This window comes from Paraburkholderia sp. PREW-6R (assembly GCF_039621805.1).
In the GTDB taxonomy this organism is placed as follows: Bacteria; Pseudomonadota; Gammaproteobacteria; order Burkholderiales; family Burkholderiaceae; genus Paraburkholderia.
In genome coordinates, this window is sequence record NZ_CP155074.1 from 861,102 (window position 1) to 918,405 (window position 57,304).

The window sequence follows — 57,304 nt, forward strand, 5'->3', positions numbered from 1 at the left end:
CGCGGCGAGCATGGGCGCGAGCGCGTGACCGATGGGGGTCGTCCGGGCCTGTGTGCGGTCGAGCGCGGCCGATTCGCTGCGGCCGGCGAGGGACGGCAGCGCGCAGCCGGTCAGCAGCAGCGTACACAGCAGCAGTGTCCAGAGGGTACACAAGCGGCTGCCTGACTGAGCGGCGCGGCGTGCACGAGCGGCGTGACGGGTGGCGCCATTGGCGCGACTGGCCCGACTGGCGCAACTGGCGCAACTGGCGCAACTGGCACAACTGGCACAACTGGCACAACTGGCACAACTGGCACAACTGGCGCGGGCGGCGTTATTTGAAGGGCCGGCGCCCTCGATACAATCGGCGCGAAACGCGCGTAGAGCGGGAGATGGCGGCAGTGCTTGCATCATGTCGTCGAAGTCCTGTCGTGCGCCGGCGCGGGCCTGGCTCGTGCAGCGTTGCGGGGCTACCGTAAAAGCCTCGCCATAGTGCCACGACCGGGCGCCGTCGACCTGGCAGACTGCGCGCACCATCCCGCCATGTCGCAGCCGAACGCGCGGCAAACGTCACAGGCTCCGCACCGTCGGAAGGCCGCGAGTCCGCTATCCTGGCGTCATGGTGAAGCCCGGCACCGGACGTGACAAGCGCCGCCGGACCGCTCGCTGCCCGTCAGTCTTCCAGCGGCGAGAGCGCCTCGAGCGGCATCTTTCTCTCGCCGCCAATGCTGATCGGCGGAACGAACGCGAGCAGCACGACCACGAAAATCGCGATCACAAAGATCGACACGAACGTGAGGTGCAGCGACTGGTGCAGCACCATGCGCACGGTATCGCTGTCGCCCAGGCTGCCCACCTGGTTTTGCAGCAGCGCTCGCAGTTGCTCCGACGTGACGACCGCTGCCCCCTTCGTGTGACTGAGCCCGAAGTTGAGGACCGCGCCAAATAGCGTCGCGCCGAGCGTGCTGCCGAGATTGCGCGAAAACAGGTTCGACGCCGTCGCGCTGCCGCGTTCGTCCATGCCGACGATCTCCTGGATCAGCACGAGCGCACTGACGCTTGACGTGCCCATGCCAAAGCCCATGATCAGCGACCCAAACGCGGCGACGAGCGGCGAGCCGCCCGGCGACAGGAACAGCAGCAGCACGGCGCCGAGCGGCACGAACGCGCTGCCGCCGATCAGGATGCGCCGCAGACCGATGCGGTGAAACGACTTCGCAGCGAGCGTCGCGCCGGTGGGCCAGCCGACCATCATCATGGTCAGCGCGAGACCGGCAATCACCGGCGAGCGGTGCAACACGCCCTGCACGTACATGGGCAGAAACGTGGTGGCGCCCATCAGGATCATGCCCGAGAGGAGCGTCGCGCCGTTGGACGCGGCGATCGGCCGCCGGCCCCACAGCGTGAACGAGATCATCGGCTCGGGTGCGCGGCGCTCCTGCCGCACGAACAGCAGCAGGCAGACGACGAACGCGCCGGCGGCGAGCGCCGCTTTGCCGGCTTCGTCGTCGCCGGCGTAGGTCAGGGCCATCATCAGCGCGGCGATCGTAGCCATGAACAGCGCTGCGCCGCCGAAGTCGATGGACGGCCGTGCGTGGCGCTCCGATTCGCGCAGATACGCAATGAAGCCCGCCGCCGACGCGAGGCCGATCGGCACGTTCATCCAGAAAATCCAGGCCCACGAAAGATTGTGGATGATGAAGCCGCCGACCATCGGCCCCACCACGGCGGAAATCGCCCAGACGCTCGCGAGATAGCCCTGCACCTTGCCGCGTTCGCGCGCAGGATACAGATCGGCGACGATGGTCAGCGTGACCGGCTGGATCGCGCCCGCGCCGACGCCCTGTATCAGGCGGAACGCGATCATCGCGGGCATTGACCACGCGAAGCCCGCCAGCACCGAACCGACCAGGAAGATGGCGATGCCGGCCAGCACGACCGGCTTGCGCCCGTACAGATCGGCAAGCTTGCCGAACACGACGGTCATCGCGGTCTGCGTCAGCAGGAACGACGAGAACACCCAGCTATACAGATGCAGGTCGCCGAGTTGCGCGACGATCTGCGGCATGGCAGTGGAGACGATGGTGGCTTCAATGGCGACCATCGCCATGGACGCCATCACGGCGGCGATGACGAGTGGACGCGACGTTTGCAGATTGCGGGGCATGAGGCGAGCGTTAGTATCAGAATAAGAGGCGCGTCGGACGTGTTGAAAGACGCCAGACCGTGCACGCCGGGTGGCGCGCGTCGACGAATCAGCGAGGCCGCGGGAGCGCGGCCGGTGTCGAGTATGCACCTTGCGGAGAATCCGCGCTAAGCGCGAAACAGCAGTTATAGCGAACGCGTGTGGCATGACGCTTGCGCGCGAGCAGCTTTCTTTCGACAAATGGAGGGTCATCATGAGGATCGAATTCACCGGACGCCGCGAAGTCGTGGCAGCGGCACGCGTCGCCTTCGAAGCCAATGTCGATGGGGCAGACGTCTGGTGCAGCGTGTCGCTTGACGCGCTCAACAATCATTTCGGCAATGAAGGTCCGTCCGCGCACGATCTGGTCGGCACGTTCGAGGCAAATCGTGCACAGATTGAAAACGCTACCCGCAAGGTCCTCGAAAAGAATGGCGGAAAGTCCGTCGAACTGGAAACGGGCGATTTCAACCGGAACTAACCGCTTACGCTCCCAATAAGTGAGGCAGGACCGGCGCGCCTGTTTCGGTCCGCCGGCCTCGCGACGCATGGCGCGCGCTGTGGCGGTCGTCATGCACGATAGATGATGCCCAGGTGAATCTGGCGGATGGAAATCCAGGCGGCAGCTACGGTATAGTGCCGCGAAAACTCAATCGTCGAGTCACGGGAGACTATCGTGCAAGAAATCATTGAAGGCTTTATCCGCTTCCAGCGGGAAGTTTTTCCGCAACAGATCGAATTGTTCAAGCGCCTGTCCACCGCGCAAAGCCCCAGCACGCTGTTCGTCACCTGCTCGGACAGCCGCGTGGTCCCCGAGCTGGTCACGCAGGCCGAGCCAGGCGCGCTCTTTGTGATCCGCAATGCGGGCAATATTGTGCCGTCGTATGGGCCCGAGCCCGGCGGCGTGTCCGCCACCGTCGAATATGCAGTGGCGGTGCTCGGCGTGCGCGACATCGTAATCTGCGGTCACTCGAATTGCGGCGCGATGACCGCGATCTCAACGTGCATGAATTTGGACCATCTGCCGGCGGTCGGCGGCTGGTTGCGTCACGCGGATGCCGCCAAGGCGATCAACGCGTCGCGTACCTATCACTCGGATGCCGAGCGGCTCGACGCGCTCGTCAAGGACAACGTGGTCGCGCAACTGTCGAACATCCGCACGCATCCCTCGGTTGCGGTAGGACTGGCGAACAAGACGCTGCAATTGCATGGCTGGATCTTCGATATTGAGAGCGGGGCAATGCTCGCACTGGACGGCCGCACTGGGACGTTCGTGTCGCTGCTCGACAATCCGCACGTATTCGCGGTCTGACCGGCGCGCTGGCTTGCGGGTCGCATGACCCGCCGTGCGCCGCATTCACGCCCGGCCATGCGGGAGCAGGGCGGCGGCCCGCAACTTGCTAGAGCCGACGACGTGTTTGCACCTTCTGATACAGAATGGCCCGTGCTCATATTGCAGCGCTGATGTGCTGCTGATGGCGCGCCCATGCGCCGGGCCACTTTTCCATGCATGTCTATCGTCAAGGGAACCCCATGTCCGCTGAATCCGCTCAGATCGACAGTTACCTGTTTGAACCCGTGAAGGTCGGCCCGCTGCAGTTGCCGAATCGCATCGTCATGGCGCCGCTTACGCGCAGCCGCGCGAAAGAAGCCGACGTCCCGAGCGAACTCGCGATCGAGTATTACGCGCAGCGCGCGAGCGCCGGTCTGATCATCGCTGAAGCCACGCAGATCTCGCCGCAAGGCAAGGGCTATGTATTTACGCCCGGCATTTACGACGACGCGCAGGTGCAGGCATGGAAGCGCATTACCGACGCCGTGCACGCGAAGCAAGGCCACATTTTTCTGCAACTGTGGCATGTGGGCCGCATTTCCCACCCGTCGCTGCAACCGGGCAATGCGTTGCCGGTGGCGCCGTCGGCGATCAAGCCCGAAGGCCAGGCTTACACCGACGAAGGTTTCGTTCCGCACGTGACGCCGCGCGCGCTCGAGACCTCGGAGATTCCCGGCCTCGTCGAGCAATACCGCGTCGCCGCGCAGAACGCCAGGGCAGCCGGTTTCGACGGCGTCGAGATTCACGCGGCCAACGGCTATCTGCTCGACCAGTTCCTGCGCGACAAGACCAACCGACGCACCGACCAGTACGGCGGTTCGATTGAAAATCGCGCGCGCTTGCTGCTCGAAGTCGCCGATGCGGTGACCGGCGTGTGGGGCCCCGAGCGCGTGGGCGTGCGGATTTCGCCGCTCAGCGGCTTCGGCGATATTTCCGACAGCAACCCCGAACCGCTGTTCACCTACGTGGTGAAGGAGCTGAGCGCTCGCAAACTCGTGTACTTGCACGTGATCGAGGGTGACACGGGCGGCACCCGCGACGTGCCGGGCGGCTTCGACCTGCAGGTGTTGCGCGACGCATTCGACGGTCTTTTCATGGCCAATAACGGTTACGACCTGGCGCTCGCGCAAAGCATGCTGAAAGCAAAGCGCGCGGATCTGATCGCCTTCGGCCGGCCTTTCATCTCGAACCCCGATCTGGTCGCGCGACTCAGGAGCGGTGCGAGCCTGAACGAGCCCGACCCGAAAACGATGTATGGCGGCGGCGCGGAAGGCTATATCGACTATCCGACGCTGGAGCAGGAAGCAAAAGGCTGACTGTGGATGGATCGGTTATGCCCGCGCGCTGTGGGTGCGCGCGGGTGATGCGAAAGCGTAGGGCATGGCGGAAGGTGTGCCGCCATGCGTTCTCCATATCTTCTACATCCAGCGGCAGCAGCACGCCACCGCGCAGGATCAACTGCTAAAGCAGCGAAACGCAAGGCTGATGCGCGGCCCGCAGATCCCAGCCGTTTTCGGAATGCCGTGTTCGTGCGTGAATTGCGACGCGTAGCTCATGACAAGGCAACTGCCTGCCTCGAGTTCCACATGCGCGACGCGGCCGCTCCTGGTGTCTTTGGGCCGGATCGACATGCGGCGGCTCGCGCCGAGCGAAATGACGGCAATGGGCGCGCCTCGCACCAGTTTTTCGGTTTTGTCGTGATGAAGCGCGACGCTGTCGCTGCCGTCGCGATAGAGATTCAGGCCGACGCGATTGAACGGCGCGCCGATCAGCGAGCGAACCGCCGCAAACGCCTCGCCAAGCGGCGCAGGCAGGTTTGGCGCCTCATGGGCGAACGTGGCGAGCAGGCGCGGCACCGCGACTTCGCGGTCATACATCATGCGCTGCTGGCTCAACCAGCCGACGTTGCCGAGCGCCTGCTCGAACCACCGTTGCGCGGTGGCCGCCGTGACACAGTCTGGTAGGTAGCGAATGCCGCCCTCGTGGTCATGCACGAGAGCGACGGGTTCCGGAGCGAAAAGAGTTTGTTGTGACACCATCATTCCGATGCAGGTTGAAGTCTGCCTCACCTGTCGAGCAGCGCCGACGGGTCAGCCTTCCACCATTATACTGTGTTTTTATACAGTATTTTTCGTTGCGGGACGGGGCAGTTGAAGCCGACCCAACGGTGGGACTGCACGATCCACAGCGCGCCCGGACCAGGTGGGCAGGGTTCGCCGCAACAGATGTTGTTGTCCAGCGATTTGCGAAGCTCCACAGGCACGTTCGCAAAACATTGATTCGGACATCCAACAATTATCAGATGAAACGGTCAATGTTGCCCGGCACTCAGGTCTTTTCGGACAACATGGGTGTGCGGATCGGACGAAAAGCTGTCGTTAGCCCGGAAAACGAAGAATCGATGCATCCGGCTCGCACAGACTGTCGTAGGAGATCTGATCGGCCTGCACTCGCGGTCGTCGGGTATCTTTTGACTCGCCGCGAACCCTCCTACGGATCTGAGCGGTTCGCCTGACCGCGGGAGGGCATGTCAACGCCTGGAAGGGGGACACGTCATGCATAGCGAACCCACGAAGTTGGTTTTCACCGGACTTCTCGTTGGTGCAGTTGCGGCTGCGGCAGTCGGGACCTTTGTTTCGCAGTCCGGCAGACATTGGTTGTCGACGGATGAACTCGGCTCCGCGCGCGACGATCCGGCGGCACACGAAACACGCGCCGACACGATGAGCGGAACGGTGACGCCCGCGCCGCTCGCCGCGCGCAATGACGCTGCGGGAGCAGCCGACGCGGCGGCGGTCGCGGGCGACCTGCAGGCGGCGCGCGAGAGTCTGCAACGCAACGATCTGGTTGCCGCGCAAGCGCAGTTGAATGCGGTCGAACCGGAACACGAAGACGATAGCCAGGTGCGCGCTCTGCAACGTGAGGTCGAGGCGCGCGCCAATGCCGCTGCACTGGACGGCAGCGCGCCGCCACGCAAGCCGAAGCAGGCGCGCACGCCTTCATCCACGCTGACGAAAAGCACACGTGCTCACGAGCGCCATGAGAACCGTCTGGCGTCGCAACAGCATTCAGGCCATATGGCAAGCGATGCGCAACGGCGGCACGAGAGTCAAACGGTGACCGTCGAAAACAGCACCGGCGACAGCGGTTCAATCGTTGCGCAAAAGCCAGCCGGCACGTCCAATGCGCCAACACAGAGCGTGGCGCCCGCAAGTGCGCTGCCCGCAGTTCCGGCTGCACAGGTGGCAGCTCCGGTGCCGGCGCCGCCTGTCGTGTCTCAAGCGGCACACGAAACAGTGCAACCGGCATCGCAATCCGCGTCACAACCGGCATCCCAACACGCCACTCAGCCAGCCGCTGCGCCACCGGCACTTGAGCGCGCACAGCAAGCCGCGCCGCAGACCTTGCCGACGGCGCAAGTTGCACCGCGAGCGCCGCTGACCGCGACCGCCTCGTCGACTGGCACGCAAATCAGCGCCGATTCCGGGCCGAAAACCCGCGCGCAGGTGCGCGAGGAAATCGTCCGTGCGCGCAGCGACGGCAGTCTGCCTGCCTTCGGCAACCCCGACCCCGCAGGACCGGGCGGTGCGCCGAGCATGAGCCTCGCGCCTCGTCCGTGATCTGCGCGAGGGCGTGCGTGACGTTATGCAAGCGATGCTGTGAGGTGGCGCAGCGTACCTTCGTCGGTGCGATCGAATGCGAGCGGCGTCACGGACACGCGGCCCGACGCGACCACCGCCGTTTCGCTGTCGGGATCGTTGACACGGGCGCCGCGTTGAAAGCGCAGCCAGTGGTAGGGGATGCCGCGCGGGTCGACTTCCGGCAGCACCTCGATACCTTCGATAAGGCCTACGCCTTGACGCGTCGGCGTGAGCGGGCCGGCAGCGGCGGCGTCGACATCGGGGAAATTGATGTTCAGGCAGACGGGCGCGGCATGACCGATTGCAAGCAACTGGCGGATCACGCCGGGAGCAAGCGCGCGCGCCGTGTCCCAGCGCACGTTATCGCGATCGCTGAAGGTCTGGCTCAACGCGAACGACGGCAAGCCCAGCAGCAGGCCGGTCATTGCCGCGCCGACCGTGCCGGAAAACATGGTCTCCACGCCGAGATTGCCGCCACGGTTAATGCCCGACAGAATCAGCGTAGGTGGCGTATCGCGCATCAGATGGCGCACGCCCATCACGACGCAGTCGCCAGGCGTGCCGACCACACCAAAACGCCGCTCGCCCTGGCAGCTCACGCGCAGAGGCGAGTGCAGGCTGATCGAATGCGACGTTCCGCTCTGATCGTGCTCGGGGGCGACCACCCAGACTTCGTGCGCGATGTCGGCGGCAACGGCTTCGAGCACGGCGAGACCCGGCGCGTCGATGCCGTCGTCGTTCGTCAACAGCACGCGCGGCACTTTGGATTCGTGGACAGACATCGCGGAAGGCTCCTCTTTCTTGATTGGACGGGAACGTTATTATCGCAATCTTTATCCGAACCACCGCGCCACCACCGGCATCAACACCGGCACGACAAACGCGGTGAACACCCCGTTCAGTCCCATCCCGAGCCCCGCGAACGCGCCCATTTCCTCGCTCACCTGAAAAGCGCGCGCCGTGCCGATACCATGCGAAGCAATGCCGAGCGCAAAGCCGCGCACTTCGGGTTCAGCAATGCGCAGCGTGTTGAGAATCGTGCGCGCGAACACAGCGCCGAACACGCCCGTGGAAATGACCAGCACTGCCGTCAGCGAAGGAATGCCGCCGATCTCGGACGCGACCGCCATGGCAATCGGTGTGGTCGCCGATTTGGGAGCGAGCGATGCGATGGTCTGGTGTGACGCGCCGAACAGCGCCGCAACGCCGACCGCCGACAGGATCGCCGTCAACGAACCGGCGACCAGTCCGCCGATCAGCGGGAACGCCGACCGCCGCAACTTGGGCCACTGCCGGTAAAGCGGTAAAGCGAGCGCGACCGTCGCCGGGCCGAGCAGAAAATGCACGAACTGCGCGCCTTCGAAGTAAGTTGCGTACGGTGTGCCGGTTGCTTCTAGCAGCGCAACGAGCAGCGCCACCGCGATCAGCACCGGATTGGCCAATGGATTGAAACGTGCCTTGGCATAAAGCTTCTGCGCGATCAGGTAGGCGATCAGTGTGATCGTCAGTCCCAGCAACGGGCTCGCGGCGAGATAGACCCAGATTGCACCCAGCTTTGGCATCGCGGTCATTGCGCCGCCTCGTCACGCGTTGCGCCGCGATTCTGGCGACGCAGCAGCGCTCGCGTGACGAGCGCGGCCACCGCGATCGCGAGCGTCGTGCTTACCGCAACCGACACGATCACGGCTACGGCGTCGCCGCGAATCCGGCTTGCCGACACCATGATGCCGACGCCCGCTGGTATGAACAGCAGTGAAAGATGACGCAGCAGTTCGAGCGCGGTGGGCTCGATGGCGTCGGCGGTTTGCGGACGCATCATCAGAAAACCGAACAGCAATAGCATGCCGATGACCGGGCCGGGAACGGGTAAATGGAAGAAATACGACACGCCTTCTCCCAGACATTGAAAAACAAGCAGAGCAGCAAGCGCTCCGAGCATGACGACCTCCCTCACGCGGTACGGAAAATGCGCTCATTGTGTACCATGCGGATTGCTTCGTGACCAATAGCCGGAAGACATCCCCTGGTATTACGCAGCACGCGCGCGAAGCGCACGCGATCCTTCACCCTGCGCGGAGCCCGTTGTCATGCAGATAGAACCATTCCAGATTGCCGTTCCCGACGATGCGATCGACGACCTGCGCCGCCGTCTTCGGGCTACGCGCTGGGCGCCCGTCACGCCGTCGCCGGCATGGCAACAGGGTGTCGATGCCGCGTGGCTCCGCGAACTGGCCACGTATTGGGCCGACCAGTTCGACTGGCGCGCGGCCGAGCGCAGGCTCAACGAACAACCGCAGTTCCAGGCGGACGTTGACGGCCAACGCGTGCATTTCGTGCATCGCCGCGGCGCAGGGCCCGCGCCTTATCCGCTCGTCGTCACGCACGGCTGGCCTGGCTCGTTCTTTGAATTTCATGCGCTGCTCGACCTGCTTTGCGATCCCGCGGCCACGGGCGGCGATCCGGCGGACTCGTTCGATGTGGTCGTGCCGTCGCTGCCTGGCTTTGCTTTTTCGCAGGCGCCTGCGCAACCCGGCATGTCGGCGTTTCAGGTCGCGGATCGATGGGTCTCGCTAATGCGCGGGCTCGGCTACGAGCGCTTTGGGGCACAAGGTGGCGACATCGGCGCGGGTGTTTCCGTTGCGCTTGCCGCACGGCACGCCGATACCGTCGACGGCATCCACCTGAATTTTCTGCCGGGGACGTATGAGCCGGCGATCGGCGCGGCGCAACAGCCGCTCACTGCGGAAGAAGAACACTTTCTGCGCGAGAAAGCCGGGTGGGTCGCGCTCGAAGGCGGCTACGCGCACATGCACGGCACGAAGCCGGTGACGCTGGCAGCGTCGCTAAACGACTCGCCTGTCGGTCTCGCCGCCTGGATCGCCGAGAAGTTTCGCGCGTGGAGCGATTGCGGTGGCGACGTGGAGAGCGTGTTTTCAAAAGAAGCGCTGCTTACCAACATTTCGCTTTACTGGTTCACGCAGTGCATCGGCTCGTCGATCCAGATCTATTGGGAAAATCGTCTGCAGCCCATGCGGTTCGACGGGGGCGAACGCGTGAGGACGCCCGTGGGCTTCGCGCATTTCCCGAAGGAATTGAGCCAGCCGCCGCGTAGTTGGCTCGAAAGGACTTTCAACGTCGTGCAGTGGACCGATATGCCAGCCGGCGGCCATTTCGCCGCTATGGAGAAGCCTGAGTTGCTGGCGGCGGACATCCGGCGGTTCTTCAGGCCATTACGGCAAAAGCAGGCTGACACACGTTGAGGGTGCTTCGCGCGGCCTCACTTCGGTAAGGGCTCGCGCGCGTGCTATGCGAGCGGGCAGGACCAGACGCACAGGCACGGCAGGCGCGTTATGTATGTTAGGTATCCGTGGCCGGAGCATCGTGTACGGATATGATCCATCTTTGACACCGCGTTTCCATACGATTGGCAGCGCCCGCCAGCGCAACAGCGCGGTGAGGCCCGGGCCGTTCGCATGCGACGCCAACCAGGCGGCGACGGGCCCGACAGGGCCGTCGAACAGGGCAGCGCCGCACAACAAGTTTAAACCGATGCACACAACGAAGGCTATTACGAGGCGCGTCATTTATTTCACGCGCGATCCTTCGCCCACACTGCTTGCGCAGTTTCAGGGGCGGGACTGGGACGTCGAGATATTCCGGTCCGTTCGCGAGGTGCGTCAGGCTTTACAGGACGGCTCGCTGACAGGCGGGCTGGTCGATCTGACGAGCGTGTTCGAACCGAAACAGGCGGCGGAATTCGAAGCCTGCCTGGCGATGCCGAACGTCGGCTGGGTGGCAATGGCCGCCGCCGCGCAACTCGACGACCCGACCACGCGCCGCCTCGTGCGGGACTACTGCTTCGACTACGTCACGTTGCCCGGTACCGATGCACGGATCGTCGATACAGTGGGTCACGCGAGCGGCATGATCTCGCTGGGCGAGCCGTTCTTTATCGACGCTTCCACGGCCGAAGGCGATATGATCGGCTCGTGCGAGGCGATGCACGCGCTGTTCCGGCGCATCCGCAAGGTTGCGGTGAGTGACGCGCCCGTATTCGTGTCGGGTGAATCCGGCACCGGCAAGGAGCTGACCGCGGCCGCGATCCATGCGCGCTCGCCCCGCCGCAATGCACCGTTTGTCGCGATCAATTGCGGCGCGATCCCGCCACATCTGTTGCAGTCCGAATTATTTGGGTACGAGCGCGGCGCATTTACCGGCGCGAATCAGCGCAAGGTCGGCCGCGTCGAAACCGCCAATGGCGGCACCTTGTTTCTCGACGAAATCGGCGATCTTCCGTTCGAGAGCCAGGCGAGCCTGTTGCGCTTCCTGCAGGGCAACACGATCGATCGCCTCGGCGGCACGGGCTCGATCAACGTCGACGTGCGCATCATTTCGGCAACGCACGTGAACATGGAAGCGGCGATCGAAGATGGCCGCTTCCGTGCCGACCTGTACCACCGTTTGTGCGTATTGCGCATCGACGAGCCGCCGCTTCGCGCCCGCGACAAGGACATCGAACTGCTCGCGCTCCATACGCTCGATCGCTACCGCAAAGATGCGAGCCGGCGGCTATATGGGTTCTCGCCCGACGCGATCACCGCGATGCACCGCTACGACTGGCCGGGCAATGTCCGCGAGCTGATCAACCGCGTGCGGCGCGCCATCGTCATGTCGGAGGGACGCACGATCACGGCGGACGATCTCGAACTGTCCGACTTCGTTGCCATTACCCCGGTCACGCTGGCGCAGGCGCGCGAGACGGCGGAGCGGCAGGCGATCGAACTTGCGCTGCTGCGGCACAGGGGACGTCCTGGCGATGCCGCGCGCGAGTTGAGCGTGTCGCGCGCAACGCTGTACCGGATGCTCACGGCCTACGGCATGCGCGAAGTGGACGACGGCGAAAGTCGTGACTGAAATTTTCGTCTGACGGAACAGCAGGACGCAGGGCATGCGTATCGCCATGCGCGTCCTGAAAACGATTTACCGCTCATTAATGACTCGCTTTCAATTAGCAAACTGCAATTGTTTTATCGACCCGCGATCCGCGTCGTTGCCGTTGCATTGCCTGTTCTCGCTTGCGTAACGTATTGCTGTGTTTTGGCGGAAACGCGACGCACAGACGTGAAACGATAAACCTGACTGATACGTGCGTTCCCGGTTCTTCTGGATCCATCTCCGCACATCTGAAACCCGGCTCGAGTGTGACGCCATTCAAGGTGCGAGCCGCGGCGCGACGGCTGCGCGTCTCGCGCGGGCTTCCAGCCTGTCCCGCGTTAATGCGCTGGTCGATATCGGCGATTAACGGCAGCGCTGGAAAGAGCGGACCGTCTCTCACGCATGGTGAGGAGTAACGTGAATCTTTTTCCTTGCACTCTGGTTTATGTCGATGTGGACGGGGAACCTGGACCGAACTCGACTAATCGCGACCCGTTATCGTATGTGAATCAGGCGGTCTGCCTGAATCACAGCTTGCGGCGATTGGGTGAGCCGGTATTGACGATCATCACCAATGCGCCGGCGCTCGTTTCGCAACGGCTTGAAAGCGTCCCGCCTGCAAAGCGGCCCGCCGTGATGCAACTGAATGCGACAATCGAATTGCCGAAGAACACACCGTTCTACGCCGCGCATTTCAAGCTCGATCTGATGGATCAGATCGCGAGCACGCTGCCCGCCGACGACATGATGCTGCTGCTCGACGCCGACATGGTGGCCTTGTCTCCCCTTGAATCCGAGCTGATCGAACGGTGTGCGGAAGCGGGTCTTGGCGTGTTCGACATCTCGGACCAGGTGTTTCCGGCGTACGGCAGCGCACGCGTCGTGGCCGATCTGGAGATCGTCGCCGAGCGGCGGCTGATGAATCCGCGCTGGTACGGCGGAGAGTTCATGCTCGCGACGCCAGCCGCGCTGCGCCGACTCGTGCCACGTGCGCGTGCGGCCTATGCACGCTATCTGAGCGAAAGCGGCCGGCTCGAACATCATGGCGACGAGGCATTCATTTCCGCCGCGCTCAACGCGCTGACCGACGATGGCCAGGTCGTGATCGAGGTGGGCGCATATCAGGCCGTGGGGCGTCACTGGGCGGGCAATAATTATCGCGATCTGCGCTGGTTTCGCTGCTGTTCGTTCGTGCATCTGCCCGGCAGCAAGGCGCTGCTGGAAAGAGAAGCGCGTTTCGCTGACTTCGTCCCCGACCGTTTCTGGCGACACATGCGTTCCGCGCATTTGCGCGGACGCGTGCGTCACGCGGCGAAGCGCATTGCGCGAACGCTGAGTGCGACGCGGCTTGCACTGCGATCGGCTGGCGTGCTGCGTGGAGCGAAGGGATAACCTGTCGAGGGGCACGACGGCATGACCTCATCCATCGCGCTCGTTCTGTTCGACATGGAAGGCGTTCTGTCCCACTACGACCGCGCCGCGCGCGTGAATGCGCTTGCCGCACTGACGGGACAGACGCCGGACACCGTGCGTCATGCGATCTGGGGCTCGGGACTCGAAGCGCGCGCGGACGCCGGCGAGATCAGCGACGAAGTGTACCTGCGCGAATTGGGCACGGCGCTGCGCTATCCCGTCACGGCGGACGAATGGTTGAGTGCACGCCATGCGTCGATCACACCCGATCACGACGTGCTGGCCCTCGCCAGTCACGTCGCCGAACGCTGCAGTATTGGAGTGCTAACCAATAATTGCCGTCTGCTGACGCAGAACATCGGCTTTCTCAATCCGCCCGTGGCGCTCCTTTTTGGCAAACACGTGTACGCATCCGCCGAGTTTGGTGCGGCGAAGCCTGCAAGTGAACCTTATATCGGCTGCGTGCAGCGCCTTGGTGTAGCTGCAGACCAGACACTCTTTATCGACGATACGCCGGCCAACGTGGAGGGCGCAATGCGCGCCGGGTTGCAAGGCTACCGGTTCGTCGACGTCGCCGGCCTCGCAGACGAATTCAGGCGCGTTCAACTGCTCTAGCCGCGATCGGCGCGACGTCGGCATCCAGCCCGAGGCTCGCCGGGCGAGACGGAAACACGACATGACGAATTGCCGTATCGTGCTGATTCAGCGTTTGGATTCCAAGGCGGGAACACGTGATGGCATTCTGGTCGAACGACGCACCCGCGCAAAGTGACCGGCGCGGCTTTCTGCGCACGGCGAGCCGTGCCGCCATGGCTTTACCCGTCTCGTTCGCGCTGCCGGGATGGACGGCGGCACACGCGCAAACACAGCCACTCCTGTCTTCCGGCGGCGCAACGCCTGCGCCGTCTGCCGCAACGCCGCCGGCGCAAATGGCGCGGCGTGTCATCCCCGCTACAGGCGAGCATTTGCCCGTGGTCGGTTGCGGCACATGGCGCACTTTCGACGTTGGCGACGATCCCGCCGCCCGCGCGCAACTCGCAGAGGTATTGCGGATCCTGTTCGACGCGGGCGGCTCGGTGATCGATTCGTCGCCAATGTACGGGACGTCGGAGCAGGTAGCGGGTGCGTTGCTCACGCAACTGGATGCACACCGCAAAGCATTTGTCGCCACCAAGGTGTGGACGGAAGGCGGCGAGGCGGGCGTCGCGCAGATGCGGGAATCGCTGCGCCGCTTTGAACAGCCGCGCATCGATCTGATGCAGGTTCACAATCTGCTCGACTGGCGCACGCAGCTTGCAACGCTGCGGGACTGGAAAGCACGCGGCACGATTCGCTACATCGGCGTGACGCATTACACGTCTAGCGCCTTCCCCGAAGTCGCGGCCGTGATGCGCAGCGAAAAACCCGACTTCGTACAGATCAACTACGCCGCCGACGACCGCTCGGCGCAGGAGCGCATCCTGCCCCTTGCCGCGGACCTCGGGATCGCCGTGATCGTCAATCAGCCTTTTGGCGGCGGCGGCCTGCTTGCGCGAGTGGGCAGGCAACCGCTGCCCGGGTGGGCAACGGAGATTGACTGTACGAGCTGGGCACAACTGCTTCTCAAGTTCGTCCTTGCGCAGCCCGCCGTCACCGTCGTCATTCCGGGAACCGGACGCCCGCAATACATGGCCGACAACGTTCAGGCCGGCTCCGGCCGACTGCCCGATCAGGCGATGTGCAGACAGATCGTGGCAGCGGTGAATGCATAGGGTAAGCGCCGGATACGTGACCGATGAGCCGTGTTCTGGTGGCCATGACGTGCGACCTGATTACCTGCATTCAGCCGCGAGCATGACGCGAAGGCATCGAGCGGAGACGCAAGCTGCCACGCATGGGCGGATAAGACGGCCGAGCAGGCAGATTTCTTAAGCCGAAGTGAAGAAATGCTGGAATAAAAGCGCAGGCATCGTGGTCTTGCAGATCAACCCGATCGCGAGGGCCGCTGGATTATCCGCGGCTCGGTAGGCGATTCTGGATCGTGAGGTCACCATGTCGTCACATCATTCGTTCGATCCGTCGCGTCGCGCCGCGTTGAGATGTCTTGCCTTCGGCGGCGTCGGCACCGTGTTCATGCTGGCGGGGGGTGTTCTTACGCCAGTGGATCTCGCGCTCGCAGCCGACGCGAGCGCGCCTGACCTGACCGCGGGCGTACCGCTTTTCCTGCAGATCAGCGATAGCCATATCGGCTTTAACAAGGAAGCCAATCCAGACGTTGCGGGCACGCTCAGAAAAACAATCGATTACGTCAACGCAATGCCGGTCAAACCCGCACTGACGCTGCATACCGGCGACATCACGCATCTTTCGAAGGCTTCCGAATTCGATCTCGCGGCGCAGTTACTGTCAGGCCTGAATATCACGGAACTGCACACCGTGCCGGGCGAGCACGACGTAACGGACGGCCCCGGCACCGAATACTTCAGCCGGTTCGGTAAAGCGTCGGATAATCGGGGCTACTACAGCTTCGACCATCGAGGTGTGCACTTTGTCGCGCTCGTCAACGTGATGCACTTCAAACCTAACGGTCTTGGCGGTCTCGGCGACGATCAGCTTGCGTGGCTCGCAGACGACCTGAAGGGCCGTTCGTCGAGCACCCCGGTCGTCGTATTCGCGCATATGCCGATGTGGACGATCTACGAGCCTTGGGGCTGGGGAACGGGCGACGCCGGTCAGGCCATGAGCTATCTGAAACGCTTCGGTTCAGTGACCGTGCTCAACGGTCATATCCATCAGATCGTTTCGAAAGTGGAGGGCAATATCACATTTCATACCGCGCGTTCCACCGCTTATCCGCAGCCGGCCGCTGGCAACGGCGACGGGCCCGGTCCGTTGACGGTGGCGAGCGACCAGCTTCCAGCAATGCTGGGCGTGACCAGCATCCGCATCGCGCAGCACCCGCTAAAAGCGCAACTAGTGGACGCGACGCTGGGTTGACAGCAGCGTTTTTAGTCTTAAAGGAGATTAGGTATGCAAACAGATACTATTGTTCGAACTGCCTGCTGCATGGTGCTGAGAATGGCGATCATGAGCGCCGTGTGCACGATGGTCCACGCACAAACGCCCGGCTCGGTGACGATCAGAAACTTCATGTTTTCGCCGATGGAGCTGACGATCAAGGCGGGTTCCACGGTGACATGGAAGAATCTGGACGGCGAGCCGCACACAGTGGTCAACGATGCAGGTATGTTCCGCTCGTCGGCGCTCGACCAGAACGACACGTACCAGTACACATTCGACAAGCCGGGCGTCTACCGAGTGTTCTGCGGCATCCATCCCAACATGAGGGAGACGATCACTGTGCAGTAGCGGTGAGCTGCGCACAGCGGTTGGGCAACCGGCGGCCTGTCATCTTCGCGCAAGTTCATTTCCGCCGAAAGACAGTCTAAAAACGCCAGCCGCAGTTGGTGCAATTGCAGGGGGTAGAACGTGACAAATGAACGCAGTCTGACGATCGACTGTTCGACGGGCCTGCTGGGTGCCCGTCTTTCGGGGCATGGTTGACTGGACCAACCGTGCACCGGAACGCTGCGGGGTTGCCGCGATTTACCACATAGCGCCCGGTTCGCGGTACAGTCGTTTTCCCGGCTGAAATCGTAGGATTACCTTTTGATCGACAGTCAGACCGAAGGACCTCGGAGTGAATTGCGATGTTCAACGAACCCGGCTCGTCCGACTTTGAATCGGGCAAGCGGCCAATCCGTTTTAATCAAGCTGAGCCCTCGGATGCATCAAAAAGCGGGCCATGGGATGCGCCGCTCCAGCCGGCGCGCTTCGGCCGCTTCGCGATCTGTGTAGCCGCGGCGAGCGCGCTCGCGCTCGGGGTGGTCGGAACGCTCGCGTACGGCGTCTGGTTCAACCGCGATCAGCAGTCCTATGTCGATGCAATCGCAGCCGCGAGGCAGGCGCTGCGTGCGCCGCCGTCCTCACCGCTCGAAGCGGTGCGGGCGAAGTCCGCCGCGTTGTCCTCCGGCGCAAGTTCGGCCGGGAGCGCGTCGTCGTGGTCGCCGGACGCCCGTGCGGTGAACCGACAAACCGGCGCAGGCCGCGAGCAGGGGGTCGAAGCGGATCGCCGGCGGGCGGTCTGGTCGGGCGAGGTGACCCCTGCCTCGCCAGATGCAAACGCGAGCAATCCGGCCGCCGAAGGCGCCACGACGCAAGCCGGCTCGGCTCAGAACGCACGTTCGCCGCAATCGGCGCAGTCAGCGCTTGCCGCTCGCCCGAGCCGGCGCGGCGCGTCGGCCGATTCCACGGCGCAACAGACCGCTGCCGCGCATTCCGGCAAAGAAGCCCGAAGCACTCAACAGGACCGGCGCACGGCCGCGGCTAACGCCAGACGCAAGGACACGCTTCTCGCGCGGGTGAGCCATTTTTTCCAGCGCGTCAGCTACCGGCAACATGGCGGCGCCAACCAGCAAGATCTCTACTCGCACCCGTAAGCGAATGCCCGCACGCCAGGCACGCATCACGCACGCCGCGATCATGCGCTATCGACCGGGCCCCGCGACGATTGCCGTGGCGTCGCTGCTCTGTTTGCTGATCGGCCTGCTGTACGTGGCGCTGCAGATGCGGACCGTATTTTCCGACCAGCTCAGGCAGGAATATGCGGGCCTCGTGGTCGAGTCGCTCGAACATGCGCAAAGCGCGCGCAACGAAGCCGGCGTCTGGCAGCAAGCCGGTTCGCAAAGCAGTCAGGCCACTATGAACGGCTACCGGCGCGCGCGCGCTGAACTCGCGCACCGCCTCGCGCTGTTCGCGGCGCTCGTGAACGCGAGTCCGGCGGAGCCCCGGCATGCGGCACCGTCGGTGCCGGGCCCCGATACGGATCTCGTCGACACCGACGCGCTGCTCGCTCACGAGTTTGCCTACTGGCGTGCTCAACGTGATGGCGCCAGTGCCGAAATGCACACACGCATCACACAGGCGGCGCATACGGTCATCGCGCTGGCGGCGCTGCTTTTTTGCTTGCTGCTCACCGCGCTTGGCATGTACGCGAGGCGCAACCGTCAGCTGGTGGGCCAATCGCGGGAATTTGAACACGCGGCGCTGCACGATCCGATGACCGGGCTTGCGAACCGCAGCAAGTTCTTCTCGACGCTGGAGCAGGCGGCGGCGCAGCCGCATGACGCGTTCGTGCCGCGCAGCATGGCCGTGCTGTATATCGATCTGGACGGTTTCAAGAAGGTCAACGACACGCTCGGTCACCGCGTCGGCGATGAGTTCCTGATTTCGGTGTCCCGGCGTTTTCGCGAGTCACTGCGCAAGGTAGACGTCGTGGCGCGAATCGGCGGCGACGAGTTTGTTGTGCTCATTCCCGCCTTTTCCAGCCACGCGGAACTGGAAGAGATCGCGCAACGGCTCATTGCGTGCGTCGTACGCACGGACGAGCAGATTGGCATCGGAACCGTGCGCGCGAGTATCGGCATCGCGACTTTTCCCGATGTGGTCGACGATCATCGTCGTCTCGTTGCCGCGGCCGATCACGCGATGTACGAAGTCAAGCGGGGCGGCAAGAACGGTTATGCGTTCGTCGCTGCGCAGGCGCAGCCGGCTGCATGAGAGCGGCGCGCATCAGGCGTCGTGCGTGGGCACGGTCTGCGGCTTGAGCGCAAGCGCACGACGCGTTCTCTCTTCAAGCACCCGAAGGCGGCGATCGTCCGTCATGGTTTTCCATTCGCGGATTTCGTCGCGTGTGCGCAGGCACCCGACGCAGAAACCTGTCGTGCCGTCGAGCTTGCAGATGTCGACGCAGGGCGATGGGATAGGCATGGTTCAATGAGTTGTGGTTCAGAAAGGCTAGCGATCATAGCCGATGCACGCCGGGCCGCGTCATTCGTCCTGTATAAACGCGCCGGTGCCGTGCAACGCAACGTCGTGTTTCGTGTTAAAAAACGGGAGCCCGGCGGCCGATGCGGCTGACCCTTGCCATGCACACCGGGCGCGACGAAGTCATTCCGGTCCATCTGCAGCGGGAAGGTCAATGTTCAGAGAATCGATGATGCGCGCCACGACGCGCGGGCGCCATGCAGCGTGGCTGGCCGCGGGCTTTGCAGCCATGCTCGGCGCGTGCAGCGCAACGCAGCAGCCGGTCAACGGCATCGCGGCGGGCACGCAGGCACAGGCCGCGCAAGCGCAGCCACCCGCGGCCATTGCCGCCGACGGCCCCTTGCCCGTTCCGCCGAATCTCGTCGCGCTCGCCCAACCGGCCGGGCAGAAGCGACTGATGTCGAGTGCCTACAAGCAGTCGTACTGGCCGCTGTCGCAGTATTTCGAAACCCAGCGCAATGAGGCGTACTGCTCCGTCGCCACGTCGGTCATGGTGCTCAATGCGTTGGGCATCCGCCGTCCGCCATCGAGCCTCTATCCGGACTTTCCGTTCTTTTCGCAAGCGGACTTTTTCCGCGGCATCGACGCGCAGGTCGCCAATGCGGCGCAGGTATCGAGAGAGGGAATGACGCTCGACCAGCTCGCGGCAGCACTCACCACTTTTCCCGTCGACGTGAAAAAGTACCATGCGAACGAACTGACATTGAGCCAGTTTCGCAGCCTGATCCGCGAAACGACAGCGCGTCGCGACCGCTTCGTGCTGCTCAACTTCAAGCGTGTGGAGATCGGCGAGACGGGCGGCGGTCACTGGTCGCCACTCGGCGCATACGACGCCCGAACCGACAGTGCGCTGCTGCTCGACGTAGCCCGCTACAAATATCCGGCGGTGTGGGTGCCGCTTCCGAAACTCTATGCGGGCGCGCTGTCGGTGGATAACGTCAGCAATCTGCCGCGCGGTATCGTGATCGTCGGCAAGCGGGCGGAGTGAGCGACATGCAGGCCGGCGGCGAGCCTCACTCGTCTTCGTTGCGCCATTCAGTGAGCCGCTCGCGCGCCACCAGGTCGATGAACGACGGCAGCGCGCGCATACGGCGTATGTAGCCCGAAAGGTGCGGCCAGCCCGTGGCGGGTCGCGGCATGTTGCGCGACCAGCGCATCAGCACGATGGCGAGAAAGTCCGCCGTACTGAGCGCGTTGCCGACGAGAAAACGATGTCCGCCGGCAAGCTGCGCGTCGAGGCGGTCCCAGGCGGCCTCGATGCGACGCTGTGCGAGCGCGCGAACGGCTTGCGCGTCGGCGGCCGGGGCGCCGTCTATGTCGGCATAGAACCAGTCGCGCATCGCGGGCAGCACGGTGTTGGCCAGGTAAATCATCATTTCCAGCCAGGCGGCGCGATTCGGAAAACCGGCGCCGGGTGCGAGCGCCGCCTCCGGGTGGCGCTCCGAGAGCAGCATCAGCAAAGCCGCCGTCTCGTGACGCGGCGTACCGTCCACGATCATCGTCGGCACGCGACCCGCTGGATTGAGCCGCAGATACGCGGGATCGCGCTGCGCGTCAACGTCGATATCGACGAGCTTCGCCTCGAACGGTATCGCCATTTCGATCAGCATCCAGTGCACGGCCATGCTCGCCGCGCCCGGCGAGTAGTACAGGATATAAGGCGTATAGGGCGGCGGGTCGGCGAGATTGCTTTGCGGGCGCGACGCGCGCTGCGCTCCCGCCGCGCTCGCGCGCGGCCGGCTTTTCGTACGCGGCGTGCGTTCGCGCCAGTTCATGCCCACCCCGCATTTTGCAGGACGATCCGATAGCCGTCCGGGTCTTCGAATGTTTTGCCGCGAACCTGCCAGTATGGATTGTCCGGTTCGCATTCGTTCGCGCCGAACGCCTGCAGCCGCTCGACCGCAGCGGCCCATTCATCCTGATCGGGGAGGTAGAGTACGAGCAGATGCTCGGTGGTCGGCGCGCGTCCGGCGCTCACGCCATGCTGTCGGGTGAACTCGATATGCCAGGGGGTGCCGGGGCGGCCCAGCACGACGCCGTCGAAGCCCTGGTGATCATTGAACTGGGCGAGCAATTCGAAGCCCAGCCCGGCGCGGTAGAACTCGGCGACTCGCGTCAGATTGTCGGTGGGGCGGGCTACACGAAGAACATGCGACGGCATCTGCGGCTCCACGAAATGCTCACGTGGTTGACAGCTTACCGGTTTGCGCGCGAAACCGCTCGAAGTGATCGCACTTGCGCTCCATCCACAGGTGCATCGCAGATAGTGCAAAAGTTAGCGCGAACTCAGAGTCAGCGCAACGCGACCCTCATTCACACGTCATGTTCTCGCCGGCCACGCAACGCCGCGTGACCGGTCAGCCTGTCGACTGCACCCTTCATGCAGTGAGCGCCATATCGGCCGCCGCCACACTGAACGCTTCTTCGGCGAGAACGCGACGCGAGCCGGCCGTGGAAGCACGCGCCCGCACAGGCGTCTTGCGAACAGGCGTATCGCGCAGCGCCGGGCGCGCGTCGACGAGACCGGCGTAGAGCGCCAGATAGTTCGACGTCGAGGACTCCCAGCCGAAGTCGCGGCTCATGGCATTACGTTGCAATGCGTGCCACGAGGCCGGCTGCACGAAGGAGGCCAGCGCGCGTCCGACCGCATGCACGACGTCGCCATGAGACTCGCCGTCGAACAGGAAGCCCGTGGCGACTTCCTCACCGCGCCCTTCATGCGGCGCATAGTCGACGATCGTGTCCGCCAGTCCGCCGACGCGCGACGCCACCGGAATCGTGCCGTAGCGCATTGCATAGAGCTGCGTCAGTCCGCACGGCTCGAAGCGGCTGCCATGCAGCAGGATGTCGGCGCCGGCATGCAGCATGTGCGCGCGTCGTTCGTCGTAGCCGATCTGCACGCCGACCCGGCCAGGCCATGCCGCGGCGAGATCTTCTAACGCCTGTTCGAGATGGCGCTCGCCCTGTCCGAGAATCGCAAACTGCAAACGCGGGTGCTGTTCGAGCAGCGCGGGTAGCGCCTGCACCACCACGTCGGCGAGTTTCTGCTCGGTCAAACGGCTGCCGATCGCCACCAGCGGCGCGAACGGGTCGCGCGTCAGCCCGAATGCCTGCTGCAGTTCACGCTTGCAGGCCTGCTTGCCGGCGGTGTCGTCGACGGAATAGCGGCGGGCGATCAGTATGTCTGCCGCCGGATCCCACGTTGCCGTGTCGATACCGTTGACGATGCCCGACAGCTTGGCATGCTGGGCCTGCAACACGCCTTCCATCCCATGGCCGAAATGCGGCGTCAGGATTTCGCTTGCATACCGCTGGCTGACGGTCGTCACACGATCCGAATGGACGATGCCCGCTTTCATCATGCTCAGCGAGCCATAGAATTCGATGCTGCGCTCGTCGGAGAGCGCCGGCGCCAGCAGTTCCGGCGGCACGCCGATCCAGCCGCCCATCGCGAGCGGATGATTGCCCTGAAACGCGAGGTTGTGAATCGTGAAGACGCTTTTCGCGGCAACGCCGGCGAGGCGCATATAAAGCGGCGTCAACCCTGCATGCCAATCGTGCGCGTGCACGATATCGGGGCGCTTGACGTTGCGCACGCCGCGCGCGATTCGCGTGGCGGCGGCCGAAAGCGACGCGAAGCGCGTGAGATTGTCGAGGTAATCGCGGCCCTGCGCGTCGCGATACAAGCCTTCGCGTGCGAACAGGTGATTCATCTGCAACAAGAGCACCGGCACGCCCGTGTCGGGCATGTGGCCGCGAAGCAGCTTGGCATCGCCGCCTGGCAGGCTGGTCATGCGTGCAACATACTGGACATCGACCGCGCCGGCGAGCGCTGCGGGATAAGCGGGCATCAGAATCGTTACATCGACGCCGGCATCGCGGAGCGCGGCGGCGTAGGCACTGACCATGTCGCCAAGGCCGCCGGATTTAGCGAGCGGTAAGGCTTCCGAAGCGACAAGAAGAACGTTGAGCGACAAAATGGCCCCCAAGGACGGGATTTTTGCACTTGCGCAGTGCAGTGAAATTCACTGACGCAAGCAGCAGCAAGGGGTGTGCCTAGGGATGTAAAAGAAAGTGTGCGCTGTTACACGTTTCTGCTGCGGTGCAGGAGCGTTGCATGCAGCATGCCTAAGAAATTAACAGGCACACATTTTTTCATTCATGTGTAGATTTGACGGCCAGGAGGCGGCCGTACGTGACGCGATGCAATGTAACCATGTGATTCGCGTTTTGCGTATTTTGAAGACTTCGTCGGGGTACGCTCGCTGACATGAAAAGGCCGTTGCCCGAAGGCAACGGCCCTTCATCGACTCCCACATGCGCGGAAGCCGTCACAGCGTCAGCGTCAATGAACTGCCGCGGGGGTCTTGCCCACGGCACGCGATCGCGTCATTGCGCTAACCACCACAAATACGATCACGTTCACGGCGAGCGCGACAAACCCGATGTTGATGTCTTTCAGCGTATCGGGGAGAAACGGCATCAACTGCCCGATGCTCAGGTGCATCGTGGTCGTTGCGGCGACCACTGCGACCCCTGCAAGGATCCCGCAAAACGCGCCTTGCTTCGTCGCGCGGTTATTCGGCAGCAGCGCGCAGATCACGGCCGGAAACAGTTGCGTGACGAAGCTGTAACCCATCAGCAGCAGCGCGACGATCGTCTCTCCGCCGTGCAGCGTGAACCCCACCGCGACGAGAGCGACCACCGGCACCAGAATGCGGGCGAGGCTCGTGACGGTTGCGTCCGACGCGTTGCGGCTCACCATTCCGCGATACACGTCGTTGGCGAGCAGCGTCGACGCGGACGTGAGGATCATCGAGCCGGGCACGAGCGCGGTCAGAATCCCGGCCGCGCCGATTACGCCGACAAACCATGGGTCGAACGTCTGCAGCGACAGGCGAAACAGCGACAGGTCGATGTCGCCGCCCTTCAGACCCGGCACCTTCAGCGTCGCCGCGAATCCCACGAAGAACACGAATAGCAGGATCAGCTGATAGAGCGGCAGCACGATCGCGTTGCGGCGGAAGATGCGTTCGTCCCGAGCGGTGTAGATGGAACCGAAGGTGTGCGGCCACATGAAGAAGCCTAGCGCCGTCAGCAGCACGGTGGACTGAAACCACGCAACGCTCGACCCCTTGGCCGGGAAGGTCAGGAAGCCAGGGCGTGCCGCGTCGATTGCGCGGAACATGTCGCCAAAGCCGCCGTAATAGTGCAAAGGCAGATAGATGCCGAGGAAAAGCACGATCGCCAGAATCAGCAGATCCTTGACGACCGAGTTCCATGCCGAGCCGCGCACGCCGGAGACGATCACATAGGCCGTCACCACGATTGCGCCGATCCACACCGCCGCCGTCGACGAAATCGCGCCGTACGAGGCCGTCGCCACGATGATGCCGAGGCCCTTGAGTTGCAGCACGAGGTAAGGAATCAGCGCGGCCACACCGACCAGCGCAACCAGCACGCCGAGCGCCGGGCTCTCATATTTACGTGCGAAGAAGTGCGGCTGCGACACCAGGTGATGCTGTTTCGCGTAGCGCCAGATCGGCGGCAGCATCCAGTAAGAGAGGATGTACGCGAGCGTGCCGTACGCGAGGATGTAGTAGACAGGCGCGCCCTTGCCATAGGCGAAGCCGCTGCCGCCGAGGAACGTGAAGGTCGTGTAGATCTCGCCCGCCATCAGCAGGAACACGAACGCGGTGCCGAAGCTGCGGCCGCCCACGGTCCATTGTTCCAGGCTCATGTCGTGGCCGCGCCGTGCTCGCACGCCGAGATACAGCGCAAACAGCGTGATGGCCGCAATGATGATAAGTGCGCTCATGGACGGATCTCCTCGCCGCTGGCGGCGATCTCGCGATTGGTCCCATCGAGGAGGTAAATGACCCCCATGATGATCGAGCTGAGCACCACCCACATGACGATCCAGGCCAGGACGAACGGCATGCCGAGCATCAGCGGCTCGACCCGGTTGACGAACGGAACGCCAAGCAGAATGCCGATGAACGGCAAAGCGGCGAGTACGCGAAGCAACATAGGAACAACTCCTCGAACGGTAGGTACGTTTCGTTGAAAGTGCGGCTTCGCTGGCGACTGTATGCCCGATACTTCAGTCGCGTAAAGCAGGTCAAAATTATGTAGGCTTTCTGAAAGTTGCAAATTCATCTTTCGGTTCGCGTCTGCTGCGGCGCAATGCCGGCCCTCGCGCGTGCGAGACCACCGCGGGCTACCGCGCCCCGTGGCGTGCGTCGCGCGGGGAGGCATTTTTTGGGGGCATGATTGGCGCGGCGCGATATCATCTCGCCACGCAACGCGAGCCGGCTCTGGTCATGGAGGCAGGACCGGCCCTTCACAACGGAACCTATATGGTCGAAAGTCTGATTTCGGACATTCTGTTTGGTTTTACCGGACTGATCAGTATCATCAACCCGATCGGCATTGCCTTCGTCTTCCTCGACCGCACTGCGTCGCTGACGACCGAGGAGCGCACCGCGCTTGCGCGCAAGATCGCTATCAATGTGGTGTGCGTGCTGCTAGTGGCGTTTTTCATCGGCACGCCGATCCTGCATTTCTTCGGGATTTCCATGCAGGCGCTGCGCATTGGCGGTGGCCTTGCGGTCGCCGTGGGCGGCTGGCAGATGCTCAACGCGCCGGACACCGCGCCGCCCGCCGAGCAGCCCGCGGTCAAGCGCGTAGATGCGGACAACGCAACGTCGAAAGCGTTTTTCCCGCTCACCATTCCGTTGACCACCGGCCCGGGTTCGATTGCCACCGCCATTGCGTTGACCGCGAACCGCACGCACAAGCTGTCCGCGTTCGTGCTGTCGAGCGTCGCATCGGTGGTGATTTCGCTCGCCGTGGCGGTGACGGTCTATCTGATTTATAGCCGCGCCGTAATCTTTGCACGTTATCTCGGCGTGGAGGGCACCAAGGTGGCGATGCGCGTCTCGTCCTTCCTGCTGCTGTGCATTGGCGTGCAGATCATGCTGACCGGATTCTCCGAATTCCTGATTCCGATCGCGACGATGCAGCCGGTCGCCCGCTAGGCAAAGTGCATCAGAGTTAGCGCGTGAGCAGCATCGAGCTGAGCACCGAGAACACGATGGACGGCAAGTCCGCGAGGCGGCTCACGACGACGTTGTGCGGATAGAAGTCTTCCACCGCGTCCGTCAGCACGCCAATCCCGACCAGTTCGATCCCGCGCTTGCCGATCGCCGCCACCCGCTCGCGCAAGTCGCTGCGCAGCACTTGCGGATCGCCGTCGCCGGTGGACGGATAGCCGTCGGAAAACACGATCAGAATACGCCGCGCGGCCGGATGATCGGCGAGCCGGGTGGCCGCCCATGCGAGCGCTTCTCCGTCCGGGTTTTCGTGACCGCAATCGATCGCGGCGATCCCGCTCAGGTCCGTGGCGCCGAAGCGCTTGTACACCTTCAGGTCGAGCCGCTCGACGAAGCGGTTGTAACGGCGCAAGTCGGCACCGGCCGCAAGCTGGCGTTCGTAAAGCTGCTTCATCGGCGCGGATTCGACCGAGCAGTAGCCGAGCACTTCGCAATCGAACGATAACTGCGTGAGCGTATCGCACAGCGCCGTCGCGCACAGCCGCGCAAGCTCGATCTTGCGTCCGGCCATCGACCCGCTGCGGTCGATCAGCAGCGTGACGGCCACATCACGCCCTTTGGTGGCGCGCTGCGTGCGAAACGGCGTCCGGTAGCCCGGCTGCGTGGCGAGCTTCACGAGCGCCGTGCGATCGATCTCACCGCGCTCCTGTTCACCGCGCCAGCGCGTACGCTCGTCGGCGCTCAGCGCACGTTCGAGCCTGTCCCTGAGCGGCGCGGTGTCGGCGCGCGCGGCGGCGCGCAATTCGCGCCATGCGGCGCTGTCGCCTTGACCGGTGAGGTCGGTGATTTCGTCGAACTCGGTGGCGAGCGGGATCGAGAGCATCGCGCGCGACACGTCGGCCGGCGTCGCCGCCACGCCTTCGGCGCGCGCCGAAGGCTGCTGCGCGTCGTCGGGCGATCGCCCCATGCCGACCGCGCTGTCGGACTGTGCGCCGCCGCTGCGATCGGACGGCGGCGTAGGCGCGTTCTCGTGATCGGGCAGGGCAGCGTCGTCGTTAAACGGCGCCGACGAGGCGGGCGCCGTGTCCGTATCGATATCTTCGAGCGGGTCTGCGGTGAACACCATACTGTTCGCGTCGCCCGCCGACAGCGCGCGCACGCGCGCCACCCACGCGTGCGCCGTCGCGATGCTGTGCGCGGTCGACTGGCTGGAACGCGCCTGCTGGAACAGATCATCGGACGCGCGGAGCGCGGCCAGCAGCGAGTGGCTTGCTTCGCTGCGCGTGGGCGCTTCGTCCCACAATGCGCGCTCGACCAGCCACACCAGCCGTTCGCGCCAGCGCAGCTTCGGCCAGCGCCGCGCGACGCGCTCGGCGGCATGCTCACGCAACCGGCCGATAAACCAGCGTGCGCCGGGGTATTCGTCGAGCAATTGCGCGCAGACACGCCGGTCGTCGATCACCTGGGCGATCTGCGCGGCGACGCCATCCGGCATGGCGTCGATCTGCGCCGGAGATGCGTGCTTGGCGCGCGCCACCAGCAGGTCCAGATAACCCGTCAGCACGTCGCGCCCAACACTGTCGGTCAACCCGAAATCCGGAATCACGATCCGTCCAGGCTCGACCCGCGGTCCCTCTGGGCTGAACACGACCGTGACGCCGTACTGGCCTGTCAGTACGCGCGCTACCTTGCCGAGCGTGGACTCGAACGCGAAGCCGCGAGTGTCGCGAGTGTTGCTAGTGTCGCGAGTATCGCGACCGTCGTGCACGGCGCGTGTGCGAGGTGCGCCATCTCCGTCACCTCTGGCGTGCATGCGCTGATGGGCGTTCACGGTTGCTTCACCGTCACGCGGCCGGCGCGATGTGGTGGCGAATGATCCCGCGAATCAGCGCGGCGTCCTCGGGACTGACCTTCGCGTAGATCGCCGGGCCGGCCGCCCGTTCGGGGTCGCCGGTGCGCAGCATCAGTTCGGCCCAGTCGAGCAGGCGGCGCGTCGAAAACGCGCTCGACAGGTCTTCGCGGGCGAACGCCGCGCGGCAGTCGGCGGCAATGGCGGCCAGGGTGGCGGCGAGCGCGCGCGTCATATGCGGGGCGAGCGTGCGCACCAGCACGTCGGACTCCTCGGCGGGCGTCAGGTAATCGAGCATATGGACGCGCCAGCGGTCGAGAAACGCCTCGTTCATCAGATTTGCGCCCTGATACAGATGGCGGAACTGGCTCATCGCGCCCACCGCGTTGGCGGTGGCGAACAACCGGAATGCGGGATGCGGCGCAACGATTTCATTGCCCCTTTCCTTCAACACCAGGCGGCCGTGCGGCTCCAGCACAGCGGTCAGTGCTGCGAGGATCGACGGCTCGGCGAAATCGATTTCATCGACGATCAGCCAGTGACCCTCACGCATCGCCGTGGGCAGCACACCGTCCACCCAGAGCGTCTCGCCGCCCTTGACGGTCCAGAAACCGACAAAGTCGCCCGCCGTGGTCTGTCCGTTCATATTGGCGCGCAGCACGCCGTGCAGCGAACGCGCCGCGACCTGCTCGATCAGGCTCGTCTTGCCCGCACCGGTGTGCCCGATCAGCATGACGCGGCGGTTTTCGACGATGTCCTGAACGATGTCGTCAAAACGCGCCGGAAACAGATAGGCCGGGTTGACGCGCGGCACGAGGGGATGGGCGACGCCGCGCGGCACCTGCACCGTGCCGACCTGCACGGTGCCGTTCCCGTGGTCCGCCACGAGGCCGTTCGTGCGTCTCGCGCGCGCGGCCGCACGCTGCAACTCGCTGATGAAACCGACGCGTCCGGCAGCGCGCTCGTCGCTCGCGGCTTCGCCGATATCGATTGCAAATCCTTCACGACGCCATTTTTTCAGCTTGGCACGAAGATTCTCCGCGTCCACGACGAGGTCGATATCCACCGAGCCCGCAACCTCCGGCTGATCGATACCGTGTTCGAGCCGGTAGCTCTCCGGGCGGTCGGCCACGCTGACGCGCCACCATTCGATGCCGGTTTCCGTCGTGCGCTGATAGAGGCCTAGCGGGTCGTCTTCGGTCAATTCGGGCGCATTCATAGGGGCGGCGGTGAAAGTGGGCGGCGGTGCCTGCGGCCGGTTGGCCGAGGCTCGATGACCGACTATCTTATCTCGGGCGCAATGGATCCTTCGTCAGCCGCTCGACGCCGATGCCAGTGCGCACGTGGAAGTTTTTTTCCTGGCTATTGTCGAGTGCGCCGCGAGCAAATCATTATTGCGGCAAACGGGTAGGCTATCAGCCTCGATTCACCTATAGTTCGACCGCCATTTTGTAGTTTGGCAACACGACAAGCGCACGATTTTGCCCCCAATCGCAGCACAAGAACTCACGGCAAAACAATGAGACTTTCTTCCAGACTGATCGCGGCAATGGCGCTGGCGAGTCCGCTCGCCGCATCGCTCGCTTATGGTCAAACCAGCGTCATCTTGTACGGCCGGCTCGACGCCGGCGTCGAATATCTGAATCACATCGATACCGGCGCGAACGGCAGTGCCACGCGCTGGAGCGCCGAAGGCGGCGACTGGGGCACCAGCATGCTCGGCCTTAAGGGCAACGAGGACCTCGGCGGCGGACTGAACGCCATCTTCAATCTCGAAACCGGCCTGCAAGTGATGAACGGCACCACGGGCGGCGGCCGGCTCTGGTCCCGGCGCGCGTTCGTGGGCCTGAAGAGTTCGGAGTGGGGCACGTTGCAGGCCGGCCGCAATCTGTTCATCGACAGCGACGGCGTGTGGGAATTCGACCCGTTCGTGCAGGAAGCGTTTTCGTCGGCGTCGCTCGTGCGGGGACGCAACTGGCAGCAGACCAACAATAATGTCGAATATCACAGCCCGGTGTTCTGGGGTTTCGACGTTCAGGCGCAATACGCGTTCGGCAACCAGGCCGGCGCATTCAACAGCGGTGCGACTGGCGAGTCCGGGCGTTCGGACGGCATCATGCTGACGTACCACTCGACCCTGTTCGACGTGCGCGGCATCTACGACGAACTGCGCGACAGCAATGGCCGTCTGAGCAATATCCTGCAGTCGTCGCGCGAATATTTTGTCGGCGCGAACGTGCATTTCGACGACATAAAGATCCAGGGCGCCTATACGCATTACGCAGCGCCGGATTCGCCGGTGGGCGTAGCAGACAGCGCCGATCATTACTGGCTCGGCGCGACCTACAACTTTCTGCCGCGCTGGGCGGTCACGGCCGGCGGCTACTACATCCGGGTCGGCGACGGTAACGGCGACGCGACGCATGATCCGTCCGGACATGCGGCCATGTACGTGCTCGGCACCACGTACAACCTGTCGAAGCGAACCTTCCTGTACGGCACGGTGGGCTATGTGCGCAACAGCAGCAATGCGAACTTCTCGCTCGAAGCAACGCCGCGCGACACCACGCCGAACACGAGCCCGCTCGTCGGCGAATCGCAGACGGGCGCCTATGTCGGCATGCTGCATCAGTTCTGAAGCGGGCGTCGCATCGCATCTGGCGAGCCGCTAAGAGCGGAGCCGCTTAGAGCAGCGCCGCAAAAGGCCGAGCCGCGAAAGGCAGCGCCGCAAAAGGCCGAGCCACCAAAGGCCGAGCCACGAAGGGTCAACCCGCAAAGGCCCAACAACACAATGCGCCGGTGTCGTGACCACCGGCGCATTTTTTTCCAGGCTCGACCGCAGCGCGTCAGGCTGCTTTCGCGGTTCCGTCCGACTTACGCAGTCGGACGGGAATCGCCTTAGACGCCGGGACCAGGCTCGATTTTGCGTGATGCGAAAGCGGAATCAGCCGGTTGCACTCCGGGTAGTAACCCATGATGCAGCCCGCTGGAATGTCGAACGGATGCACGTGCATGCCATCCACTTCGCGCGTGACGCCGTCGGTGGAAACGGTGGTAACGCACACCGCGTCGCCGTCCGCGAAACCGAGGCGGGTGAGGTCATCGCGATTCATCAGCAGCACATTGCGCGTGCCGGTCACGCCGCGAAAGCGGTCGTCGAGTCCGTACACCGTCGTATTGAACTGGCTGTCCCCGCGCGTGGTGGCGAGCAACAGTTCATCGGGGCCGGGGGCCGGCATGTCGGCGTCTTCGTCGAGCGTCTCGGGCACAATGAAATTCGCTTTGCCGGTTTCTGTTTTCCATTGGCGTTCACAAGCGGCCAGCGGCCGGTGGAAGCCGCCAGGCTGTGTAAAGCGCTGATTGAAATCCTTGAACTGGTCGGGATACGTGCGTTCGATCGCGTCGCGCACCCGCGCATAGTCGCCAACCCATGCATCCCAGTCGACATTCGGATTGGGCGGCAGCAGCGCCTTGGCGAGGCCGGCCACGATCGCCGGCTCCGAGAGCAGCATCTCGCTAGCCGGCTCGGCCATCCCATGCGACCCATGCACGCAGGCCGTGCTGTCCTCGATGCTCACCCACTGTTCGCCGCTTTCCTGACGATCGATCTCGATGCGCCCAAGGCAAGGCAACAGATACGCAACTTCGCCGTGCAAGATGTGACTGCGATTGAGTTTCGTCGCAATTTGCACGGTGAGCCGCAGTTGACGCCAGGCAGGGTCCATTACGTGGTGATCGGGAATCGCCACCTGAAAATTGCCGCCTAGTCCGATGAACGCCTTGACTTTGCCGTCGAGCACGCCCTGGCACGCTTCAACGGTGCTCATGCCTTTCTTGCGCGGCGGCTCGAACGCGTACAGTTCCTTCAGCTTGTCGAGCGGCGCGAGTTCGGGCTTTTCCGTGATGCCGACCGTGCGCTGCCCCTGCACGTTCGAATGTCCGCGAATAGGACAGATTCCTGCGCCCGGCCGTCCGATATTGCCGCGTAACAGCAGCAGGTTCGACAGCATCTGGACGTTATGCACGCCAGTGCGATGCTGCGTAATGCCCATTCCATACAGCACCATCGCGGCCTTCGCGCGCGCATAGACGCGGGCGGTCTCTTCCAGCGCGGCGCGCGTGAGGTGCGAGCGCTGTTCGATCTCCTCCCACGTCGTCGCGCGCATCGCATTCGCGAATGCTTCGAAGCCGTGCGTGTGTTCGGCGATAAACGCTGCGTCGAGCACGCGCGTCTGGCCGTGCTGCCGCGCTTCGTCGTCCCATTCGATCAGCAGCTTGCACAGGCCGGTGATTGCCGCCGCGTCACCGCCAATCTTCACCTGGTGATACTGCGTGCTGATACGCGTCTCGGCGGGTGTCAGCATGTCAACCGGTGACTGCGGATTCGCGAAGCTCACGAGCCCGCGCTCGCGGATCGGATTGAAGGTGATGATCTCGGCGCCGCGTTTGCGGGCGTCCTGCAACTGATGCAACATGCGCGGCGCGTTCGTGCCCGTGTTGTGACCGAAGAACAGCATGCAGTCGGTATGCTCGAAATCTTCGAGCGTCACGGTACCGACGGGCACGCCGATCGTTTTCGGCAGCGCCACCGAGGTACTCTCGTGACACATGTTCGAACTGTCCGGCAGATTGTTGGTGCCGTACATGCGCGCAAGCAACGCATACATATAAGACGTTTCGAGCGAGGCGCGACCGGATGCGTAAAACACGGCTTCATCCGGATCGAGTGCTTTCAGTTCTTTTGCAATGTCGTCGAAGGCGGCTTGCCAGGTGGTCGGCACATAACGGTCGGTCGCGGCGTCCCAGCGCATCGGCGCAGTGAGACGGCCGCGCGATTCCAGTTCGTAGCCGCTCCACGTTTGCAGTTCGGTCAGTGTGTGTTGCGCGAAAAAATCGTTATCGATGTGCTTGCTCGTGATTTCCCACGCCGTCGCCTTCGCTCCGTTTTCGCAGAACTCGAACAGATGCGGATCGGCTGGCTTCGCCCACGAGCAGCTCACGCAGGCAAAGCCATCGGGCTTGTTTTGCTGCGACAGAATGCGGCTGCCGTTCAGCGTCACACCTTCTTTGACGAGAATGCTGGCGACGGCCTTGACCGATCCCCAGCCGCCGGCCGGCGCGCGATATTCGCGAATGGGGGCGGCCGCTTTGCCGTCGTCTGCTGCTGCGGAGTGATCCGTGTCCATGCTTTTTCCTCGCTAAGTGGCTGGCGCGTCCCCGCGCGCATAACAAAGCGCAATTACCGGGCCATCCAGATGCTTGCGCGTACAACCAGGTCGGGCAACCTGAAATGCCGATTCATCTCATCGGCGGCGAATTGGCCGGCGGATCGCCTTCGGGCGCCTGGGGCGGGTCCGTTTCGTCGTCAGGCGCGGGGTCAGGATCGACGGCGGGCAACGGCGCGTCCGGGTCGACCTCCGGCGGTGTAGGGGTGTGCAAACGCCAGTCCATCTGATCGGGCTTGCAAGCGTTGTCCATCACTATCTCCATACGAGTAAGTCCCAAGTAGCGCAATGGTCATGCCACGGTTGCGCGACGCCTGCCGGTAGCGGTGTTCACTCGTGTGGAACGGCTATTGCTCGAGTCCACGGTGCACTGATGCCTTGCAACATGAAGGTTGGTTCATACCGTCGCTGATTGCGTGCAGAGCGTGCGAGCGTGGTGACTCTGATCGACAGACTGACATGCGGGAACAGGGAAAGACAAAATGGCGCGACATAAGGCCGACGTTGCTGACGACGACTTTGAAATTTACGCCAGCTATCACGGAACAGGCGACGGCCGTTACGTAGGTGGACTGAAGGTTGTCAGGAAGGTGGACAGGAGAATCCTGTTTCCATTCGACGGCGCGCCGGAGATCGGCCCGTACGCCACCGCGGACGAGGCGCGCCGCGCCGCGATCGAGTATGGCCGCGAAATCGTGGCGGCGGATCGTGCGAGTCCGGAAGCATGACGCACGATAGCGCCGCGTGCCGCGACGCTATCAACTACCGGCCCATCCTCAATAATTCACACAGATCATTGACGCCGGTCTCTCGCAGAAGTCTATGATCGCGTCACTTCCTGTCAGGGCATCCCGCCGAGTGAGGGCGAAATGATGCTGCCACGGTTCGGGTCATCGGGATGCTCGTCGGGCACGGTAGGGCGCGCCGAAAGCGGCGGATGGCTCCGATAGCAACTATCCACCGATGTGTCGACGAGGCAGCGCTGGAATGCATCGGCATCGCTTTTGTCACCGAATGTGTAAAGCGTGCGTTCGACCTGCACTTCGGTGTCCGATACGCGAATCGTCGTCATGGTCATGAGCTTCTCCTTTTTTTACAAAGTGTGGTTCATCCGTGCATGCGACACCGCGCAACGGCCGTGCCCACCTGCAGGCGACCGCTCGTACGGGCGTGCCGACGGGAGGGACTGGATGTTGCTGACGTACGCAACGCAGCTCGCATTCGTGAGCGGCTTTCAGGAGAAGACAAGATGACGAACGAAGAGGGCAACGCACCCGCGCAGGATGAACGCCCAACCTTGCGCCCCATGCCGGAGATCAGTGAAGAGGTCAGGGCGCGCAATCGTCCGAGCGGTACGCACTACCTTGAACCGAGCCCGCTCGGCATTGAGCCGGTCGTGCAGACGGGTGTCGACAAGCTGACCAACCCGCCGCGCTCCAGCGAACGGCCGGCGCACGGCGCGGAAGTCCCGCTCGGCACGGGCGGTCATAGTGAGCCTCCCGGGGGCGGCGGCCGCGAGTCGCAACACAAGGAAGACTGAAGCAGAGCGGCCAGTCGAACGACAGTTCGACCGCCTGCACGTAACGCGTGATGCGAACTCGCGGCACGTTATGGAACTTGAAGGAGCTGGACATGCAACAGGACAACGAATCCCTCAATCCCGGGGACGAAGCGCCCGCTGATTCGCCGGGCGTCGGTGAGGATATCTGCCGCGCGTGCGAGGGCAGCGGCACGGTCAACGGTCAGCCGTGCGCAGAGTGCGGCGGAACGGGCAAGGTACTGCAGGGGATTGGCGGAGGCTGAGGCTCGGGCTGGTGGCACTGGCACTGGCGCTAGCACTGGCACAGAATAAAGTTGGCGCTTTGACCTGAAGTGGGGCGATTCGTCTCGCTCAGATTGCCGTACCGGTCCGCAACGCGAATCAGCGACTAGCAGTGCAGGGCCGGATGCCCAGCGGTTTCGTTCGCTAGCTGGCTCAGCGGGCGGGCGCGCTTTGTGCGAGTTCACATGCGTTTGCCTGGAACGGACGCGCGCCGGCAGGGCGGCACATTTGCCTCGATCGCGATCGTCCCATCGGGACGCACGTCACGCTGACGCGCGGCACCGCAAGCATCTGTACGCACAGGAGTCATCATGTTTAACGACGTCAGTCACGGACTCGACACGGCACAAACCGCGTACGAGGCTTTCATGCTCGAACCGCACGACTGGGTGCCGAACAACAGTACGTTGCCAGTCATTCTTTATCGTCATGCGCTGTCGCCCGATAGCGGCGATCTGGCGTCGGCTTTCGAAGTACTGTTCGAGAACAATCAATGGCCGCCGCAATGGCGCGACGGCATTTTCGACTATCACCATTTCCATGCGACCGCCCATGAAGTGCTGGGCGTTACGGACGGCTCGGCGGAAGTCATCGTCGGCGGTCCGGGCGGCAAGGTATTGAAAATTTCTGCCGGCGACGTGCTGCTCCTGCCTGCGGGCACGGGCCACTGTCTGCAATCGTTCGCGCGCCATTTTCAGGTCGTGGGCGGCTATCCCGCCGGCCAGCAGTGGGACATTCGCCGCGAAGCGCTCAAGCCGGACGAACTCGCGGCGATGAAGGCGTTGCCGTTTCCGCCCGTGGACCCGGTAGAGGGCCAGCGTGGCGCGCTGATCGAACATTGGCTGAATAAAGAATGATGCTTGCGCGAATGCGCGCTTCCGCACTTGCAAGCCCACTGAAAGGGTCCGCGACTATCGCTCATCCGGTCACCGGCGTCCGGCCCGGCATGCATGGATGAAATCGCGGATGTCACGCGCCGCGTGCAGCATGACGATGTCAGTTGGCGTGCAGAGTTGCCCGCATCGGCGCATCATCGCCGGGTCTGACAGCGGTTTCTGAAGCGTTCTTCCCCCGAACACGGTTTGCCGGCCGCGCCGAAGTCCGGCGTCACGGCAGTGTCCTCCACCGCCGAACAAGGAGTGTTCCATGCAAAACGATCCCGCCCTCGACCAGTTGTGTATCAACACGATCCGCACGCTGTCGATGGACGCAGTGCAAAAAGCCAATTCCGGCCACCCCGGCACGCCGATGGCGCTTGCGCCGGTGGCTTACCATCTGTGGCAGAACCATCTGGTCTACGACCCGGACGAGCCGCTCTGGCCGAACCGCGACCGCTTCGTGCTATCGGTCGGGCACGCGTCCATGCTGCTCTACTCGCTGTTGCACCTGACCGGCGTCAAGGCCGTGGATCATGACGGCAATCCGACCGACGAGCCCGCCGTGTCGCTCGACGATATCCAGCAGTTCCGTCAGATGGGCAGCAAGACGCCGGGCCACCCCGAATACCGGATGACGACCGGCGTGGAAACCACCACGGGGCCGCTTGGCCAGGGGTTGGGCAATAGTGTCGGCATGGCAATGGCCGCGCGCTGGCATGAAAGCCATTTCAACCAGCCTGACGCGCCGCTGTTCGACTATCGCGTCTACGCGCTTTGCGGCGACGGCGACATGATGGAAGGCATTTCGCACGAAGCCGCGTCGCTTGCCGGACATCTGAAGCTGTCGAACCTGATCTGGATCTACGACAGCAACCGCATCACGATCGAAGGCCATACGGATCTCGCCTATAGCGACGACGTGGAGAGCCGTTTCCGCGGCTACAACTGGCATACGCTGCACGTGGACGACGCGAACAACGCCGACGCGCTGGAAGCGGCGCTCGTCGAAGCGAAAAGCATTACCGACCGGCCGACGCTGATCGTGGTTCACAGCATCATCGGCTACGGCGCTCCGCACAAGCAGGACACGGCGGCCGCGCACGGCGAGGCGCTCGGCGTCGAAGAAGTGGCGCTGACCAAGAAGGCGTATGGCTGGCCCGAAGACAAGTTCTTCTACGTGCCGCACGGTGTGCGCGAGCGTTTCGCCGCGGGCATGGGGGCGCGCGGCAAGGCGGCGCGCGAGCAATGGCAGGCGAAGTACGACGCGTACAACAAAAAGTATCCGGAGCTGGCGCGCGAATTCGCGCTCATGGAAGCGCATGAGTTGCCGGCCGGCTGGGACACCGACATTCCGACGTTCGAGGCCGACGCGAAGGGCGTCGCGTCGCGCGAGTCGTCGGGCAAGGTGCTCAATGCCATTGCGGCGCGCGTGCCGTGGATGATCGGCGGCGCGGCCGACCTGTCGCCGTCCACCAAGACCAACCTCAAATTCGAGGGCGCGGCAAGCTTCGAGCACGACAACTACGGCGGCTGCAATCTGCACTTCGGCATCCGCGAACACGGGATGGGCGCCGCCGTGAACGGCCTTGCGTTGTCCAATATGCGGCCGTTCGGTTCGACGTTCCTGATCTTCAGCGATTACATGAAGCCGCCGATCCGGCTGGCTGCGATCATGGAAGTGCCGTCGATTTTCGTGTTTACGCACGATTCGATCGGCGTCGGCGAAGATGGGCCGACTCACCAGCCGATCGAGCAGCTGGCGTCGCTGCGCGGCGTGCCGGGGCTGACCGTGTTGCGGCCCGGCGATGCAAACGAAGTTGCCGAAGCGTGGCGCGTCGCGATGGCCGATCCTAAGCGGCCGTCGTGCATCGTCGTGTCGCGGCAACCGCTGCCCACGCTGGACCGCAGCAAGTATGCGTCCGCGAAAGGCGTGCATCGGGGCGCCTACGTGCTCGCCGACGCACCGGACGGCAAGAAGTCCGAAGTGATCCTGATGGCGACGGGTAGTGAACTGTCGACGTGCGTCGAGGTGTACGAAAAGCTCAAGAGCGAAGGCATCCCTGCGCGCGTGGTGTCGATGCCGTCGTGGGACGTCTTTGAGCGCCAGGACGACGCGTATCAGGATTCGGTGCTGCCGGCGGATGTCGATGCGCGCGTTGCCGTGGAACAGGCCGCTACGCTCGGGTGGGACCGTTATGTCGGGCGGCTCGGCGCGCAGGTGGTGATGCACACGTTCGGCGCATCCGCGCCGATCGCCGACCTGAAAAAGAAGTTTGGCTTCACGCCGGAGCACGTGTACGAAGCGGCGAAGCAGCAGATCGAGCGCGTCAAATCGAAGAGCAGTCAGGAATGATGCGCGCGGCGTCGCCGGTTCCAGCGCAGTAGCCGGCGGACGCGGAGAGAGCAAACCGGCGGCGTGACACACCCGCCGGTTTTTTTATTGCCCTCTCTTGCCGCGCTGGACAACATGAAGCCCCCTCGCGCCCGATGCAGCCCGCTAGTTTGCCGGAATCGTCACGACAGGCGCTTTGCTGCTCGTGTCCGCTTCGGCGAGCGCCATCAGGTTCTGCACCACCGTAAAAGCGTATTTCGAGTCGAAGTCGTTACGGTCCACCCAGTAACTTGCCGGTCCATACTCGATCATCACGTACGCGTTCTCAGGCGGTTTCGCGCCCGAGCGGACGATGATCGTCGGACGCGTTTCGCCGCCGATCAGCCCCACGGTCGGCTTGGTCGAGCCATCCGCGATGCGCTCCACCGGCACCTGCACCTGCGCGCCGAGGTCGGTCAGAATGCCGAGCACCGAGCGCGTGACCATCGGAATCTTGTCGCCTTTCTGTGAAGCCGACGACGGTCCGTACACGATTTCATAGGTTCGCGTATTGCTCGACAGATGCAGCAGTTTGCGCACGCGCGCAAGATCGGCGGCGATCGACGGCGACTCGCCGCTGGTCGTCGCGCCCATCACGAGGAACACCCCCATCTGGCCGTTCTTCTGATCGGCCTGCCGCGATTCGACGTTCAATTCGCCAGCCAGCTGCAAGCGGCGCAGCGCCCGCAACAGCTCGAAGAAACCTGGTGCGCCCGCGCTGTTTTCGCCGCCCAGTGCGTTGCCGTTCTGCAGACCGCCGACCGACTGCGCGGTGATGCGCAGCAGCAGGTCGATCGGAATGCCGCCTTCGGCCAGCGGCAGGACCAGCGACGGGGCGAGCGGCCGGATGTACGCAGATGCGAACGCCTCGCCGGTGGTTGGCGTGAAGGTGAACGTCGGGTGGTTCGAATATGACACGTTGCCGGTCGCGAGCGCATAGTTCGGCTGGCTGCCGGAGCCGACGTTGCCAGTGGCGCCGGCCGTGGCGTCGAACGTGTAGGCGGCAATGATGCTGCTCACGGTGAGAAAAGCCGGTGCATCGCCGTAGCGTAGGCCGACCACCGCCGCAAGAATTTCGCGCTTTTTCGCGTCGCCCAGGGCTCGCGCGTAATCGACCTGATCGGCCTTCAGCCGTGAAGGTCCGATATGCACGCATGCCGAGGTCAGGCACGCTGCGCAAAGCGCTGCAGCGATCGATGCTGTTCTAATCATGACTAGAGGAGGTGCGGAGGCAATCCGCTGAAGAATGGGTCCGCCACGCGAGGAGCAGTCCCCATTCCAGCATCCGCGTTAGCACGCCTGAAACGCGCTTTCCGCTTAGGAATCAAAGCTCGCATCCGCCTTGAAGCGCTCACGCGCCGCGCACCTTTTGCTGCTGCGTTGCAAAATTTGCAGCGTCGAGCGCGTGACGATACGTACTCGAGCGCATTTCGGCGAGGCGGCTCAGGGTTCGTGACAGGTCGTGGGCGCCCGCCAGATCGGCAAGCGCCGTCTCGACAGGTTGATCGCACGCAATGAACAACGCACGCTTGCGGTCGTAAAGAATGTCGACCAGCCAGACAAGACGCTGCAGCACCGGTGCACGCGTCAGCCATTCAGCGCGGACACGGTCGAGAATAAGCCCGTGCCACTGCTCCGCCAGATCCAGATAGTCCAGATGCGAGCGGCTGGCCACGCACAACGCCTCGAAATTGGCCCACAGCAACGCCGCGCCCGCGGCGCGTGCGTTGAGCGGACGTCCTGCTGCGCTCAGTGTGGTGGGCCTCAATGCTTCGTCGCCTTCGTAGCGCAGGAAAAGCTGCCGCAGCGCGCCTTCGGTCGACGCATCGAGCGGCGCAAAAAAACGTTGCGCCTGCGCGTGCTCGCCGCCAAAACGGTAGTCGCGCGCTCCGTCGAAATGAATGACGATGAATGCGCGTTCGATCTGCTCGATGGTGGGGAGAAAACGTTCGTGGAACTCGGGGTCGGGCAGGAGACCCTGCGGCGCGTAATTTGACGTGAGCACGATGCGCGTGCCCAGCGAAATCGCGGTGTCGAGAAAGCGGCCCAGCAGGAACGCGTCGGCAATGTCGTGTACGTGGAATTCGTCGAAGCACAACAGTTGCGTGCCGTCGAGCCACTGACGCGACACCGAGCCAAGCCGGTCGTCGCCGCGCGGCTCGCTGACGAGCCGCCGGTTCATCTCGCGCAGGAATTCGTGAAAGTGCAGGCGGCGCTTGCGGCAGGCGGCCATGTCGAACACGGTGTCGACGACAACGCTTTTGCCCCGGCCAGGCAGGCCATGGCAATACACACCTTGCCGCCGACGTGCTGGCAGCGAGCTCGCGCGCTCCCCGCCGTTACCGCCTGAAGGCGCAATGGACGCCACGAGTGCGACCAGTGCGTCGATTGCCTCGCGCTGACGCGCGTCGGGCTCGATGCCGCGCGCGGCCAGCGCATTCGCAACATGCGCAGCGCCGATCATGAGTCGAACGGGTCCGGCGTGACATGCCAGGGGTGTGGCGGCGCGGCGCGCGGTGCGGACAAAGGTCGAAGCACGACAGGGTGGCGGGTCGAAAGCGCGTCAGGGTATCGGCTCATGCTCGCTGGCGGCTCAACACGCGTTGCAACTCCTGAGGGTCGACCGGCTTGGTGAAGTGGTGGTCGAAACCGGCTGCGACCGCGGTCTGCTTGTCCTGCTGCTGGCCCCAGCCTGTCACGGCAATCAGCAGGATGCCCGCTTCGGCATGCTCGATACGAATGCGCCGCGCGAGCTCGTACCCGTTCATCAGCGGCAAGCCAATGTCGAGAATCACCGCATGCGGCGCGAACTCGCCGATGAGCGCCAAACCGGAGACGCCGTCGGCCGCCGTGCGCACGTCGTAGCCCTCGAGGCCGAGCACCATGGCGAGGCTCTCCGCGGCGTCGGCGTTATCGTCGACGATCACCACGCGCAGGCCGGCCGTGTGAGGTTCGTCGGCGGGCGCATCGTCGCCGGGCGCGGCGAGGTTTTCCGACAGCGGCAGGCGGATGACGAACTCACTGCCGGTGCCCGGTCCGCCGCTGAATGCGGCGACGGTGCCGCCATGCAGTTCGGCCAGACCGCGCACCAGCGCGAGGCCGATTCCGAGGCCGCCTTGCGAGCGGTCGAGCGCGGGCGCCAGCTGCGAGAACATTTCGAACACGCTGTTCAGGTGCTCACGCGGAATGCCGATGCCGGAATCGCGCACGACGATCACCGCCTCGTCGCCTTCGCGTTCCGCGGTAAGCACGATGCTGCCGCCTGGCGGCGTGTATTTGGCCGCGTTGTTCAGCAGATTGAGGATCATCTGCGACAGGCGCGTCGGATCGGCGTCCAGATAAAGCGGCTCGCGCGGCAGCGTGACGCTCAGATGGTGTGATGATGCCTGGACCGCGGGCCGCGCGGCTTCCATGGCCGACTGCATCGCGCGCGCCAGTTCGAGGCGCTGCTTGCGCAGTTCGAGCTTGCCCTGCGTGATGCGCGACACTTCGAGCAGGTCGTCCACCAGATGCGTCATGTGCTGTAACTGGCGGTCGAATACGTCGCGCGCCCAGTTCAGTTGCGGGTCGGCGAACTCTTTCAGGCGCAGGATTTCCAGCACGTTGCGCATGGGCGCGAGCGGGTTGCGCAACTCGTGCGCAAGTGTGGCAAGGAATTCGTCCTTGCGGCGATCGGCTTCCGACAGTTCGAAGTTCAGCCGCTTCAGTTGCTGCTCGGCGCGCCGGCGTTCGGTGATGTCGCGACTCACGCTGACCGCGCCGTAAATGTCGCCGCGTGCATTCGCCAGCGGCTTCACCACCGTTTCGCAGACGCCGCGGCTGCGGTCGCGGCGCACGAACGGCAATTCGCTGCGCCACGTGCCGTCAGATGCGAGCGCGGAGAGCGCCTCGCGGCGAATCCGCAACGCATCTTCAGGCGCGAAGAAGATCGAAACCGGCCGGCCGAGTATTTCACGCGTGCGGTAGCCGAGCATGCGCTCGCCGCCCACGTTGAAGTCGGTGATATTGCCGCGCAGATCCGTAATGACGATCGCGTCGCTCAGGTGCTCGAAAATCGCCGCCTGACGCAGCAGCACGGTTTGCGCTTCCTTGCGCTCGGTGATGTCGATGCCGAGGCCATAAATGGTCAGCGGTTCGCCGTTGCCGCCGTAGGTCGCGCGCCCGCGGCCTTCCATCCAGCACCAGTCGCCGCTCGCATGCAGGAAGCGGAATTCGGCGACGTAGTCGTCGCCGGTCTCTACGGCGTGATCCACCGCTTCGTTCAGCGCGATCAGGTCGCCCGGGTGGATCAGTTCGAAAAAGCCGCCGGGCGTGTGTGCGAAGCGTCCCTCCGCAAAGCCCGCGAGCGCTTCCAGCTCGCGGCTCCACCAGAACTTGCCCGACTTCGGCTCGTGCGACCACGCGCCCATGCGGGCGCCGCGCATGGCGAGGCTCAGCACGTCGCGGCTTTCCTGCAATTCTTTCTGCGCGAGCTGATGCGCAGCCACCGACGCCTCGGCGTTGCGCCGCGCGAGCAGCAGTTCCTGCTCGTACTTGTGCCGGTCCGCGACGATCAGCACGGCCACCTCGATATAGTCGAGATGGTCGTGCGTGCGACGCACGGCATTGAGCAGCATGGGCACCATGTGGCCGTCGCGATGCATCATGTTCAGCTTCACTTCGGCGACCGATCCCTGCATGCGCAAAAGGGGCGCCCAGTGCGTCTGGTAGAACACTTTGCCGCCACCGCTCAGCAGGTCCTGAATATGCCGGGTGTGCGCCAGTTCGTTCGCGCCGTAGCCCAGCCACGCGCATAGCGTGGCGTTGACCCGCAGGATGCGGCCGTTCGCATCTGCGACGAGCAGGCCGCACGCGGCGTGCTCGAACAGCGCCTCGGCGGAGGGCAGCGGGCGATCCGTGCTGGGCATCATGTCACGAACTCAGGCGCCCGAGAAAGGCGCTCATGGCCGACGCGCTCGCGCCCGGCGCACTCAGGTGCGGGCAATGGCCGACGTTGTCGATCAGGTGCAGTGTGCTGCCCGGCATGACCCGATGCATGTATTCGCCCACCGAGCGCGGCGCGATGATGTCGTCGCTGCACTGGAGGATCAGCGAGGGCGTATTCGCGCGCGGCAGGATAGCGCGGTGATCGGACAGAAAAGTGACACGCGCAAAGTCGCGGGCGATCGCAGGATCGGTACGGCAGAAGCTGTTGGTCAGTTCGATACCGAGTTCGGGCTGCTCGGGCGCACCCATGATGACCGGCGCCATGTTGCTCGACCAGCCGAGATAGTTGCTCTCAAGCGTGTGAAGCAGGTCTTCGATATCTTCGCGCGTGAAGCCGCCTATGTAGTCACCGTCGTTCACATAACACGGCGACGGCCCTACCATCATGTGCGCTGCGAATAGTTGCGGGGCCTCCAGACTGGCGATCAGCCCGATCATCGCGCTGACGGAATGACCGACGAAGACGACCGGACCCTGCGCTACCTCCTGGATGATCTCGTTCAGATCGGCCGCGTACCCGCCGAGCGACGCGTATTTGTGCGAATCGTACGCGGAAAGGTCCGACGCGCCGCTGCCAACATGATCGAACAGCACCGTGCGAAACTCGTCATGGAACGATGGCACGAGATAGCGCCACATGCTTTGATCGCAACCGAAACCATGTGCGAGAACCATCGTCCGTTTGCCGTTTCCGGTAATTTGTACGTTATTGCGCTGCATGACGCTCATCTGGGGTCCTGAGGCTCACCAAAGGCCGCGGCGTGGGTACGCGCGGCCCGGCATCTCCGCAAATGTTACCGCACTCTAGCGGTAAATTTCGCATGTAGCGCATGACGAAAGCACAAGAATGCTCGGTGCATGGCGGAGGAGGTACAGACTGCTTTCGACGACTGGTCCCGGCTTTGGTTCCAGCCGGTTGGCGCGGACTTGGACCGGCACGGCACGCGCGCAGGACTTGTCAGATGCTGTTCATCGCACGGCTCAGCTGCCGCTCGCGCAGTGCTCGCGCGCCGTCGCGGCGCGGGCCGCGCAAGCCGCGCCGGCTCCCGCCAACTTAAGCCAACTCGCGCCGACTTAACTGTCGTGGTGCCCGGGCAGCACCGCACCCAGTACCTGCTTCGCCGTTTCGACGATCACGTTACCTTCGTCGGGGTCGCCCTTGAGCAAGGTGGAAGCAAATGCCTTTGCCTGAGCCAGCGTGATATGCGGCGGCAGCGGTGCGATGTTTGGATCGGCTTTCACTTCGATCACGACCGGGCAGTCGGCGGCGAGCGCCTCGTCCCATGCGAGCGCCATCTGCTCGCCGTCATCGACATAAATGCCCTTGAGGCCGATCAGCTCTGCGAACTTGTGATAAGCCACCGACGGAATGTTCTGCGATGCCTCGAACTTCGGATCGCCTTCCATGGCGCGCTGCTCCCACGTGACCTGGTTCAGGTCCTGATTGTTCAGCACCATGCAGATCCAGCGCGGGTCCTTCCAGCCTTGCCAGTACTTCGCCACGGTGATGAGTTCGGCCATGTTGTTCATCTGCATGGCCCCATCGCCTACCAGCGCGATGACGGGCCGGTCGGGATAGGCGAATTTCGCGGCGATCGCGTAGGGCACCGCTGCCCCCATCGAAGCGAGGCCGCCCGAGAGCGAGCACATCATCCCGCGTTGCACCTGCAGATCGCGCGCGTACCAGTTCGCCACCGAGCCAGAATCGCTCGCAACGATCGCATTCGACGGGATGCGTTTCGACAGCTCCCAGATCGAGCGCTGGGGATTGACCGCATCCTTGCCGGGCTCGTGCGCGCGCTTCTCGAGCGTTTTCCACCAGTCCGCCGTCCAGCGTTCGATCCGCTTGCGCCACGCGTGATCCTTCTTTTCTTCCAGCAGCGGCAGCAGCGCGCGCAAGGTTTCCGCGCTGTCGCCGACCAGATTCACTTCCATTGGATAACGCAGGCTCAGCATGTCGGCCTTGATGTCGATCTGCACGCCGCGCGCGGCGCCTTCCTTAGGCAGAAACTCGGCATACGGAAAGCCCGAGCCGATCATCAGCAACGTGTCGCACTCGGCCATCATGTCGTAGCTCGGCTTGGTGCCAAGCAGACCGATCGAGCCCGTCACCCAGGGCAGATCGTCCGGCAGCACGGCTTTGCCAAGCAGCGCTTTAGCGACGCCGGCACCGAGTTTGTCGGCAATGGCGATCACTTCGTCGGTGGCGTTCAGTGCACCCGCGCCGACCAGAATCGCGACCTTCTTGCCGGCATTCAGCACATCCGCGGCTTTTTGCAGATCGTCCGGGTACGGCATCAGGCGCGGCGCACTGTAGCCGACGCCGGAGTGCAACGTGCCATGTTTGCGGCCGGGCGCCTCATAAGGCAGTTCCTGTAAATCGTTCGGCAGAATGATGGCGGTCACCTTCCTTTCGGCGAGCGCGGTGCGCACCGAGCGATCGACCAGATGCCGCACCTGCGCGGGCACGCTTGCCTGTTCGACGAACGCGCCCGCCACATCCTTGAACATCGACACGAGATCCAGCTCCTGCTGATAGTGGCCGCCGAGCGCGGCGCGTGCCTGTTGTCCAGCTATGGCGAGCACCGGCATGTGATCCATGCGGGCGTCGTACAGGCCCGTGATCAGATGCGACGCGCCTGGCCCGGACGTGGCGGTGCACACGCCGAGTTCGCCCGTGAACTTCGCATGCGCGCAAGCCATGAACGCGGCCATTTCTTCGTGACGCACCTGGACGAACTCGATTGGCTCGACGGGCTGGCCATCTTTTTCCCCATGCCTGCTGTGTTTGCCTGCTTCCTGTTGCGCGCGGTTCAACGCGCCGAATACGCCATTGATGCCGTCGCCGGGATAGCCGTAGATGCGCCGCACGCCCCACGCGTGCAGTCTTTCGATAATGAAGTCGCCGACGGTTTGAGACATGGTTGCGTTCCTCAGGATTCGGGTTGTGCCGTGGCGCGCGCTTCTGGCGGCCGTCATCCTGACGTCGCGAGCAAGCGATGTTCCTTGCAACGGGGTGACATGCGCAGCCAGTGCACACCTTGCGGCGCGCATAACATGGCAGCGTGACGCGTGCCCGTGTATCAGCCGGTCTTGATTTGCGGCTGCGGCGCACGTGTCGGTTCGAGGCCGAACCGTTCGTATTGCGAAATCACCTGTGCGCCGAACAGCAGCAGGGTAGCGAGCCATTCCAGACTGAACAGGATGACGATCGCCATGGTCAGCGAGCCGTACACCACGCTGACCTGTGAAAGCGTCGCGAAGTACCACACCAGCACATGCCGTGTGATTTCCCACAGCACCGCGGCTACGATGCCGCCGAACAGCGCATGTTTGAGAGAAGGCTGCCCGACCGGCATCACCATGTAAATGGAAGTCAGCACGAAAATCTCACCGGCGAGGCCAAGCAGATACAGCACGATGCGCGAGAGGCCCTGCAACGAGACGTACGTGCCGAACAGATCGAAGCCCTTGGCGCCGACCGCCTCCAGTCCACTCGACACGATGGTCACGATCAGAATGCCGATTCCGAGAAACAGGATGTAGCAGTAGGGCAGCATCGCCGAGAGCAGATAGTGCCGCCGGCGAACCACTACGCGATGGACGAAGATCAGGGACATCGCGTTTTCCAGCACCGTGAACGCGAGCGAACTGAAGAAGATCATGGTCAGCAGCAGCACCCAGCCAATCACGGCCCGATGAGCGAGGAAATTGGCGAGTTCGTGCACCAGTGCCGACGACTGCCCCGGCACGAGCCATTGCAGCAGATGTCCAAGCGCCGCCAGCAACGCTTGCTGAGGCACCAGATGCGACAGCGCGATGACGATCAGGATCATCAGCGGCACGATTGAAAGAAGCGCGTAGTAAGCCACCGCGCCGGCGAGCAGCAAACCCTGATTCGCGCGAAACGCCTTCAGCGTCTGAAGAAGAAACGTACCGGGATGCTTCGCTACATAGAGCGCGCGCTGATCGATGATGATTTGCATAATGTCTCGCGAAACGCGCTTCGCGGTGGCGGGCGCATGCATCGCATGACAAGCAAGAACGCCGCCAAGGACTTTTACGCCAGTCGTCACGCGCGAAACCGACGAGGCCGAATGCCGCCCACCCGCGCGAAGACTATGCCGCACAACACAGCAGCGGGAACATGACTTGCTCCACAAATGGCGCGACATATGGCGGATAGCGGCTTGTCCAGCTGCCTGCCTTCGCAAGCTTGGCAACAACGTAGCAACTTTACCTGGTGAGCCGGTCGAGCGCTCCTTTTCGCGCGCTCGTCATCCTGGGGTTCGGCAAGCGGGTCCATCGGAAGTCCGTCGGAAAAACATTGAACATGGCGTCTGATATTGCCAATGCAACGGACCTCGTCATCGCGCGTCCGGAAGGCTTGTACTGCCCGCCGGGCGATTTCTACATCGACCCATGGCGGCCGGTCGAGCGCGCAGTGATCACGCATGCGCACTCCGATCATGCGCGTTTCGGGCATCAGCACTATCTCGCATCACAGGCGGGTGCCAACGTGCTTTTATCGCGCCTGCCAGGCATCACGCTGCAAACGCTGCGTTACGGCGAACGGCTCGCGATCAATGGGACGGTCGTGTCGCTGCATCCCGCCGGGCACGTGCTCGGCTCTTCGCAAGTACGGATCGAGCACGCGGGGCGCGTGTGGGTTGCCTCGGGCGACTACAAGCTCGATGCCGATCCGACCTGCGACCCGTTCGAGCCGGTGCGCTGCGATACGTTCATCACCGAATCGACATTCGGTCTGCCGATTTACCGCTGGGACCCGCCGCACACTGTGTTCGACGGTGTGGACTCGTGGTGGCGTCATAACGCCGCCGAGGGCCGTGCTTCAGTGCTGTTCTGCTATTCGTTCGGCAAGGCGCAGCGCGTGCTGGCGAGCGTGGACGCGGCCATTGGTCCGATCTTCTGTCACGGCGCGGTCGAGCCGCTGAACCTCGCCTATCGGGAAGCCGGCGTGGCGCTGCCGCCGGTGCGCCCCGTCAGCGAAATTGCGTTGAAAGACAAGGCGGCGTTTCGTGAGGCGCTGATCGTCGCGCCGCCGTCCGCCCAGGGCAGCGCGTGGATGCGGCGTTTCGGCGACTACAGCGATGCATTCGCGTCCGGCTGGATGCGCCTGCGCGGCGCACGGCGCAGGCGTGGCGTGGATCGCGGTTTCGTGCTGTCCGATCATGCGGACTGGCCGAGCCTGCAAACCGCGATCCAAGCCACCGGAGCGGCTCGCGTGATCGTCACGCATGGTTCGGTCGAACCGATGGTGCGCTGGCTAAGGGAGCAGGGATTGCAGGCCGGCGCATTTGAAACACAATACGGTGATGACACGGTCGAGGCCGACGCCGCCGGCGGCGAGGAAAACACGGCCCTCGTGCCCGTCACGGCGAGCGACGCATGAAGCGTTTCGCGGCTCTCTACACGGCGCTCGACGCCACCACGTCCACGCATGACAAGCTGGAAGCGCTGACCAGTTACTTCGCCGCTGCCGAGCCGGAAGACGCCGCATGGGCGTCGTATTTCCTCGCAGGCGGCAAGCCGCGGCAGTCGGTACCGACGCGCCTGCTCACCGACATTGCGCGAGAGCGCGCAGGTTTGCCCGCGTGGCTTTTCGAGGAGTCCTATCATGCGGTCGGCGATCTCGCGGAGACCATCGCGCATATTCTGCCGCCTGCGCAACGCACGTCGGAACTCGGTCTGACGCAGTGGATCGAGCAACGGGTGTTGACGTTGCGGGGCGTCGCGCCAGAAGAGTTGCGCACGCGCTTGCTCAGCTATTGGGACGAGCTCGACTGGAGCGGCCGATTTCTGCTGACGAAGCTGATTGGCGGAGGTTTTCGGGTCGGCGTCGCGCGGCAACTGGTGGTGCGCGCGCTCGCCGAAGTCGCAGGCGTCGATCACAAACGGATTGCGCAACGCATGGTCGGCTGGACCGACTCGCGGCAAACACCGAGTGCGGCGCGCTATCTGCGGCTGATCGCGCCGGACACGCCGGGTGAAGACGCGGCTCAGGGTCAGCCTCACGATAGCGATCTGGGCCTGCCGTATCCGTTCTTTCTTGCGCACCCGTTGCAGGCCGATCCGGCGACGCTCGGCGATCCGTCGCAATGGCAGATTGAATGGAAGTGGGACGGCATACGCGCGCAACTCGTCAAACGGGATGGGCGCGTGTGGTTGTGGTCGCGCGGCGAGGATCTGATTACGGACCGCTTTCCGGAGGTGGCGGCGTTAGGCGCCGCGCTGCCCGATGGGTGCGTGATCGACGGCGAGATTCTGGCGTGGCAACCGGATGCGTCAGCACCGCTTCCGTTTGCCCGTTTGCAGCCGCGCATTGCGCGTAAAACGCTCACTAAAAAAGTGCTGGCCGATTCGCCAGCCGCGCTGCTGGCCTACGACCTGCTCGAGGCCGACGGCAAGGATCTGCGTCTGCTGCCGCTCGCGCAGCGGCGCGAGCAACTCGAAGCTTTGTCGGCGTCGCTCGGCGATACCCTCGCGCGCGATCTGCTGCGCGTGTCGCCGCTCGTTTGCGCACCGGACTGGCAAGCGCTCGCCCGACTGCGCGACGAGAGCCGCGCGCGCGGCGTGGAAGGGCTGATGGTGAAAGAACGCGAGTCGATGTATGGCGTGGGACGCACGAAAGCATCCGGCACCTGGTGGAAATGGAAGATCGATCCCTACGCAATAGATGCCGTGCTCGTATACGCGCAACGGGGTCACGGTCGCCGCGCCAGTCTGTACAGCGACTTCACGTTTGCCGTGTGGGACGAAGCGAACGGCGTACGCACGCTCGTGCCGTTCGCGAAGGCTTACTCGGGTCTCACCGATGAGGAAATGCGCAAGGTGGATGCGATCGTGCGTAAAACGACGGTGGAAAAATTTGGCCCGGTTCGCAGCGTGACGCCTACGCTGGTATTTGAAATAGGCTTTGAAGGGATTCAGGCGAGTCCGCGTCACAAGTCGGGTGTCGCCGTGCGTTTCCCGCGCATGCTGCGCTGGCGCACCGACAAGCACATCGACGACGCCGACACACTCGCCATGCTCAAAGGCTTTATCGACGATCGTGCGGGATAACCCGAACAGCGGAACTCCATAATACCGTGCCGCTATTTCGACACGTATTCTCTTTATTCTGACGCTTCACACAACAGGCACGCGTTGAGCGGGTGCTGTTGCGAATCCTGATCATGACGCTACGTCCCCATAAGCGCGTATCGCCTGCGGAAGTATTTTGTTCATGCAAGGCTGCGGGTGTCGGTTCGTCTAATTATGGTCACCCCGCCGCGGTGGCCGCCGCGTACCACCTGGAGAAGAGTACCTGGTCAGAAGCATGGATTGAACGCACCACGGGAGCGCATCTTGCAACGCGGCCCCGGGTGTGCAGACAGACCGCGGAACGAAACGGCATCGGCAAAAGGAGAACATGGTGACACCGAACGATAGAGTGGATGACAACGACGACGTCGTGGTCTGGAGACCCATTCCGCATGCAATGGCCTCACACCGCCGCGTGCTGGTCGTCGACGACTATGCCGAAGCTGCCGAAGCGTTGCAGATGCTGTTGAGCGCCGACGGCTTCGAATGCCGCGCACTCGAAGATCCGCTCGAAGTGTGTGAAACGGCCTGCGCGTGGCAGCCGTTCGCGGTGGTGCTCGACATCAAGATGCCGGGCCTCGACGGCCTCGAACTGGCGCGCCGGCTAAGGGCAAATCCCGATACATCGCACATGTTGCTGGTTGCATGTACAGCGGCCGCGTCACGCGATGACCGGGCGCGCGCACGCGCAGTCGGGTTCGATGCGCACTGCGCGAAGCCGCTTACGCCTGAGCGTCTGTTGCGCGTGCTGGAGACGGCGGCGTCGGTGCATGCCGACGCTCCGCCGTAACGGCAGTAACAGCATTGGTCGATTGAAAGAAACGCCTTATTTGTCCAAATATTGGTTTCTCTCCTGGAAAATCTCTGGTGCCGGGTGATGCAATTGAAGCGTCGTCACGAGGCCGTAACCTGAATTCTTTCCGCGTGAATGGTCATCTCCGGCTGGCGGCTGCCTGCGGGACCGACGGTTGCTGAATACGGTGCGCATCGCGCGCAACTGGATGCGCCGATCACCGTCATTTGCACCGAGGAGATTCCATCATGACCGACGTAAAACGTCCCGCACCACCTTTCCCGGCGCAGCCTCAGAGCCAGACGCCCGGCCGCACCGCCGGCATGGACCCGCAACCCGATCACGGCGAGCATTCGTATCAAGGCTCCGGACGCCTTGCCGGCAAAGCCGCCATCGTCACCGGCGGCGATAGCGGCATTGGACGCGCGGTGGCGATCGCATTTGCCCGTGAAGGCGCCGATGTCCTGATCTCCTATCTCGACGAACACGACGACGCTCGCGAGACCGCGCGCTGGGTGGAGGAGGCCGGCCGCAAGGCGGTACTGCTGCCGGGCGATATTCGCAGCCGAGAGCACTGCGGCGCAATTGCCGATAAGGCCATCGAAGCGTTTGGCCGCCTCGATGTACTGGTGAACAATGCCGCGTACCAGATGAGTTATCCGTCACTCGAAGACATTAGCGACGACGAATGGGACAAGACGTTCGATACCAACATCGGCGCCATGTTCAGAATCACGCGGGCCGCGGTCAAATATATGAAGCCGGGTGCCGCGATCGTGAACACCACGTCGATTAACGCCGATCATCCGAATCCTGGCCTGATCGCGTATGCGAGCACGAAGGGCGCAATCCAGAACTTTACTGGCGGCCTCGCGCAGCTGCTTGCGCAAAAGGGCATTCGCGCCAACTGCGTTGCGCCTGGTCCGATCTGGACGCCGCTGATTCCTTCGACAATGCCGCCAGAGAAAGTCGAAAAATTCGGTGAGCAGGTGCCGATGAAGCGCCCGGGACAGCCTGCGGAACTGGCTGCTGCTTACGTGATGCTCGCTTCGGATGAAGCGAGCTATATATCGGGCGCAACGATCGCGGTAACCGGCGGCGCACCGATTATTTAGGCTTGTTAATTAAATTTCGATCAATACGAAGCGGGGGGCCATGCGGTCCCCCGCGTATTAGCTTGAACGATGGTGTCGAAAACGACGAGACGCGGCCCGGCCTGAAGAGACGCGTTAGATCACGCCATCAATCCGGCGCGTACTTGAACTCGGGCATCGCTTCAATAGACTGCCTGGTTGCATTGGGCAGCACGACCCGGCGATTGTTGATCTGCAGATCGGCAAATGGCACGGCAACCAGATGCTTGCCCATTCCGAGAAAGCCGCCCACCGACAGAATGGCGTACGTGCTGCGATCCGCACTTGGCGAAACGATCAGATCGTCGAGTGTGCCGATCGTGTCCTTGTTCCTGTTATAGACATCCACGCCATTGAGCTTCGAAGCGCGATAGCCGCTCGCAAGCTGCACCACGTCTGTACGCTTTTCGGTAATTGCCTGAGGTGCGCCCTGCGCATAGGCGTTCCCATACGACGCAAGCGCGGCCAGCAGCACCGCGGAGGCAACGAAAGGCTTGAGTTGGATTTTTCGCATGATTGTTCTCCCGTGATTTGCCAATAGTTCGAATAAACGCTGTCGTGCGAGCGCGTTGGTCGCCTTTCACATGGCTTGCTGCAAAAGTTGTGCCGCAATCTTGTTCAGCAGCGGCGGCCGCATCCGGCACGCGGCGCCGCGCGAAGGCTGAAGAGCAAGCGGACCGGCTCGGGTCCGGAAGTTGCTAAATCTGCGAGCCTGCTGTTTGACACTTTGCGCTGCAACGCACCGGCTGACGGCTCACCGTCCGGCCGGCCAGCCGCACCGAGCCGTTTGAAGGAACTCGCCAGACCGGACATTGCACTACCGAATCATTCATTGCCTACCGTAAAAAACTTGCGCATTTGCGCTTTTCGCATCCACAGGAACCCCTATGTCTTCCCAGGCTCAATACTCGACGCGCATTACCGAAGGCACGCCTTATCCGCTTGGCGCGACATGGAATGGAAACGGTGTGAACTTTGCGCTGTTTTCCGCGCACGCCACGAAAGTCGAACTGTGTCTGTTCGACGAGACGGGCGAGCATGAAATCGAAAAAATCGAACTGCCGGAATATACCGACGAGGTCTGGCATGTTTTCGTGCCCGGCCTGAAGCCCGGCGCCGTTTATGGATACCGTGTGCATGGTCCGTATGAACCGGAGAAAGGCCACCGCTTCAACCCGAACAAGCTGCTGCTCGATCCGTATGCAAAGGCGCACATTGGCGAGCTGAAATGGGCGCCGGAAATCTTCGGCTACACACTGGGTTCGGACGAGGGTGACCTGTCATTCGACGAACGCGACAGCGCGCCTTTCGTGCCCAAATGCAAGGTGGTGGATGCGACCTTCTCGTGGAGCCATCCTGAGCGCACCCCGTTGCCTTGGGAACGCGTGATCTTCTACGAAACCCATGTGCGCGGTTTTACCAAGCGTCACCCGGACGTGCCGGAAAATCTGCGCGGCACGTTTGCAGGTCTCGGGCAACAACCGGTGCTCGACTATATTCGCAGTCTCGGCGTGACATCTGTCGAATTGATGCCGGTGCAGACGTTTGTCAACGACAGCTATCTGCTCGACAAGGGCCTGACGAACTACTGGGGCTACAACACGATCGGCTTTTTCGCTGCCGACCCGCGCTTCTTTGCGTCGGCCTCCGACCCGGTCCAGGAGTTCAAGGAAATGGTCGACCGTTTCCATAACAATAATCTCGAAGTCATTCTCGACGTGGTCTACAACCACACGGCGGAAGGCAATGAACTCGGCCCCACGATTTCGTTCAAGGGTATCGACAACGCGTCGTACTACCGCCTGATGCCGGACGAGCCGCGCTATTACATCAATGACACGGGCACCGGCAACACGCTGAATCTGTCGCACCCGCGCGTTCTGCAAATGGTGACGGACAGCCTGCGTTACTGGGTGACGGAAATGAAAGTCGATGGCTTCCGTTTCGACCTCGCCACGATTCTCGGCCGCGAACCGCATGGTTTCGACGAGGGCGGCGGTTTTCTCGACAGCTGCCGGCAGGACCCGGTGCTCTCCAGCGTACGGCTGATTGCCGAGCCGTGGGATTGCGGCCCCGGCGGCTACCAGGTGGGCGGTTTCCCGCCGGGCTGGGCCGAATGGAACGACCGCTTCCGCGACACCGTGCGCGAGTACTGGAAAGGCGACGAAGGCAAGGTTGCCGACCTCGCCACGCGTCTCACGGGTTCGGGCGACAAGTTCAACCACCGCGGACGCCGCCCGTGGGCCAGCGTGAATTTTATCGCCGCGCACGACGGCTTTACGTTGAACGATCTGGTGTCGTACAACGACAAGCACAACGATGCCAATGGCGAAGACAACAAGGACGGTCACTCGGATAACAAGTCATGGAACATGGGCGTCGAAGGTCCGACCGACGACCCGGACATCCGCGCACAACGCGAACGGCAGAAGCGCAATCTGCTCGCGACATTGCTGCTCTCTCAGGGCACCCCGATGATTCTCGCGGGCGACGAATTCGGCCGCACGCAGAAAGGCAATAACAACGCGTATTGCCAGGACAACGAGATCAGCTGGGTGGACTGGGAAGCGATCAACGACGAAGATCGCGCGCTCACGGAGTTCGTGAGGAATCTGACGACGTTGCGCCACCGCTTGCCGGTTTTGCGTCGTGGCCGTTTTCTGAGTGGTGAATATAACGAGGCGCTCGATGTCACGGACGCGCGCTGGCTCTCGCCCGACGGCACCGATCTGACGCAGGAGCAATGGGACGATCCGTCCATGCGTTGCTTCGGTCTGGTGATCGATGGCCGCGCGCAGGCAAGCGGCATTCGCCGTCCCGCTTCCGACGCGACATTGATGCTCGTGCTCAACGCGCATCACGATGTCGTCAACTTCACGCTGCCCGACATTCCGGAAGGCGAAAAGTGGACCTGCCTGCTCGACACCAACATGCCGGTGCGCGCCGAGTTGCCGCAGTTTAGCGCGGGCGACCAGTATCAGGTCACGGGGCGCTCCTTCCTGCTGTTCGCACTGGAAGCGCCGAGCCGCGCGACACAACGCGTCTTCGAGCGGCTTGAAGAGCAACTCACGACCGACGAAAGCGAACCGCCCGCAGACGCTTGACGGGTAGGCCGGGCACCTCGGCCCGGCATGGACGCAGGACGCAGCACGCATGGCCGCCGCGGCGGCCATGCCGGGAATAACGCTTGCTCGATGATGCAGTAGCTGCGTGCGACTCGTTGACGACGATGCGCACGCAGTTGCCGTTACCAGTCCACGCCACGTCAAACCGAGGGTGATCAAATGGAACAGGAACACAACTCGCAAGAGGAAGAGATTCGCACGCGCGCCTACTATCTGTGGGAGCAGGCCGCGGAGCCTAAGGGCACGCCTGACGAATACTGGGAACAGGCACGCGCAGAAATAGAAAAAGAAGCGCCGCCGGTTGAAAGCGGTTTGATCGCGGACGAACCGCGGAAATGAAACCTGTTTCCGATCCCCGCAACGGCCTGCGCGACAGCCGGCCGGCCGCGCATATCCAGGCTCCGCCTGCCGCTTTCGGCATCGACAGCCTGATCGCGATCGCGGTGGGGATCACGTTTGTCGCCTGCCTGTATTTCGCGAGCGCGGTGCTGATTCCCATCACGCTCGCCATTCTGCTGAGCTTTCTCGTCGCGCCGCTCGCTAACCTGCTTGAACGCCTGAAGCTGGGCCACGTGGCGTCTGTCTTCGCGGCCGTCGTCATCACTGTGTCGGTGATCGGCCTGCTCGGTGCGATGATCGCCGGTCAACTGAGCGACCTCGCCACGGGCATGCCACGCTACCAGGTCACGATTCAGCACAAGATGGAGACCGCGCACAGTCTGACGGTCGGCAAGCTCGACCGCTTCGCAAGCCTCGCGGGACAGGCGCTGCAACGCGACACGGTCGAGCCGCCGCCGTCCGTGCCGGAGCGGAACAAAGCGTCTTCGTCGACGGCAACCAATACGCAGGTTCCGGCTGCAGTGCCCGTCGAAGTCCGCGAGCCGGTGCCCACGCCATTCGAACTCGCACGGCGCGTGTTGTCGCCCGCGATCAGTCCGCTGGAGACAGCATTCATCGTATTTGTCGTGACCGTGGTGATCCTGTTGCAGCGGGACGATTTACGCGATCGCGCGATTCGTCTGTTCGGTTCGCGCGATCTGCACCGCACGACCACGGTGATGGACGAAGCCGCGCGGCGCCTGAGCCGTTACTTCGTGTCGCAACTCGGCCTGAATGCGGGGCTTGGCGTCGTGATCGGCGCAGGTCTTTTCCTGATCGGCGTGCCGAGCCCAATTCTGTGGGGCATTCTCGCCGCACTGTTGCGGCTCGTGCCCTATGTCGGCATCTGGATTTCGGCGACGCTCGCCACCGCATTGGCGGCGGCCGTGAGTCCGGGCTGGTCGATGGCGATATGGTCGGTGGCTTTGTTCGTGACGGTGGAACTGGTCGCCGGGCAAATCGTCGAGCCGTTGCTCTATGGACGCAGTACCGGACTGTCGCCATTTTCGGTCGTGGTGGCGGCGATTTTCTGGAGCTGGATCTGGGGGCCCATCGGACTGATTCTGTCGACACCGCTCACGCTTTGTTTGCTGGTGCTCGGGCGGCATGTGCGGCGTCTCGAGTTTCTCGATGTGCTGCTCGGCGATCAACCCGCGCTTACGCCCATTGAGAACTTCTACCAGCGGGCGCTGGCCGGCGATCCCGACGAAGCGATCGAGCAAGCCGAGATTCT

52 protein-coding genes (2 of these 52 only partly in view) are annotated in these 57,304 nt (G+C 63.4%); 28 read left to right on the plus strand and 24 right to left on the minus strand.

Annotated elements, in window-relative coordinates:
- Both AAGS40_RS19065 and AAGS40_RS19070 read right to left on the minus strand, forming a co-directional pair.
- A protein-coding gene (locus AAGS40_RS19065) for a phospholipase D family protein (RefSeq protein ID WP_345816340.1) crosses the window boundary here: on the minus strand, positions 1–153 show its start. Its footprint begins 1,398 nt before the window's first position; only the first 153 of its 1,551 coding nucleotides appear in the window; its start codon is at positions 151–153; the stop codon falls past the left edge of the window.
- Positions 154–652: 499 nt separating this feature from the next.
- On the minus strand, positions 653–2,146 hold the full coding sequence (locus tag AAGS40_RS19070; RefSeq protein ID WP_345816341.1) for an MDR family MFS transporter: 1,494 nt from the start codon (positions 2,144–2,146) through the stop codon (positions 653–655).
- 232 nt (positions 2,147–2,378) lie between these two features.
- On the opposite strand from AAGS40_RS19070, the gene AAGS40_RS19075 reads away from it, so the two are divergent.
- The 3 genes from AAGS40_RS19075 to AAGS40_RS19085 all read left to right on the plus strand — a co-directional run bounded on the left by AAGS40_RS19075 (position 2,379) and on the right by AAGS40_RS19085 (position 4,813).
- Positions 2,379–2,645, plus strand: a complete 267-nt coding sequence (locus AAGS40_RS19075) for a DUF1488 domain-containing protein (protein ID WP_345816342.1) — start codon at positions 2,379–2,381, stop codon at positions 2,643–2,645.
- 195 nt (positions 2,646–2,840) lie between these two features.
- Positions 2,841–3,476 (plus strand): carbonic anhydrase, encoded by a 636-nt coding sequence (locus AAGS40_RS19080; protein ID WP_345816343.1) that lies wholly within the window; start codon positions 2,841–2,843, stop codon positions 3,474–3,476.
- Positions 3,477–3,697: 221 nt separating this feature from the next.
- Complete coding sequence (locus AAGS40_RS19085; protein ID WP_345816344.1) at positions 3,698–4,813, plus strand: alkene reductase; 1,116 nt, start codon at positions 3,698–3,700, stop codon at positions 4,811–4,813.
- Positions 4,814–4,951: 138 nt separating this feature from the next.
- Here the strand turns inward: AAGS40_RS19085 and AAGS40_RS19090 are convergent, their stop codons facing one another.
- The gene (locus AAGS40_RS19090; RefSeq protein ID WP_345816509.1) at positions 4,952–5,536 is read right to left on the minus strand and encodes an alpha-ketoglutarate-dependent dioxygenase AlkB; all 585 of its coding nucleotides are present in this window, start codon (positions 5,534–5,536) and stop codon (positions 4,952–4,954) included.
- Between the two features lie 618 nt (positions 5,537–6,154).
- On the opposite strand from AAGS40_RS19090, the gene AAGS40_RS19095 reads away from it, so the two are divergent.
- Positions 6,155–7,117, plus strand: a complete 963-nt coding sequence (locus AAGS40_RS19095) for a hypothetical protein (protein WP_345816345.1) — start codon at positions 6,155–6,157, stop codon at positions 7,115–7,117.
- Between the two features lie 23 nt (positions 7,118–7,140).
- On the opposite strand, the gene surE is transcribed toward AAGS40_RS19095, so the two are convergent.
- The 3 genes from surE to AAGS40_RS19110 are packed head-to-tail and all read right to left on the minus strand — an operon-like array spanning position 7,141 to position 9,077.
- Positions 7,141–7,920: a 5'/3'-nucleotidase SurE gene (surE, locus tag AAGS40_RS19100; RefSeq protein ID WP_345816346.1), complete on the minus strand. Its 780-nt coding sequence runs from the start codon at positions 7,918–7,920 to the stop codon at positions 7,141–7,143.
- Between the two features lie 51 nt (positions 7,921–7,971).
- Entirely contained in the window at positions 7,972–8,709 is a 738-nt protein-coding gene (locus tag AAGS40_RS19105; RefSeq protein ID WP_345816347.1) for an LrgB family protein, read from the minus strand.
- Positions 8,706–9,077 carry a CidA/LrgA family protein gene (locus AAGS40_RS19110; protein ID WP_345816348.1) on the minus strand — a complete coding sequence of 124 codons (372 nt, stop codon included), beginning with the start codon at positions 9,075–9,077 and terminating at the stop codon, positions 8,706–8,708. Before AAGS40_RS19110 ends, AAGS40_RS19105 begins: the two co-directional genes overlap by 4 nt.
- A gap of 148 nt (positions 9,078–9,225) precedes the next feature.
- Between AAGS40_RS19110 and AAGS40_RS19115 the strand changes: the two genes are divergently transcribed.
- From AAGS40_RS19115 to AAGS40_RS19155, 9 genes are all read left to right on the plus strand, one after another.
- The gene (locus tag AAGS40_RS19115) at positions 9,226–10,398 is read left to right on the plus strand and encodes an epoxide hydrolase family protein (protein WP_345816349.1); all 1,173 of its coding nucleotides are present in this window, start codon (positions 9,226–9,228) and stop codon (positions 10,396–10,398) included.
- 289 nt (positions 10,399–10,687) lie between these two features.
- Positions 10,688–12,052: a sigma 54-interacting transcriptional regulator gene (locus tag AAGS40_RS19120; protein WP_345816350.1), complete on the plus strand. Its 1,365-nt coding sequence runs from the start codon at positions 10,688–10,690 to the stop codon at positions 12,050–12,052.
- Positions 12,053–12,490: 438 nt separating this feature from the next.
- On the plus strand, positions 12,491–13,465 hold the full coding sequence (locus AAGS40_RS19125) for a hypothetical protein (RefSeq protein WP_345816351.1): 975 nt from the start codon (positions 12,491–12,493) through the stop codon (positions 13,463–13,465).
- A 21-nt stretch (positions 13,466–13,486) separates the two neighbouring features.
- Complete coding sequence (locus AAGS40_RS19130) at positions 13,487–14,101, plus strand: HAD family phosphatase (protein ID WP_345816353.1); 615 nt, start codon at positions 13,487–13,489, stop codon at positions 14,099–14,101.
- 119 nt (positions 14,102–14,220) lie between these two features.
- Entirely contained in the window at positions 14,221–15,237 is a 1,017-nt protein-coding gene (locus AAGS40_RS19135) for an aldo/keto reductase (protein ID WP_345816354.1), read from the plus strand.
- Between the two features lie 280 nt (positions 15,238–15,517).
- Positions 15,518–16,462 carry a metallophosphoesterase gene (locus tag AAGS40_RS19140; RefSeq protein WP_345816355.1) on the plus strand — a complete coding sequence of 315 codons (945 nt, stop codon included), beginning with the start codon at positions 15,518–15,520 and terminating at the stop codon, positions 16,460–16,462.
- A gap of 81 nt (positions 16,463–16,543) precedes the next feature.
- Positions 16,544–16,834 (plus strand): cupredoxin family copper-binding protein, encoded by a 291-nt coding sequence (locus AAGS40_RS19145; RefSeq protein WP_345816510.1) that lies wholly within the window; start codon positions 16,544–16,546, stop codon positions 16,832–16,834.
- A 341-nt stretch (positions 16,835–17,175) separates the two neighbouring features.
- Complete coding sequence (locus tag AAGS40_RS19150; protein WP_345816356.1) at positions 17,176–17,964, plus strand: hypothetical protein; 789 nt, start codon at positions 17,176–17,178, stop codon at positions 17,962–17,964.
- Between the two features lie 4 nt (positions 17,965–17,968).
- Positions 17,969–19,084: a GGDEF domain-containing protein gene (locus tag AAGS40_RS19155; RefSeq protein ID WP_345816357.1), complete on the plus strand. Its 1,116-nt coding sequence runs from the start codon at positions 17,969–17,971 to the stop codon at positions 19,082–19,084.
- Between the two features lie 12 nt (positions 19,085–19,096).
- Here the strand turns inward: AAGS40_RS19155 and AAGS40_RS19160 are convergent, their stop codons facing one another.
- Entirely contained in the window at positions 19,097–19,294 is a 198-nt protein-coding gene (locus AAGS40_RS19160; RefSeq protein WP_345816358.1) for a DUF1289 domain-containing protein, read from the minus strand.
- Between the two features lie 211 nt (positions 19,295–19,505).
- Here AAGS40_RS19160 and AAGS40_RS19165 point away from each other — a divergent pair, with 211 nt between their 5' ends.
- Positions 19,506–20,339 (plus strand): phytochelatin synthase family protein, encoded by an 834-nt coding sequence (locus tag AAGS40_RS19165; protein WP_345816359.1) that lies wholly within the window; start codon positions 19,506–19,508, stop codon positions 20,337–20,339.
- 25 nt (positions 20,340–20,364) lie between these two features.
- On the opposite strand, the gene AAGS40_RS19170 is transcribed toward AAGS40_RS19165, so the two are convergent.
- The 5 genes from AAGS40_RS19170 to AAGS40_RS19190 all read right to left on the minus strand — a co-directional run bounded on the left by AAGS40_RS19170 (position 20,365) and on the right by AAGS40_RS19190 (position 25,381).
- Entirely contained in the window at positions 20,365–20,976 is a 612-nt protein-coding gene (locus tag AAGS40_RS19170; protein WP_345816511.1) for a glutathione S-transferase, read from the minus strand.
- Positions 20,977–21,122: 146 nt separating this feature from the next.
- A complete protein-coding gene (locus tag AAGS40_RS19175; RefSeq protein ID WP_345816360.1) occupies positions 21,123–21,512 on the minus strand; it encodes a VOC family protein in 390 nt (129 codons plus the stop codon).
- Positions 21,513–21,729: 217 nt separating this feature from the next.
- Positions 21,730–23,328 (minus strand): glycogen synthase GlgA, encoded by a 1,599-nt coding sequence (glgA, locus tag AAGS40_RS19180; protein WP_345816361.1) that lies wholly within the window; start codon positions 23,326–23,328, stop codon positions 21,730–21,732.
- A 368-nt stretch (positions 23,329–23,696) separates the two neighbouring features.
- Positions 23,697–25,169 carry a sodium:solute symporter gene (locus AAGS40_RS19185; protein ID WP_345816362.1) on the minus strand — a complete coding sequence of 491 codons (1,473 nt, stop codon included), beginning with the start codon at positions 25,167–25,169 and terminating at the stop codon, positions 23,697–23,699.
- A complete protein-coding gene (locus AAGS40_RS19190; protein ID WP_345816363.1) occupies positions 25,166–25,381 on the minus strand; it encodes a DUF3311 domain-containing protein in 216 nt (71 codons plus the stop codon). The genes AAGS40_RS19185 and AAGS40_RS19190 overlap by 4 nt, the downstream gene beginning before the upstream one ends.
- 329 nt (positions 25,382–25,710) lie before the next feature.
- Between AAGS40_RS19190 and AAGS40_RS19195 the strand changes: the two genes are divergently transcribed.
- Positions 25,711–26,391: a MarC family protein gene (locus AAGS40_RS19195; RefSeq protein WP_345816364.1), complete on the plus strand. Its 681-nt coding sequence runs from the start codon at positions 25,711–25,713 to the stop codon at positions 26,389–26,391.
- A gap of 16 nt (positions 26,392–26,407) precedes the next feature.
- Here the strand turns inward: AAGS40_RS19195 and AAGS40_RS19200 are convergent, their stop codons facing one another.
- Together AAGS40_RS19200 and AAGS40_RS19205 are read right to left on the minus strand one after the other, a co-directional pair.
- Positions 26,408–28,237 carry a cobalamin biosynthesis protein CobT gene (locus tag AAGS40_RS19200; RefSeq protein ID WP_345816365.1) on the minus strand — a complete coding sequence of 610 codons (1,830 nt, stop codon included), beginning with the start codon at positions 28,235–28,237 and terminating at the stop codon, positions 26,408–26,410.
- A gap of 13 nt (positions 28,238–28,250) precedes the next feature.
- Positions 28,251–29,474, minus strand: coding sequence for an AAA family ATPase (locus AAGS40_RS19205; RefSeq protein WP_345816366.1), 1,224 nt, complete (start codon positions 29,472–29,474; stop codon positions 28,251–28,253).
- Positions 29,475–29,774: 300 nt separating this feature from the next.
- On the opposite strand from AAGS40_RS19205, the gene AAGS40_RS19210 reads away from it, so the two are divergent.
- Entirely contained in the window at positions 29,775–30,893 is a 1,119-nt protein-coding gene (locus AAGS40_RS19210; RefSeq protein WP_345816367.1) for a porin, read from the plus strand.
- Between the two features lie 208 nt (positions 30,894–31,101).
- Here AAGS40_RS19210 and AAGS40_RS19215 read toward each other — a convergent pair whose 3' ends face one another.
- Together AAGS40_RS19215 and AAGS40_RS19220 are read right to left on the minus strand one after the other, a co-directional pair.
- Entirely contained in the window at positions 31,102–33,441 is a 2,340-nt protein-coding gene (locus AAGS40_RS19215; RefSeq protein ID WP_345816368.1) for an FdhF/YdeP family oxidoreductase, read from the minus strand.
- Positions 33,442–33,553: 112 nt separating this feature from the next.
- Entirely contained in the window at positions 33,554–33,733 is a 180-nt protein-coding gene (locus tag AAGS40_RS19220) for a hypothetical protein (protein WP_345816369.1), read from the minus strand.
- A 229-nt stretch (positions 33,734–33,962) separates the two neighbouring features.
- Between AAGS40_RS19220 and AAGS40_RS19225 the strand changes: the two genes are divergently transcribed.
- Complete coding sequence (locus AAGS40_RS19225; protein ID WP_345816370.1) at positions 33,963–34,208, plus strand: DUF6723 family protein; 246 nt, start codon at positions 33,963–33,965, stop codon at positions 34,206–34,208.
- Between the two features lie 113 nt (positions 34,209–34,321).
- On the opposite strand, the gene AAGS40_RS19230 is transcribed toward AAGS40_RS19225, so the two are convergent.
- Positions 34,322–34,558, minus strand: coding sequence for a hypothetical protein (locus AAGS40_RS19230; protein WP_345816371.1), 237 nt, complete (start codon positions 34,556–34,558; stop codon positions 34,322–34,324).
- 228 nt (positions 34,559–34,786) lie between these two features.
- On the opposite strand from AAGS40_RS19230, the gene AAGS40_RS19235 reads away from it, so the two are divergent.
- The 4 genes from AAGS40_RS19235 to tkt all read left to right on the plus strand — a co-directional run bounded on the left by AAGS40_RS19235 (position 34,787) and on the right by tkt (position 38,533).
- Positions 34,787–35,020, plus strand: coding sequence for a hypothetical protein (locus AAGS40_RS19235; protein ID WP_345816512.1), 234 nt, complete (start codon positions 34,787–34,789; stop codon positions 35,018–35,020).
- A 92-nt stretch (positions 35,021–35,112) separates the two neighbouring features.
- Positions 35,113–35,283, plus strand: a complete 171-nt coding sequence (locus AAGS40_RS19240; protein ID WP_345816372.1) for a hypothetical protein — start codon at positions 35,113–35,115, stop codon at positions 35,281–35,283.
- A 330-nt stretch (positions 35,284–35,613) separates the two neighbouring features.
- Positions 35,614–36,159 carry a cupin domain-containing protein gene (locus AAGS40_RS19245; protein ID WP_345816373.1) on the plus strand — a complete coding sequence of 182 codons (546 nt, stop codon included), beginning with the start codon at positions 35,614–35,616 and terminating at the stop codon, positions 36,157–36,159.
- 289 nt (positions 36,160–36,448) lie between these two features.
- Entirely contained in the window at positions 36,449–38,533 is a 2,085-nt protein-coding gene (gene tkt, locus AAGS40_RS19250) for a transketolase (protein WP_345816374.1), read from the plus strand.
- A 144-nt stretch (positions 38,534–38,677) separates the two neighbouring features.
- Here the strand turns inward: tkt and AAGS40_RS19255 are convergent, their stop codons facing one another.
- The 6 genes from AAGS40_RS19255 to AAGS40_RS19280 form a co-directional block, all read right to left on the minus strand.
- Positions 38,678–39,763: a hypothetical protein gene (locus tag AAGS40_RS19255; RefSeq protein WP_345816375.1), complete on the minus strand. Its 1,086-nt coding sequence runs from the start codon at positions 39,761–39,763 to the stop codon at positions 38,678–38,680.
- Between the two features lie 139 nt (positions 39,764–39,902).
- Positions 39,903–41,015 carry a cell division protein ZapE gene (zapE, locus tag AAGS40_RS19260; RefSeq protein WP_345816376.1) on the minus strand — a complete coding sequence of 371 codons (1,113 nt, stop codon included), beginning with the start codon at positions 41,013–41,015 and terminating at the stop codon, positions 39,903–39,905.
- A gap of 112 nt (positions 41,016–41,127) precedes the next feature.
- Entirely contained in the window at positions 41,128–43,461 is a 2,334-nt protein-coding gene (locus AAGS40_RS19265) for a PAS domain S-box protein (protein ID WP_345816377.1), read from the minus strand.
- Position 43,462: 1 nt separating this feature from the next.
- On the minus strand, positions 43,463–44,266 hold the full coding sequence (locus AAGS40_RS19270) for an alpha/beta hydrolase (RefSeq protein ID WP_345816378.1): 804 nt from the start codon (positions 44,264–44,266) through the stop codon (positions 43,463–43,465).
- A 345-nt stretch (positions 44,267–44,611) separates the two neighbouring features.
- The gene (locus tag AAGS40_RS19275; protein ID WP_345816379.1) at positions 44,612–46,459 is read right to left on the minus strand and encodes a thiamine pyrophosphate-requiring protein; all 1,848 of its coding nucleotides are present in this window, start codon (positions 46,457–46,459) and stop codon (positions 44,612–44,614) included.
- Positions 46,460–46,620: 161 nt separating this feature from the next.
- On the minus strand, positions 46,621–47,523 hold the full coding sequence (locus AAGS40_RS19280; RefSeq protein ID WP_345816380.1) for a YihY/virulence factor BrkB family protein: 903 nt from the start codon (positions 47,521–47,523) through the stop codon (positions 46,621–46,623).
- 347 nt (positions 47,524–47,870) lie between these two features.
- On the opposite strand from AAGS40_RS19280, the gene AAGS40_RS19285 reads away from it, so the two are divergent.
- The 4 genes from AAGS40_RS19285 to AAGS40_RS19300 all read left to right on the plus strand — a co-directional run bounded on the left by AAGS40_RS19285 (position 47,871) and on the right by AAGS40_RS19300 (position 52,549).
- A complete protein-coding gene (locus tag AAGS40_RS19285; RefSeq protein WP_345816381.1) occupies positions 47,871–48,950 on the plus strand; it encodes a ligase-associated DNA damage response exonuclease in 1,080 nt (359 codons plus the stop codon).
- On the plus strand, positions 48,947–50,620 hold the full coding sequence (locus AAGS40_RS19290; RefSeq protein ID WP_345816383.1) for an ATP-dependent DNA ligase: 1,674 nt from the start codon (positions 48,947–48,949) through the stop codon (positions 50,618–50,620). Before AAGS40_RS19285 ends, AAGS40_RS19290 begins: the two co-directional genes overlap by 4 nt.
- A 349-nt stretch (positions 50,621–50,969) precedes the next feature.
- Complete coding sequence (locus tag AAGS40_RS19295; protein WP_345816384.1) at positions 50,970–51,431, plus strand: response regulator; 462 nt, start codon at positions 50,970–50,972, stop codon at positions 51,429–51,431.
- A 251-nt stretch (positions 51,432–51,682) separates the two neighbouring features.
- Positions 51,683–52,549 (plus strand): glucose 1-dehydrogenase, encoded by an 867-nt coding sequence (locus AAGS40_RS19300; protein ID WP_345816385.1) that lies wholly within the window; start codon positions 51,683–51,685, stop codon positions 52,547–52,549.
- Positions 52,550–52,676: 127 nt separating this feature from the next.
- Here the strand turns inward: AAGS40_RS19300 and AAGS40_RS19305 are convergent, their stop codons facing one another.
- Complete coding sequence (locus AAGS40_RS19305; protein WP_345816386.1) at positions 52,677–53,081, minus strand: PRC-barrel domain-containing protein; 405 nt, start codon at positions 53,079–53,081, stop codon at positions 52,677–52,679.
- A gap of 373 nt (positions 53,082–53,454) precedes the next feature.
- Between AAGS40_RS19305 and glgX the strand changes: the two genes are divergently transcribed.
- The 3 genes from glgX to AAGS40_RS19320 form a co-directional block, all read left to right on the plus strand.
- The gene (gene glgX / locus AAGS40_RS19310; RefSeq protein WP_345816387.1) at positions 53,455–55,671 is read left to right on the plus strand and encodes a glycogen debranching protein GlgX; all 2,217 of its coding nucleotides are present in this window, start codon (positions 53,455–53,457) and stop codon (positions 55,669–55,671) included.
- Positions 55,672–55,851: 180 nt separating this feature from the next.
- Entirely contained in the window at positions 55,852–56,031 is a 180-nt protein-coding gene (locus tag AAGS40_RS19315; protein ID WP_345816388.1) for a DUF2934 domain-containing protein, read from the plus strand.
- Positions 56,028–57,304 carry the 5' portion of an AI-2E family transporter gene (locus AAGS40_RS19320; protein ID WP_345816390.1) on the plus strand. It continues 865 nt past the right edge of the window, so the window shows 1,277 of its 2,142 coding nt (coding positions 1–1,277); it begins with the start codon at positions 56,028–56,030; its stop codon lies beyond the right edge, outside the window. The genes AAGS40_RS19315 and AAGS40_RS19320 overlap by 4 nt, the downstream gene beginning before the upstream one ends.

Excerpts from the sequence above, each read along its gene's own strand:
- AAGS40_RS19245 (WP_345816373.1), top strand. The coding sequence starts at position 35,614 with ATGTTTAACGACGTCAGTCACGGACTCGACACGGCACAAACCGCGTAC.
- AAGS40_RS19190 (WP_345816363.1), bottom strand. The coding sequence starts at position 25,381 with ATGTTGCTTCGCGTACTCGCCGCTTTGCCGTTCATCGGCATTCTGCTT.
- AAGS40_RS19285 (WP_345816381.1), top strand. The coding sequence starts at position 47,871 with ATGGCGTCTGATATTGCCAATGCAACGGACCTCGTCATCGCGCGTCCG.
- AAGS40_RS19075 (WP_345816342.1), top strand. The coding sequence starts at position 2,379 with ATGAGGATCGAATTCACCGGACGCCGCGAAGTCGTGGCAGCGGCACGC.
- AAGS40_RS19275 (WP_345816379.1), bottom strand. The coding sequence starts at position 46,459 with ATGTCTCAAACCGTCGGCGACTTCATTATCGAAAGACTGCACGCGTGG.
- AAGS40_RS19185 (WP_345816362.1), bottom strand. The coding sequence starts at position 25,169 with ATGAGCGCACTTATCATCATTGCGGCCATCACGCTGTTTGCGCTGTAT.
- surE (WP_345816346.1), bottom strand. The coding sequence starts at position 7,920 with ATGTCTGTCCACGAATCCAAAGTGCCGCGCGTGCTGTTGACGAACGAC.
- AAGS40_RS19300 (WP_345816385.1), top strand. The coding sequence starts at position 51,683 with ATGACCGACGTAAAACGTCCCGCACCACCTTTCCCGGCGCAGCCTCAG.
- tkt (WP_345816374.1), top strand. The coding sequence starts at position 36,449 with ATGCAAAACGATCCCGCCCTCGACCAGTTGTGTATCAACACGATCCGC.
- AAGS40_RS19070 (WP_345816341.1), bottom strand. The coding sequence starts at position 2,146 with ATGCCCCGCAATCTGCAAACGTCGCGTCCACTCGTCATCGCCGCCGTG.
- AAGS40_RS19255 (WP_345816375.1), bottom strand. The coding sequence starts at position 39,763 with ATGATTAGAACAGCATCGATCGCTGCAGCGCTTTGCGCAGCGTGCCTG.
- AAGS40_RS19305 (WP_345816386.1), bottom strand. The coding sequence starts at position 53,081 with ATGCGAAAAATCCAACTCAAGCCTTTCGTTGCCTCCGCGGTGCTGCTG.
- AAGS40_RS19170 (WP_345816511.1), bottom strand. The coding sequence starts at position 20,976 with ATGGCCGTGCACTGGATGCTGATCGAAATGGCGATACCGTTCGAGGCG.
- AAGS40_RS19165 (WP_345816359.1), top strand. The coding sequence starts at position 19,506 with ATGTTCAGAGAATCGATGATGCGCGCCACGACGCGCGGGCGCCATGCA.
- AAGS40_RS19240 (WP_345816372.1), top strand. The coding sequence starts at position 35,113 with ATGCAACAGGACAACGAATCCCTCAATCCCGGGGACGAAGCGCCCGCT.
- AAGS40_RS19140 (WP_345816355.1), top strand. The coding sequence starts at position 15,518 with ATGTCGTCACATCATTCGTTCGATCCGTCGCGTCGCGCCGCGTTGAGA.
- AAGS40_RS19085 (WP_345816344.1), top strand. The coding sequence starts at position 3,698 with ATGTCCGCTGAATCCGCTCAGATCGACAGTTACCTGTTTGAACCCGTG.
- AAGS40_RS19290 (WP_345816383.1), top strand. The coding sequence starts at position 48,947 with ATGAAGCGTTTCGCGGCTCTCTACACGGCGCTCGACGCCACCACGTCC.
- AAGS40_RS19090 (WP_345816509.1), bottom strand. The coding sequence starts at position 5,536 with ATGGTGTCACAACAAACTCTTTTCGCTCCGGAACCCGTCGCTCTCGTG.
- AAGS40_RS19120 (WP_345816350.1), top strand. The coding sequence starts at position 10,688 with ATGCACACAACGAAGGCTATTACGAGGCGCGTCATTTATTTCACGCGC.
- AAGS40_RS19235 (WP_345816512.1), top strand. The coding sequence starts at position 34,787 with ATGCCGGAGATCAGTGAAGAGGTCAGGGCGCGCAATCGTCCGAGCGGT.
- AAGS40_RS19110 (WP_345816348.1), bottom strand. The coding sequence starts at position 9,077 with ATGCTCGGAGCGCTTGCTGCTCTGCTTGTTTTTCAATGTCTGGGAGAA.
- AAGS40_RS19230 (WP_345816371.1), bottom strand. The coding sequence starts at position 34,558 with ATGACCATGACGACGATTCGCGTATCGGACACCGAAGTGCAGGTCGAA.
- AAGS40_RS19315 (WP_345816388.1), top strand. The coding sequence starts at position 55,852 with ATGGAACAGGAACACAACTCGCAAGAGGAAGAGATTCGCACGCGCGCC.
- zapE (WP_345816376.1), bottom strand. The coding sequence starts at position 41,015 with ATGATCGGCGCTGCGCATGTTGCGAATGCGCTGGCCGCGCGCGGCATC.
- AAGS40_RS19175 (WP_345816360.1), bottom strand. The coding sequence starts at position 21,512 with ATGCCGTCGCATGTTCTTCGTGTAGCCCGCCCCACCGACAATCTGACG.
- AAGS40_RS19265 (WP_345816377.1), bottom strand. The coding sequence starts at position 43,461 with ATGATGCCCAGCACGGATCGCCCGCTGCCCTCCGCCGAGGCGCTGTTC.
- AAGS40_RS19155 (WP_345816357.1), top strand. The coding sequence starts at position 17,969 with ATGCCCGCACGCCAGGCACGCATCACGCACGCCGCGATCATGCGCTAT.
- AAGS40_RS19215 (WP_345816368.1), bottom strand. The coding sequence starts at position 33,441 with ATGGACACGGATCACTCCGCAGCAGCAGACGACGGCAAAGCGGCCGCC.
- AAGS40_RS19225 (WP_345816370.1), top strand. The coding sequence starts at position 33,963 with ATGGCGCGACATAAGGCCGACGTTGCTGACGACGACTTTGAAATTTAC.
- AAGS40_RS19105 (WP_345816347.1), bottom strand. The coding sequence starts at position 8,709 with ATGACCGCGATGCCAAAGCTGGGTGCAATCTGGGTCTATCTCGCCGCG.
- AAGS40_RS19280 (WP_345816380.1), bottom strand. The coding sequence starts at position 47,523 with ATGCAAATCATCATCGATCAGCGCGCGCTCTATGTAGCGAAGCATCCC.
- AAGS40_RS19295 (WP_345816384.1), top strand. The coding sequence starts at position 50,970 with ATGGTGACACCGAACGATAGAGTGGATGACAACGACGACGTCGTGGTC.
- AAGS40_RS19115 (WP_345816349.1), top strand. The coding sequence starts at position 9,226 with ATGCAGATAGAACCATTCCAGATTGCCGTTCCCGACGATGCGATCGAC.
- AAGS40_RS19135 (WP_345816354.1), top strand. The coding sequence starts at position 14,221 with ATGGCATTCTGGTCGAACGACGCACCCGCGCAAAGTGACCGGCGCGGC.
- AAGS40_RS19270 (WP_345816378.1), bottom strand. The coding sequence starts at position 44,266 with ATGAGCGTCATGCAGCGCAATAACGTACAAATTACCGGAAACGGCAAA.
- glgX (WP_345816387.1), top strand. The coding sequence starts at position 53,455 with ATGTCTTCCCAGGCTCAATACTCGACGCGCATTACCGAAGGCACGCCT.
- AAGS40_RS19205 (WP_345816366.1), bottom strand. The coding sequence starts at position 29,474 with ATGAATGCGCCCGAATTGACCGAAGACGACCCGCTAGGCCTCTATCAG.
- AAGS40_RS19145 (WP_345816510.1), top strand. The coding sequence starts at position 16,544 with ATGGCGATCATGAGCGCCGTGTGCACGATGGTCCACGCACAAACGCCC.
- AAGS40_RS19220 (WP_345816369.1), bottom strand. The coding sequence starts at position 33,733 with ATGGACAACGCTTGCAAGCCCGATCAGATGGACTGGCGTTTGCACACC.
- AAGS40_RS19195 (WP_345816364.1), top strand. The coding sequence starts at position 25,711 with ATGGTCGAAAGTCTGATTTCGGACATTCTGTTTGGTTTTACCGGACTG.
- AAGS40_RS19130 (WP_345816353.1), top strand. The coding sequence starts at position 13,487 with ATGACCTCATCCATCGCGCTCGTTCTGTTCGACATGGAAGGCGTTCTG.
- AAGS40_RS19160 (WP_345816358.1), bottom strand. The coding sequence starts at position 19,294 with ATGCCTATCCCATCGCCCTGCGTCGACATCTGCAAGCTCGACGGCACG.
- AAGS40_RS19150 (WP_345816356.1), top strand. The coding sequence starts at position 17,176 with ATGTTCAACGAACCCGGCTCGTCCGACTTTGAATCGGGCAAGCGGCCA.
- AAGS40_RS19210 (WP_345816367.1), top strand. The coding sequence starts at position 29,775 with ATGAGACTTTCTTCCAGACTGATCGCGGCAATGGCGCTGGCGAGTCCG.